The organism is Prevotella sp. LMAG:51, from assembly GCF_008680225.1.
Taxonomy (GTDB): domain Bacteria; phylum Bacteroidota; class Bacteroidia; order Bacteroidales; family Bacteroidaceae; genus Prevotella; species Prevotella pectinovora.
Window position 1 is genome coordinate 1 of sequence record NZ_NALQ01000011.1, and the last position, 57,671, is coordinate 57,671.

Consider the following 57,671-nt stretch of genomic DNA (forward strand, 5'->3'; position numbering starts at 1 on the left):
ACATTGAGGCAGGAAAGCCTTGCCTGCTACAGCCTGAGAGAGTGAACAAAGACCAAACATATAAGTTTGCTGGCATCACCGCATCCTCTTGGTATGAGGACGAAGGTAATCCGAAGGATACTGTAGGACAGACAAGGGTGACAGGATTCTTCTCTCCGACCATCGTCAAGTCGGGGTCTTACGTTTTCAGTGCTGACGAAATTTATCATCTCAGGTCAGATATGGAAGCCAAAGGATTCCGTATGTATTTCGAAGATGTAGCCAGTTCGCAGTCAGCTCGCGAACTTACATGGAGCGTTGATGAGAATCCATCAGAGACCAACGACATCTCTTCTGTTCCCAATTCCTCAAGCGCCACCATCGGCGATGTGTATAGCATCAATGGTCAGCGTGTTCGCCATCGTTCCAATTCAACGAAACTGACACCGGGAGTATATATAGTGAACGGCATAAAACTCATCGTGAAATAAAAACCAAGACCTTATGAAAACATACATAAAGCAACATATAGTCGCATTAGCGGCACTGCTCGTTCTCATGGTGACGCAGGCGTTCGCAGCGGAGACAAACCTTCTGAGCAATTACACGCCTAACGGCTCGTCGTTCTCGAAGCAAACAACAATTGACTTCCAGAAACAGACATTCAAGGCGGTGCTCGACCTCAGCACCTGCCAGAGCACCACAACATACGAGAACGTGCTCTCTATCGGTGACAACTTGCAGGGTACAAATGAATGGGGAAATGCTAACGTCATCCACCTCTTCTATACTAAGAGCAGCAATACCTTGCAGGTGAACTGCTTCAATGGTGGCGCAAGCAACACTTACCGTGAAGACCACACCAACATCTCCGGTGAAACTACTATAGAGTTGAACTCGAACGGTCTGTATCTTAACGATACGAAGATTTGCGATGCATCAAATATCAGCAATATCCTAAGCCTTACGTCTATTAAGTATGGTAGCACTCAGGGCAGTACACGCTCATGGGCTACATACAAGTCAGTTAGCCTCATCACAAAGGAGACTACTGGTGGCACAACTACTCCAACGACAACTTTCTCTGTTCCGGCATACGGTTCCACATATTATATATGTCCTGCCGGTTATCCTACAAGATGCTTCACTGTTTCTACATCTAACAATGATGAGGAGATTACAGTAACCGCCAAGTCAGACGGCAATACCGGACAGCAGTGGATAACAAAGCAGGGCAAGTATTCTACAAGATATCCTTGGCATATTGTCAATGTGATGTCTTCCAAGGCTCTTGACATGGCAGGCAACAACACTAATGTAATGCCACTCCAGTGGACATCCGAAAACGATTACAATGGTGGTAAGGCTAACGTAAACCAAGAATGGAAATTTGATGAGGTAGATGCGACACAGCACACATATAAGATTTACGCTTATACACAGAATAAAACTTATTACCTCACATACGATGGAACCGACGGCGGCAAGCTTGGTCGTACAACAGATTCAAATAGAGCAACAGCCTTCGGCTTCATCAAAGTAGAGGGATCAACTGGTGGCGGTAGCACCGGTGGTACAACCTCTTCTGACCACGGTTCTTTCAGCGTTAGCTGGATAAGCAATCAGAACAAGGTGGGCGACTATAAGGAGGACGCTCACGCTACATTCATCCCTTACGTTTCTGTAGAGCAGATGAAGGCAGACGCTAAGCACTACGCAGAGCCTTGGCAGCAGCCCGACGAGACAAAGGCTGAATATATCAACCTCAACGGAACATGGAAGTTCAAGTATGTTGCAGGAACATCATCATGGTATAGTTCAACCCCCGGTGCAAGTGAGTTCCAGGCAAAGGACTATAACGACAGCGGTTGGGACGACATCCGTGTGCCGCTCTCTTGGGAAATGGCCAACTATGGCAAACCAGTATACACCAACGTTGGTTATCCGTTCAGCAACAACCCACCTAATGCGAACTCTGGAATGTCAGAGTATGGCGTAACAGACCACAACGCAACGGGCTTCTATCGCCGTACCATCAACATTCCTGCGACATGGAAGGACAAGCGTGTGTTTATCCATTTCGACGGTGTATACAGCGCTGCTGTAGTATGGGTTAATGGCAAATACGTAGGCTACTCGCAGAGCTCTAACACCGACGCTGAGTTCGACATCACCGGCTTCGTAACTACCGGCGACAACCAACTCTCGGTACGTGTATATCGTTGGTGCGACGGTTCGTATCTCGAAGGTCAGGATATGTGGCACCTCTCTGGTATTCACCGCGACGTATATCTCGTGGCTACTCCGAAGGTGTTCGTGTCGGACCACTATATAACATCTTCGCTCAACAACGACGCTACAAGCGGCAGTATGTCGGTGAAGCTGACTGTAGACAACCGCAACACCGTCTCTACAACCAAGACTCTGCAGGTGTCGTTGCTCGATGCTGACGACAATCAGATTGCTACCGGAACACAGACATACAGCGGAACATCAACAGCAGAAAAGACTGTTACACTCAGCGGTCTCAGCAACCTGCGTCCATGGAGCGCAGAAGATCCGTATCTCTACACCGTCGTTGTAAGTCAGAAGGACGAGAACGGAGCTGAGGAGATGGCATTCTCTACAAAGTACGGCTTCCGCAATATCACAAAGAGTGGCAACCTCATCTACATCAACAACAAGCGTGTCTACTTCAAGGGCGTGAACACTCAGGACACTCACCCAGAGTATGGTCGTGCCATCGACATGGAGACCATGATGAAGGACCTCACAATGATGAAGAAGGCTAACGTGAACACCGTGCGCACATCGCACTATCCGCGTCAGCCGAAGATGTACGCTATGATGGACGCTCTCGGCTTCTACGTGATGGACGAGGCTGACGTGGAGTGCCACTACAACCAGAACTTGTCAAGCAACAGCAGTTGGATAACAGCTATGGACGATCGCACAAAGCGCATGGTGCTGCGCGACCGCAACCACCCGAGTGTAATCTTCTGGTCGTTGGGCAACGAGTGCGGCGGCGGTAGCAACTTCTCTACTACATACAATACGTGTAAGAACCTCGACTCACGCTTCGTTCACTATGAGGGAGCAGGAAGCGGAACAAATTACTCCGACCTCGGTTCTAACATGTATCCAACCGTTTCGTCAGTACAAGGAAACAGAAGCGGACTGAACGGCAAGCCTTACTTTATCTGCGAGTATGCTCACGCAATGGGTCAGGCTGTCGGTAACTTGAAGGAATACTGGGATGTGATTGAGAACAGCACCGGCATCATCGGCGCTTGTATCTGGGACTGGGTAGACCAATCGGTTTACGACCCTGCAAGGCTTGTTAACCGTCAGAAGAAGAGCGAAAACGGCTTCAACTACTGGGTGTCTGGCTATGACTACAACTCAACAAGCGGTATAAACTATGGCTTCCAAGGCAACTTCCTCAACAACGGTATCATCACACCAGACCGCACATGGACTGGCAAGCTCTCTGAGGTGAAGAAGGTGTACCAGAATGTGAAGTTCAGCGACTTCAGCGCTTCTGCTAAGTCTGTAAACATCGCGAACAAGTATGCGTTTATGCCTATCTCATCAGACAACTTCGACATCGCTTATCGCGTGATGAAAGACGGTCGCCTGATGGAGGAAGGAACTCTTGCTTCATTCCAGACTATCGCTGCAGGTTCTTCAGCAACTGTAACCTTGCCAATAAATGCAGCAGTGGACAACAGCGCAGAGTATCTTGTAAACATAGAACTGCGCATAAAGAAGCCGACAAATGGCGCTGCCGACTGGACTACATGGGCAGAGGAAGGCTACAGCATCGCTGACGCACAGTTCTCGCTCTCTGAGCAGAATACCTCTAACGGCACAGCCAAGGGTACAGACGGCACAATGGGATTCCCGGTGCTGCCAAGCTACACTTCAGCAGGTGGCCCGTTGAGCGTAAGCGGCAATACCGTAACAGGTACAGACAACAACGGCAAGGCATATTCTATTGTGTTCAATTCATCAGGCAAGATGACCTCATGGACATACGATGGCAAGAACCTTATCGCAGCAGGTCCAGACTTCAATAGCTACCGTAAGGTGGACAATGACCGTAACTTCAGTCCTTCGTTCAGCAATTCATCAAGCCTCAGCATCACAAGAGCACTCGCAAAGAGCGGTAACAATGCCAAGATGTCTGTCAATGGTTCGGCAACAGGCTGCAGCTACACCATCGATTACACATTCTACCCTGACGGCACTGTAGACATGAAGGTGACATTCTCGCCAAGCGAAACACTCGCTCGCATCGGCTTGGGCATGCAGTTCGCTTCCGGCTTCGAGAACGTGGAGTTCTATGCCCGCGGTCCTCGTTCTAACTACAGCGACCGCAAGACAGGTTCTTATCTCGGACGCTTCACCACTACGGTAGACGACATGGTGGACGAGATGATACACCCCCAGACATTCGGTGACCATGAGGATATGCGTGAGCTTATTCTCACCAACAAGGCTTCTAACGTGCAGATCGGAATCAAGGCAGGCGGAAGAGCATCATTCTCTCTTTCACACTACGACGAGACAGAATGGTGCACATCAGGCGACTCGATGTGGAACACTAATCTCCACTGGTACGACCTGACACGCGACCCGCAGGTTTACGCTCACTTCGACTATATGCAGCGCGGCCTCGGCAACAACTCATGTGGTGGCGACAGCTGTCTGTCTGATTATGTGTGTCCATCATCTGGAAATTATAGCTACACATTGCGATTCACACCACAATCAGGTGGAAATGTGCAGATAACAGAATAATATTTGCAGAAAGGTTCTCTGATTTGAGAATAAACGTCAATCCCAACCGGTCTTTATATTCAGACCGGTTGGGACTAAAATAAAGAAACTCTCCCGATAGGCTACAGGCAAAGACTTGATGCTTATCGGGAGAGTTATTTTTTTGTGGATTAATCCAAGCTTATCAGTTGTTTTCAGGACGGAGCTGACGCACGGTCACTCCGGTGCGCCACATTTCGCTTTCACGCATAGCTTTCAGTTCGGCGTTAAGCTTCTCGCGGTAGTCAGGCTTTGAGTTGCTGTCGATAGAAATCTGAGCCTCCTTGCCAGTCTTTACAGAGAGGTAGAGCCACTCCATGACAGGCTTGATGGCCTCGCGGAAACGCGGAGCCCAGTCGAGAGCGCCACGCTGGGCTGTAGTAGAACAGTTGGCATACATCCAGTCCATTCCCTTCTCGCCGAAGAGAGGCATGAGGCTCTGTGTAAGTTCCTCTATGGTCTCGTTGAAAGCCTCTGATGGAGAGTGTCCATGCTCACGGAGCACCTCATACTGAGCCTCGAACAATCCCTCGATGGCACCCATCAGCGAACCGCGCTCACCGGTGAGGTCGCTTGTAGCCTCACGCTGGAAAGTGGTCTTGAAGAGATAGCCCGAACCGATGCCGATGCCCAATGCCAAAGTCTTCTCCTCAGCCTTGCCCGATGCATCCTGATATACGGCATAAGAGCAGTTCACGCCACGTCCCTCGCGGAACATGGTGCGCAGAGAGGTGCCCGATCCCTTTGGTGCCACCATGATGACATCCACATCCTCTGGAGGCACCACACCGGTGCGGTCGTTCCAGTTGATGGCAAAGCCGTGAGAATAATACAGAGTCTTGCCCTTGGTGAGATATTTCTTTATCTTAGGCCATACCTGTATCTGACCGGCGTCTGAGAGCAGCATGCAGATCACGGTACCCTTCTCTGCAGCCTCCTCGATAGAGAAGAGACTCTCGCCCGGCACCCATCCGTCAGCCACTGCCTTGTCGTAGGTCTTGCCCTGGCGCTGACCAACAATCACGTTGAAACCGTTGTCGCGCAGGTTGCAAGCCTGGCCAGGTCCCTGGATGCCATAGCCAAGCACAGCTATTGTCTCGTTCTTCAATACTTCATGTGCCTTCTCCAAGGAAAATTCCTTGTTGGTGACTACCGTTTCGATAACGCCACCGAAATTCATTTCTGCCATATTTGTTTTGTTTTAGTTATGTGCCCTCAGGCACTTATGTTCTTTTTACCTTATAACCATTAACGATCCAATGACCGTTAATGGTGTATTTTATATATACTGCTATCAGCCTTTATTATATCTTCTCGAACTTCAACATACATCTGACCACTTCAGCATCCACGGTCTCGGCGTTTGTCTTCGTTACCCTTACGCAGACCGTATCGTCGTCGCGCTCTTCGGTATAGAAATTCAGTTTGTCGCCGCAGTAGCTTTCTGCCACATACGCTATGTCAAAGCGTCTGATGCGGAATTTGCGGTAGTGGTCGATATCGAAGAGGTCGAGGATATGCTCGATGTATTTGATGCTGTTGATATGACCGTTCACGTCAACGTCGCAGTAATACGTGTCGATTGTCCTTGCGAGCTTCGCCTCCTTGCCCATCTTCACTCTCGACAGGCCTTCGATAGGGCATTCCTTGTCTTTCTCTATATACCGTTCTATCTCACCGTCTCTGATGGCGAGGATATTCTGCGGCTGTCTCGTTTCCGTGTCTATCATCGCCCACACGCTCTTGCCGTAGCCGTATGTGCGGCTGTCATCAGTGCTGCAGATGCGGAAGTTTCTGTTGGTGAAGAATCTCAAGGCGCTTTCCACCCATGTCTCCACACTGAACTTCTCGTATGCCGCCGGCATGTCGTCCATCTCTATCGCCAGTCGCGACAGCACCCAGGTCTTGTGGATAGGGTTGAGATAGTTCATACCGAAGTCGCGGTCGTTGGAATGGAAATCCGCCGCATTGAGCAAGTGGTTGCCCAGATGTCCCATGAAGAGCTTCTTTGAGAAGTCGCAATGGAACGGTTCCGACAGGAAGTCATATCTTCCGATTTTTCCTAATGTTGCCATTTTCTTCTATCTTTATTGGTTTTTCATGTTGTTCTCGCGCATTGATATCAAGTCGTTCACTTCTTCCACAGGATTCCTCGTTATGGCTATTCTTCCGCTTCGAGTATACTGCAGCACGCAGTTTCTTTCCTGCAGATTGGTGTAAAGGGCGATGATGTCTTTTGTCACGCCGCTCAGCATGGCTGTGCAGAACGTAGGGTTCACCTCGATGATCTGTGCGTCGGCACGGCGTATTATCTTTGAAATCTCCGGATTCTCCATCACGACAGGCGTTGACAGCTTGAACAAAGCATCTTCGCGGATGAATATCTGGTCGTCGGTATAGTAGTCGGCCTTTATCACGTCCACCTTTTTCTCTATCTGCTTCGTTATCGTCTTCACCTGTTCCTCGTCGCTCCATGTGGTGATGGTGTATTTGTGTACACCCTCTATGCTTGAAGCCGAAGCGTTGATGCTCTCGATGTTCACCTGTCTGCGGGTGAATACGGCGGTCACCTGGCTCAGCATGCCCACCATGTTTTCTGTATAAATGAGCAGAGTATATAATTTCTTGTCGTTGTCCATTTCTGTAGTCCTTTATTCTTTGAAATCCTCTTTTCCGAGAATCATCTCGTTGATAGGTTTGCCGGGAGGCACCATCGGCATCACGTTGTCCTCCTCCAAGACAGCACATTCAAGGACATACGGTCCGTCGGTGCTGAGCATCTTCTCTATTTCCCCCTTCAGTTCCTCGTGGGTCACGGCGAGTCCATACGGTATGTTGTAACCCTTGCAGATAAGCTCGTATTGCGGGTTCATCATCCTTGTGAACGACCTTCTGCCTCCGAAGAACATGTCTTGCCATTGGCGCACATTGCCGAGATAGTTGTTGTTGAGCAGGATAACCTTCACCGGTGTCTGCTGTTCCATAATGGTGCCGAGCTCCTGTATGTTCATCTGGAATCCACCGTCGCCGGTAAACATGCACACCGTGCGGCCAGGTGCTCCGAATGTGGCACCGATGGCAGCAGGCAGTCCGAAGCCCATAGTGCCGAGTCCGCCGCTTGTCACTAACGAGAGCGGTTTGGCGAATTTGAAATATCTGCAAGAGAACATCTGGTTCTGTCCCACATCATTCACCATCACCGTATTGTCGTCGGTAGCTTCAGCCACGGCGTTCACCACTTCTGCCATGAGCAGGAATTTGCCTTTCGGATGGATGGCAGGCTCTATCACACGTTCACGTTCCGTTTCGTACAGAGGCTTGAAACTGTCTATCCATTCTTTATGGCTGTTCTTGTGGACGAGAGCCGTAATCTTGGGCAGCGACTCCTTGCAGTCAGCAACGATGGCAATGTCGGTCTTCACATTCTTGTCAATCTCCGAAGCGTCGATGTCGAGATGGATTATCTTTGCCTGTTTGGCATAAGTAGCCACATTGCTCGTCACCCTGTCGCTGAATCTCATTCCTATGGCAATCAGCAAGTCGCATTCCTGTTCCTTTATGTTCGGTGCATAGTTGCCGTGCATGCCGAGCATTCCCATATTCAGCGGATGGTCGGATGGCAGGGCAGATAATCCCATGAGAGTCCTTGCTGCCGGTATGTCGGCCTTCTCCAGAAACTCCTTCAGTTCCTCCTGGGCATTTCCAATCTCCACACCATGACCGACGAGGGCAATCGGCTTCTTCGATTTGTTGATGAGCTCCGCCGCAAGCCTCGTCTTCTCTTCGTCCGGCTGCGGATAGGCATTATAGCTTCTGATGAAGTCGATGTGTTGAGGCTCATATTCAGTAAGAGCCTGCTGTATGTTCTTCGGGAAGTCGATGACCACAGGTCCCGGTCTTCCTGATTTAGCTATATAGAATGCCCGGCTGATAGCCCAGGCTATATCCTCCGGTCTTCTTATCTGGTAGCTCCATTTGCATATCGGCTGTGCGAGACAGGCGAGGTCTACCTCCTGAAAGGCGTCTGTGCCCAGAGCGCTGATGCCCACCTGTCCGGCAATGACCACAATAGGAGTGGAGTCTGTGAGCGCATCGGCAACACCCGTCACGGTGTTGGTGGCTCCAGGACCGCTTGTCACGATACATACTCCAACCTTTCCGCTCACCCTTGAATATCCTTCTGCAGCATGTGCCGCCGCCTGTTCATGGCGCACAAGGATATGGTTGAACACCTTGTTGTCGCCGCGGGTATAGTGGTATAACGCATCGAACACCGGCATTATCGCTCCTCCAGGATAACCGAAGATGGTATCCACCCCTTCGTTTGCCAATGATCGCATCAGCGCCTCCGCACCGGTTATCTTCTCTCTTGCCATTCTTCTCTTACAATTTGTTGATTTGTGTTTCGTGCTTCAATTCCAATCCGCTTTACGGGTTGGGGCTCACTGTGGCGTCAGCCTATTCTATTATTCTGACGCCACCCTTGTCGGCAGAGCTTACACTCTGTGCGTATGCTCTGAGAGCCTTGCTCACCGTGCGCTGGCGGGTCATCGGGCGTTGTTCCCTTGCCGCCAGTTCTTCGTCGGTCAGCTTCACGTTTATCGTTCTGTCAGGTATGTCAATCTCTATGATGTCGCCATCTGTTATCTTTCCGATGTTTCCACCGGCTGCCGCTTCCGGCGATATATGTCCGATGCTGAGTCCCGATGTGCCTCCGCTGAATCGTCCGTCTGTTATCAGCGCACATTCCTTACCCATGTGCATGCTCTTGATATACGAAGTGGGGTAGAGCATCTCCTGCATTCCCGGACCGCCCTTCGGTCCTTCGTGGGTTATCACCACGCAGTCGCCTTTCTTCACCTTTCCGCCAAGGATTCCCTCGCAGGCATCCTCCTGGGAATCGAATACCTTTGCCGGTCCTTCGAAGTGCCACAATGCAGGGTCCACTCCGGCAGTTTTCACCACGCATCCGTCCTGTGCGATGTTTCCGAACAGCACGGCAAGTCCACCGTCTTTCGTATAAGCGTGGCCGAGGTCGCGTATGCAGCCCTCGCTGCGGTCGGTGTCGAGCGTCTCCCATTTTTCGTCTTGTGATCCCATCTTGGTAGAGAACTTTCTTCCGGGAGCGCTGCGGTATATCCTGTCAGCCTCTTCGTCGACTGCAGATTTCGTGATATCGTATTTTTCGAGCTGTTCGCCGAGAGTCTTTCCGTCAGCACGTTTCACGCCTTTGTGTATCAAACCGCCCTTTGCCAGTTCGTTCAGAATTCCAAAGATTCCACCGGCACGGTTGCATTCCTGAATGCTGTATTTCTGTGTGTTCGGCGAGAGCTTGCACAGACAAGGCACCTTACGGCTCAACCTGTCGATATCGCTCATCGTGAACTCCACGCCGCCCTCCTGTGCCACGGCGAGCAGATGTAGCACGGTGTTTGTGCTTCCTCCCATCGCTATATCGAGAGTCATGGCGTTGAGAAAAGCTTCCCTTGTGGCAATGTTTCTCGGGAGCACGCTGTCGTCGCCATCCTCATAATATTTCATGGCGTTTTCCACTATCAGGTGTGCGGCGTCTTTGAAAAGCTTTATTCTGTTTTTGTGGGTGGCGAGAATCGTTCCGTTACCCGGCAGACTCATGCCGATTGCCTCTGTAAGCGAGTTCATGGAGTTTGCCGTGAACATACCTGAACAGCTACCGCAGCCAGGACAGGCACAACTTTCAATCTCCTTCAGTTCTTCGTCGCTTACGCTCTTGTCGGCACCGTTCACCATGGCGGTGATGAGGTCAGCGTTTGCGCCTTTCCAGCGTCCCGCTTCCATCGGTCCGCCACTGCAGAAAACGGTAGGTATGTTAAGTCTCATTGCCGCCATAAGCATTCCCGGCGTCACTTTGTCGCAGTTTGATATGCATATCATGGCGTCAGCCTTGTGGGCGTTAACCATGTATTCCACGGAGTCGGCAATGATATCTCGTGAAGGCAGGGAATACAACATTCCGTCGTGTCCCATCGCTATTCCGTCGTCGATGGCGATAGTGTTGAACTCGGCGGCATAGCATCCCATTTTCTCTATTTCTTCTTTTACGATTTGTCCGATGTCGTGCAGATGAGTATGTCCGGGCACGAATTGAGTGAAAGAGTTGACGATGGCAATGATTGGCTTGCCGAACTGTTCGTGTTTCATTCCTGCCGCCACCCAGAGGGCTCTGGCTCCTGCCATTCTCCTTCCTTCGGTGCATACCGCACTTCTCAACTTATTCTTCATCTTATTCCTTTTTTAGTATTAAGCTAATACCTCGTATTGCAAATTTGTGTTTGAGCGTTTATGATTGTACGCCAAAAATAATGCTATTGTTGTATATCGGACAAATGCCCTTGCATTTGCCTACAAAGGTACTTGTTTTTCCGAACAATAGAACAAAATGACACACGTATTTTCTTTTTTAAGATACATTTAGAACAAAAAAACTTAAAAAAATAAAGAAATGTCAGAATAATGACACATTATGATATGAAGTGTGCAATGCGGATGTCAGCGTGTTATCTTGCCCTCAATATTATACACCTCCTCTTCGTCCGCCATATGTCGCAGCACACGTTCTATCGACGGCATGTCGAAATCGAGGGTGTAAAGTTCCTTTATGTGATGAGGCTTCTTGTCTTCGAGCAGTTTCAGAATGGCGAGTCTTATATCCTTGTCTCTCTGTTTGTCCTCTCTTGTTCTCTTTTTCTGTTCTATGCACACGTCACATTGTCCGCATCTCTCAGACCGTGTCTCTCCGAAGTAGTTGAGCAACTGCTGGCTGCGGCAAACCTTTTCGCTCTCGGCGTATGTCACCACAGCCTCAAGGCGCTTCTCAGCCAGTTTCTTTCGCCAGTCATACACTTTCATCGGGATGACAATCTCCTCGAAGTCAACGCGGCTTTGCGTATATTTGATGTGTGGTATGCTCTTGCGGGGTATGAAATGTATGATATGCTTTCTGCTCAGGGTCTTCAGTATTTCATGAGTCTGCTGGTCGTCCACACCGCTCTGCTGTGCGATAAGCGCCTCTTCGATATAGGCATAATCGGAGAACATGCCGCTGTAGTTTCTGAGTGCTGCCACAACGACGGCGTTCTCTTCATCGGTCATGTCTTTCAGGCGATAAAGGTCGTTGCGTCCGATGAGGAAACGCATCCTTGCCTTGTTGTCGCTTGCCTCGCTGTATTCTATGTATCCGGATTTTTCAAGAATCTTGAGTGCCGATTCCACTCTTGCCGGATAGTGTTTGAAGTTTCTGCAGAATTTGTCGAGGTTGAATTCGAAAGTCCTTTCGAAGCCGCAGCCCACGGCGAGTTGGAAGAAATACGCAAGATGTTCATACACGGTCTTGATATATTCCTTGTCAGGATACTGGTCGGCGATGCGGCGCTGCAGTATCGACTTGTCTCTGCCGTTGAAAAGCAATACGGCATAAGCCTTGTTTCCGTCTCTGCCTGCGCGCCCGGCTTCCTGGAAATAAGCCTCTATGGAGTCAGGACTGTCGATATGTATCACGACCCTCACGTCCGGCTTGTCTATACCCATGCCGAAGGCATTGGTGGCTACCATCACCTTCACCTTGTCCTCCTGCCACATTGACTGCCGCAAGTCTCTCACAGCATGGTCGAGGCCGGCATGATAGAAGGTGGCGCTGATATTGTTGTCGTTGAGATATTCAGCCACTTCTTTGGTCTTCTTCCTGCTGTAGACATACACGATTGCCGAACCGCTGAGCGATCGTATGATATGTGCAGCCTGTTCGAGCTTGTCGTCGGCTGTCCTGACGATATACGCTATGTTTTTCCTCATGAAGCTCATGCGGAATACGTTCTTTTCCTTGAAGTTGAGTTGTTTCTGTATGTCGTCAATGGCGGGTAGGGTGGCGGTGGCTGTAAGTGCGAGGACAGGTGCGTCCGGCTTTATCTTTCTGATTTCGGATATTGCCAGATATGATGGTCTGAAGTCATATCCCCATTGGCAGATACAGTGGGCTTCGTCAACGGTTATGAAGCTCACGGTCATGTGGCTCAGTTTGCTGAGAAACAATTCTGACGACAGTCTTTCGGGGGATATATATAATAAGGTGACGCCACCGAGCACGGCATTGTCGAGAATCTTCAGTATCTCAGTATGTTTCATGCTGCCATAGATGGCGTATGCCTTCACCCCCTTCTTTCTCAGAGCGTCCACCTGGTCTTTCATCAGCGCTATGAGTGGGGTGATGACGAGGCATACCCCCTCCATGACGATGGCAGGCACCTGGAAGGTGATAGACTTTCCACCGCCGGTAGGCATCAGTCCGAGAGTGTCTTTCCCGGCACAGATGCTTTCAATGATGTCTCTTTGTATTCCTCTGAAGTCAGGGTAGCCCCAATACTCCTTAAGAATCCTGAGGTATTTGTCGTCTGCCATCTGCCAGTGTTATAATGTTCAAGCCTGTCCCTCTGTCGGCTGTATGTCTTCTATCTGCAGCTGCACGTCGTTGTGTTTGAAGATATTGTCCTCTATGGTATATGCGATGTTGAAGCTGCGTTTCGACTTGATGTATCGTGCTGCGGCACTTTGTCCGAAGGCGATGCCGCTCATCACGTTGTTCGACTTTGAGTCTACGAGTTCCAGTTTGATGTGTTCCTGCTCTCTGCCCACCACCTTGCTCGTGCCGAAGTCGTATACGTTCATTGTGGCAAACATCGGTTTTGTGTTGCCCGGTCCGAAGGGGCCGAACTTCTTGAGTTCGCTGTGCATCTTCTTCGTGATGTCCTTCAGGTCTATCACGGCGTCGATGTTGAGTGCCGCTTCGGTGTGTTCCGGCAGTATATGTTCCTCCACGTATGCCTGGAACCTGTCTCTGAATTCCTTCACGTCGTCCCATCTCAGCGTCAGTCCGGCTGCATAGGTATGGCCGCCGAAGTTCAGCAGCAGGTCACGGCAGCTCTTTATGGCGGCATATATGTCGAATCCCGCCACGCTTCGTGCCGAACCGGTGGCGAGCTCGCCGTCGCGTGTCAGCACTACGGTAGGCCGCACGTAGATTTCCGTCAGTCTGGAAGCCACGATTCCTATCACGCCCTTTTTCCAGTTCTCGTCGTAGAGCACTATGCTCGAGTGTTTCTGCTGGCTCTCCAGTCTGCCCACAATCAAGTTCGCTTCCTCGGTCATCTGCTTGTCTATGTCCTTGCGCTGCTCGTTGTATTCGTTGATGTGTTTCGCCTTGTCGAAAGCCACGGCGAAATCCTTTTCCACGAGCAGGTTCACGCTCTCCCTTCCGTTCTCCATACGTCCGGAAGCGTTGATCCTCGGTCCGATTTTGAACACGATGTCGCTCATCGACAGCGTGCGTCCGTTCAGTCCGCAGATGTCGATGATGGCTTTCAGTCCGATGTTAGGGTTCTGGTTCAGCTGTTTCAGTCCGTGGTAGGCAAGAATCCTGTTCTCTCCCGTCACCGGTACGATGTCGGCAGCGATGCTCACGGCGCAGAAGTCGAGCAGCGGTATCAGTCTTGAGAAAGAAATGCCGTTGCTCTTTGCAAACGCCTGCATGAATTTGAATCCCACACCGCATCCGCACAGATGTTTGAAAGGATAGGTGTCGTCTTCTCTTTTGGGGTTCAGAATAGCGGCAGCTTGTGGCATTTCCTCATCCGGCACGTGATGGTCGCAGATGATGAAGTCTATGCCCAGCTCTTTGGCGTATTCAATTTCTTTTATCGCCTTTATTCCACAGTCGAGTATTATTATCAGTCCCACACCCGTTTCGTGGGCGAAGTCGATACCCTTACGGCTCACTCCATATCCCTCGTCGTAGCGGTCGGGAATGTAGTAGTCGATGTTGGAGTAATACTGCTGTAAGAACTTGTAAACCAATGCGACGGCAGTACATCCGTCCACATCGTAGTCACCATACACCATGATGCGTTCCTTGCGCCCCATGGCTTCGTTGAGTCTTTCCACCGCGGCGTCCATGTCCTTCATAAGGAAAGGGTCGATGAGATCGTTGAGCTGCGGATGGAAGAATTTCTTTGCGTCCTCTTCCTTTATTCCGCGCTTCGCCATTATCGTCGCTATCACGGGGCTGACTTTCAGGTTGTCAATCAGTTTTTCTGCATCTTTCTTTTGTTCTGGTGTAGGTGGATCGTATTTCCATTTAAAATGCATTTATATATTCTTTTTATTTCCTTCGCGAATGTCTTTGTAGGGCATTTCAAGGCACGTAGCCTAAGCCTTCAGGCCAAAGAGCGTGTAAAGTTACGAAAATTTGCTCAAATACTTATGTTACCCGCAGGTTTTTTATATAATTTTTAGGCAAGTAGACAAGTATGCAAGTAGACGAGTAGGCAAGGGTATATGTCTCGACTTGTACGTTTCAGCAATAATCCTGTCTGTCAACAAATGGAAGCAATATCCTTGTTTGTTCGTCTGTCCGTAATTTTTTTTGAAAATATCCCTGCCAAATGTCCGAAATCCTTTTCTTTGGCGTTATATATATAAACGAGAGATGAAACCAGAAGAGTTCAACCATACATATTATCCTGCCTCTTAGACAAGAGTTGCTGTCGCGGGCCTTTGGCATGACCGGAAACGGAGAAGATGCCGAGGACCTCGTGCAGGAAGCGATGCTGAGGCTATGGAAAAGGCGCGACTCGCTGGATGCTTCAGACAATATAAAAGCACTTCTCTATACGATATTGCGCAATGCCTTCTATGACGACAGGCGCCGGCAGCAACGGCATCCTTCAGCCGAATTGTCAGAGGGTGACGCCGGTTTTGAGGAGCGAGGCGTGGAGACTCTCGACGAGATGGCACTGATACGGAATATAGTGGAACACCTTCCGCCGTTGCAGCGCCAGCTGTTCAGAATGAAAGAGATAGAGGGCTATGATGCCGGAGAGATAATGCAGATAACGGGCTGTACAGCCGACAATCTGAGAAAGAACCTCTCAAGGGCGCGTCTGAAGATAAGAGATACTTATATGAAACTGATGAAAGGAGCAAGAGATGAAAAATGATATTAATGACAACAGAACGGCTCATATTGCGGAACTGCTGGAGAAATATATCGGCGGTGAGACCACTATGGCGGAGGAAGATTTTCTGAGAACTTATTTCAGAGAACATTCGGGTGATATTCCGGCGGAATGGAAACCATACAGGGTCATGTTCTGCTTCGTGGATGCAGAGAGGAAAACGGTTCGTGACGAAACTGATGACATTGCTGCTGAAGCGAAGCCTGAAACCGCCGGCAAGACCGTCGGTCTGCACCGCAAGGTAGCCCTCTGGCTGTCGGCTGCTGCAGCTGTGGCGTTATTGTTGGTCTTTTTCCTTCCGTCGCACCAGAGTGATGCGGTGTGCTATATGGTTGAATGACTATTCCTAAAATTAGTTGACAGAATTGGATGCGATTAACTAATTAGGTTTACTACTTTTATTCAGTTCTCTGTTTTACTTTACAAGTTCTGTTAGTTGAACTGATTTGTTTTACAAGATTTCATCAGTAAACTGATTTGCTTTACTACCTTCTCGCATTCCAATTGCAAAGTTAATGATTATTCCTTTGATTAGTGCAAGAAATAAAAATATTTCGTAATTTTGCTGTCAGAAGCCGAAGAGGAAGCGAGCTCTGCTGAGGAGCAACTCGCCAGCAATAGGTTTCTGCATCACACTGAAATAGTGGTATGGGCGTTGTCTTTCGGGGCAGCGCCCATTATTTTAGGAGATGCTGTATGGCTAAGAAAAACCTATCAGCTGCCTGTGGCAGCAGGTCTGTTCCATGGATTGCACCAACACCTTTTTTGTTCTCCAACTTCTGTATGTACCGTTTCGGGAGTCTTGTATCCAATGCTCATATGCGGACGTTCTGTATTATAGAAACGTATGATACGAGTCAGTTCTTCCTTACAATTCTCTATTGACGGTATGCTCATCTTGTAGAGCCATTCTGTTTTGATGATGCCATTGGCGCGTTCTGCAATGGCATTTTCGAGAGGATCACCGCTTTGGGTCATGCTTATCATTATATTATGTGCCTTTAGCTCCTTAACGTATGCAGCACTACAGTACTGGCTTCCTCTATCAGAATGATGGATGAGACGGGATGCTGTTTCATCGTCAATTGTTGCCAGTGCCATACGCAGTGCCTCCAATGGGTATATGGTTTCCAAGGTCGGTCCTACTGCCCATCCCACAATCTTATGAGAATAGGCATCCGTGATAAGCGACAAGTAACACACACCCTCAGTTGTTTCTATGTACGTTATGTCACTGACCCATATTTCGTTAGGTCGCATGGGAACCACATCCTTTATCAAGTTGTCATACTTGTGGTAATGATGACTGGAGTCAGTTGTCTTGTAGTGACGACGTCTTTTCAACTGCACCATCAATCCATTGGCACGGAGCAATTCTATGAACGCATCTCGTCCAGGCATACGATCAGTGGATTCAAACAAGCGTTTGACGATGAGGTATAGTTTGGCACAACCAAGTCCAGGGTTATCCTTACGGTATTCTCTGGCCTTCTCCACTATCATGGTTTCTAAGGCATTATCGACAAATTCATTGTCTGGATCTTCACGGTTGTAGAACGACTGTCTGCTATAACCAAACAGCCTGCAAAGGGTATTCATCGATGCTGGTGAAGACTCTTCGCGGAGCAGACTTACTGTTTGGTGCCAGATTTTTTTCTTATTGGAATATTGAATCGTTCTTCTGCAAGGTTAATCATTGTGTCGTAGGCATGGGCACGTAGTTTCTCTAGTTCTGCCTCTTTTCTTGCTTTCTTGAGCTCTGCTTTCAATTCTCTGATCTGCTCGTCTTTACTTTTGTTTGCCATAGTGTCATCGTTGTTCTCCTGCAAAGATACTAAACGATTTTCAGAAAGATAACGACCTACCCAAGAAAACAGCACCTGAATGTTGGAAATATGATGTTTCTCAACTAATTCCTCAGGCGTATTCTCGCCTTTAAGGAAATCAAGTGCAGCAAGTACTCGATCTTCTTCATCATGAATGTAGCGAGTGGATTCTACCCATACCCATTCATACTGACCTGTCGCTTCATTTAGGACACGATCTCTTTCACGTTTTACTTTTGTTCTCATACACTTTTGTTTTAGGCATCCAAAAGTGTCAAGTTTTTTTAGGGTAAGTCAGAAGACGGAAAAGTGTACACCGACAAGCGCTTGGTGCATGCAGAAGCTGCTGAGGCATTGCGCAACGTCGGTGAAATGGCAGACGATGATCCGTTTGAGGCTATGCGGATGATGAGGTGACTTGTTGTTGGAGAATGGTGATGTATGTAGAATTTTAATGTCAATGACTATGAAACGATATTTGTTTAGACGCATGATGTTCATGGCTGTGCTTCTGATGCTTGCCGTTGCAGCGATGGGACAAAAGGGACTCAACGTTGACAATGTGTTCCAGCGATATGGCAGAGCCAAGGGATGCAAGATGGTGGTGATGGAAAACACCACGCTGCATGGCTATAAACTCAGAGTGTATAAGAGTCTGGTATACAAGAAGCTACACCATGCGGTGAAGCCATATCTCGATGCCGACAGGAAGAATGCCAAGAAGGTGCGCGAGGTAATCGACGGTGGTGAACTTGTGAGTGGATATTACATGATGAAACCTTTGCCGGGCGGTTACAACAGATACATCCTCTTCAGCTATGTGGACAGCCGTAAGGGTACGGTGATATATATAGAGGGGAAACTGTCGCCCGACGACATACTGAAACTCTGTTATTCCAAGTATTGAGGGCTGCCCTCCGGAAATCCACTGAAAAAACAACCCGTCCTGACCTTTATGAAAGGCAAAAACATTTTCACAGGATGTCAATTTGATAATAAAAAAACTTGAAATATGAAGAAATTACTATTGTTGGCTGCGTTCTTGCCGCTTTTGGGAGAGGCAGCAGAGAAAGAAGACACGATGTTTGTGGTGAAAGACAAAAAAATCGTAGTAGACGTGGATGGCAGCAAGACCAACGTCAAGGTGTTCGGCAACGACGGAGTGGAGCAGACGAAGGTCAGCGAAATGAACTTCGTGGATGGCCAGGAAGTGGAACAGGTATATGTGGGTTCGCCATTCCTGCCAACAAGCAATCTGCAGCACATCGATTTCGCCCCACGTTATCCTACGGTATGGTTCGGTATGGCAAACATCACCGGCAAGGTGTTCGGCACGAGCCAGCTCCACCACGCAAGGTTTTCAAAGTCGTTTGAATTTGGTGTCACCCCTTATTACATGTCGGTGCCGTTCAACAAGCAGAGAAGTATGGGATTCAGTATCGCAGCCCAGCTTGTGTGGAGCCACCTCTGCTTTCAGAAAGACTATGTCGTGACGGAAACCGGCGGCAAATGGGATTTCGTGAAGATGGACCAGCGAGCCGACGGCAACAATATCAACTATATGTCGTTCCGTCTGCCCATGATGTTCACCGTGGATGGCAGCTATGACTTCTATTTGGGGCTGGGACTGTCGCCCGAGATCCGTACCAATGCCTGGTATAAGATGAAAGGAAACATATCGGCAGACGAGACCTACAAGCTCAACCGTCTGGGACTTAACATGTCGGTAGTCTGGGGAATCGGTCCGCTTGTCTTCAGCGGTTCGCTGGGTCTAACGCCACTTTTCAAGACAGTCAACGGCAAGAAGGCATATCAGAACTCCTGTTCTGTAGGAGTGGATGTCCTGTCGCTCGTGAAACTCATCAACTCAAGCAAAAAGAAGAACAAGAATAAAATCGATTTCTAGAATTGATTTTTATTTTTGTAACATGTTTTTACTCTTTGTACGATATTTGCATGGCAAGACAGATGATAAAAACGACAATAGAGACAATAGACAAGTTACTAAACAATGTTATCCTACATGGCAAAGTCTGCGGATGTCATCGTCAAACGTGTCGCGGTTAATGGCACGCGTACGCATAGCCGACTTGTAGTTGTAGATGGTCTGCGTGGAATAAAAGAGCAGCGTGGCTATCTCCTGACTGTCCGTCACACCCAGTCGCATAAGGGCATAAATGCGTGCTTCCGTGGTGAGTGAGTTAGGAGAAGGCAGTTCTATTTTGGCTTCAGGCAGGAGCAAGGCGTTCAACTCGTCCACGAAGCCGGGATAGAGTTCGATGAACGCCCGATCGAATCGGGTATGGAAGGTGGTGGCTTCCTCCTCCGCCAGCTTATAGCAGTTGATGGTCTTGAGAAGATCCGCCGCCTGATTGGTCTTAATCTTACGGCTCACGAGCTTGCGGTATTCGATGAGTTTGCGGATATACACGGCGCTGATGTCCATGAACAGCCGCATGTAAGTCTCGTGTCGGTGGTTGGTGGCAATGAGTTTTTCGTTCAGTTCGGTGAGCTGTCTGTTCTGGCTTCTCACCTCACGTCGGCTTTTAGCCAGCCACTTGTTCTGCTTATATCTGAAGAAAGCCATTGCGAAGAGCACGAGCGCCATAAAGCTGACCACCGCCAGCACGCCCCTCACGATGCGCTCCTTATGCGCTAGCGCCTCTTGGTTGGCAGTGGCGATGATGGGTAGGATGCTCGAAATCTCGAGCATTCGCAGTCGGTTGTTATAGAACTTTGCGTCTTCCATCGAGCAATAAATGTATCGTGCGGCGTGTTCTGCATACTTCGGGTCCTTCTTATATAAATATGTGGAGAACTCCTGCAATGCCAGATTCTCCTTCAACGGACACACCATATCCGATATGGCAGCCTCTATGATGAATTTCTCGTAGAGCTGCGTTTTTCCCATTTCGCGATAATAGCGTGCAATACCGTATGCTGCCGACGCATGCACACGGCTGTTTACCGGGCTATGCTTAAGGGCTGTGGTGTACTGGCTGAGCACGTTCTTGCCCAAGGGATTTTCCATGAAGGCAAGTTCGGCGTTGAGATAAGCATGCAGGGCGAGGTCGTCCTTGCTGGTGGCATTGACCGTCAGTCTCAGAAAGTGATGCTTCTTATTGTGCAGGTCGTCCTTAAATTCCGACTTGTCGCAGAACGATTCCCAGTAATTGTATAGCCATGTGAAGGTGTAATAATAGTATTGTTTGAGACGTGGCGGAACGCCTTCCTTGCCAATTTCGTTTAGAAGAGATTCCGACTGGCTGTAGAGTCCGCCCGTCGACAGCACGGCAGCACGATTGATGAGGTTGAGCGTGGTGTAGTAAGCGTCATTGTCGCTCCGTGAGAGAGCCAGTCCATGGTCAGCGTAGACCAAAGCCGAGTCGTAACGATACGTATAGTATTCGCGATAGATGCTGTTGAGTATGGCTAATCGTGCCGCATTGTCATCGGCAGTCCTAAGGCGCAGCTTCAGCTGTTTCAGCTTTTCTTCCTTCTGTTTTGCATAAACGTCACGCTTCTCAATGTAGCTGTCGAGAAGTTCCAGAAGGTGTCGTTCGTCCGTGATGTCCGTAGTGGCCAATGTCTGTTTTGCCATAGCAGACACGGGCATAAGGATAAGAAGAATGAAAAGAAACAGTTGCATAACTATGTTTTTTAGGTTTTACGCAGCAAATTTAGCATTTATATCCGAAATAAAACTATCTACTTTGATAAAAAATGTAAACCAACGAACATCTTGTATATTAGCAAGTTATGCTTTTACATCTTCTCATTTTTATCTACTTTGCGTTTACGCAAGCATACATTCTGCCGATATAGCAAGTAATTTTGCAACCGAAAACAAAAACGCATCAAACATATGAACCTTAAACTCAAAACATTCTCTTTTGCCCTTATGGCTTCAGCCTCGGCGGGCATGTATGCACAAACGCATACAGAAAACAATTCTGCAAACGATTCGGAGCAGCCAAAGAAGGAAGAGCGCAACGTCATGCTCAATGCAGCCGACGCCAACAAGCCGCGCGAAATCCAGATAGGTCTGCCGAGTGAGGACGTCACCGTGTATGAGAACGGCTTGCCAGCCGTCTATTCTTCGTCCGTGCACAAGCTGTCCGCCCACTGGCGCAGCGACGCTTCACTTAAAGGCACCGACCTTATGACGCCCTCTGAGAGCGCCATCAAGACCGGCAACATCGCCTATGCCGTTTCGGCTTTCAGCGAGTTGGGCGATAAGAAGTTCAGCGGAAAGCTCAACTATAAGGCCAATCACTTCGGCATGCAGAACTTCGACCTCAACCTCTCCGGTGGCATCGGCAACCGCTGGCTCTACACCGCCGGCATGTATCAGAACTTCGATCCGGGCAGCTTCAAGCTCCGCTTCACCGATTACGCCGACCGCACGCAGATTTATCACTTTGGTCTGACCCGCATCCTCGGCGACGGCAAGGGCAGAATCTCCTTATTATATAAGTATTCTAACAGCAAGAATCCCGGCAACTTCGCCAATGCCGCTCCCTTCATCTATGCCGGTGACGGCAGCATCAAGAAACTTGCCGGTTTCGATCCGGGCCTCGACTCGTACGTTCAGCGCCAGGGATTGTTCAGATATCTCAACACCAAGACGGGCAAGATGGAGACATGGAACATGACCGACGTCAGCGACAACCACGCCAACGAGGTGGCATTGATAAGCCAGTATCAGTTTGACAACGGCTGGCTGTGGAAACTCAACGCCAAATACATGGACGCTCCACGTGCCAACTACGTGGACTATGGAGGCAGCACAATCTCAGAGGTGAGCGAGGCAGACGGCTATCAGCTCTCCGACGGTACGGCATACAGCGGCCTCATAGAGGGTCGTCGCACGTGGCTCCACTTCGGAAAGGTGAGCAACGCCCTGCTGACCACGGAGATGAGCAAGCAGATTGGCAACCATAAGGTGATGATAGGCTTAAACGAATGGTATTACCATCTCAATTATTATTCGTCATCATTCCAGTGGGCTGGCACCGTGGAGGCTTATCCGTGCACCCTCAGCCAGATGTACGTCAATCCGCTCGACCCCACGCAGACCGCCCGTCGCTCTGAGACTTTCGGCTATAACGAGCTAAGCCCTGAATATACGAAGGGTTCGGAGAACAAGCTGGCGCTCTATTTCACCGACGAATGGAGAGTTTCGCCGAAGTTCAAGGTGTTCTATGGCGGACGTCTGGAGTATTACCGCATGGCTGCCGACCAGATAGCCACATCACGCTTCAGCGGTTTCCATCTTGGCAACTACAACACTTACTCCACCGCTGCCGACGGTTCTGTCGTGGCTGCCGAGCACAGCATCGCACCAGCCAACGTCACGAAGGACAAGCTCAACTATGCTGCGACATTGCAGATGACATATAACGTCACCAATCAGTTCGGTCTTACAGCCGACGCCACCATGGCCACCCGCTTCCCGCGCATCAGCGAATATGCCGGAACCGGCCCTACAGAAGAGCAGTATAAGCGTGTGACCATCCCGTTGGTACGTGGCGGAATATTCTACAGAAACAACTGGATTGACCTCTCATCGATGGTGACATACATATCGAAGAGCAACAACATCGACCAGCAGAACCTCACGAAGCCCGGCACATCAGAGGGCAAGACCGTGCTGCTCATCTACAACATCCAGACTTTGGGGTGGACCACGTCAGCCGAGATCACTCCGTTCAAGAACTTCCACATGCACGCCCTCTTCACTTACCAGAAGCCGGTGTATAAGAACTATAACGCCAGCGTGACGTTCAGCGACGGTCAGACCATGAACGTCAATGCCAACAACAAGATAGTGAAGGAGATACCGCAGGTGCTCATCGAGCTGGATCCCAAGTATGACATCACCAAGAACCTCAACGCATGGCTCAGCTTCCGCTACTTCGGCAAGACCTACGCCAACCTTCAGGAGGCGCTCTACTTCAACGGTCACTGGGAGACGTTCGGCGGCATCAACTGGAATGTCAACAAGAATCTCAGCCTCGGCGTGAGCGTCGTCAACTTCTTGAATGAGAAGGGAGCCAAGGGAACCATCAGCGGCTCGGAGCTTATCACGAAGGAAGAGGCTGGCAAGTATGCCGGCAAGTATATGAGCGGCAACTATCTGCGTCCGTTCACAGTGGAGTTCAGTGCAGGCATCAAGTTCTGATGATGTAAGAAAGAGCAAGAACAAGAATTATCTACCAATAATAAACCCATACAACAATGAGAAAATCATTAATGCTGATTGCGGCAATGTGTATGACCTCGGTCATGACATTCGCCCAAAAGACCATCCGTGTGTCAACGGACAAGACCGACCTCGTGATGAAAGTTTCGCCGAAGGGCCGCCTCTATCAGGTTTATCTCGGCGACAAGATGCTTAATCCGTCTGACTATGACAACCTCAAGTGGGACGTGTATGCGGCTTCGGACGTAGCCGTCAGCCAGCGCGGACACGAGGTGTATGCCACATCAGGCGCCGAGGACTACTTCGAGCCAGCCGTAGCCGTAACCCACGCCGACGGCAATATGACCACCTATCTGTATTATCAGTCGTCTGAGCAGAGAGCCGTCAAGGGTGGCACGGAGACCATAATCACTCTTCAGGACAAGGTTTATCCTCTGACCGTGAAGCTCCATTACGTGGCATACGCCAAGGAGAACGTCATCAAGGCTTGGAGCGAGATATCACACAAGGAGAAGTCGCCCATCACATTGTGGCGCTATAGCTCGACGATGCTCTACTTTAACGCCAACAAGTACTTCCTCACCAACTATCATAGCGACTGGGCAAAGGAGGGACAGCCCGAGACCACGCAGCTGAGCACCGGCAAGAAAATCATCGACACCAAGCTCGGCACACGTGCAGCCATGCACGCCGAGCCCTTCTTCGAGTTGGGCTTCGACGAGCCAGCAAAGGAGAACGAGGGCAAGGTGATGCTCGGCACGATAGGATGGCCCGGCAATTTCCGCTTCACCTTCGAGGTGGACAACGTGGGTGCGCTCCGTGTTATCCCCGCCATCAATCCTTATGCCTCAGACTATAAGCTGAAAGCGGGCGAGGTGTTCACGACGCCTGAATTTATCTTCGCCATGAGCGACAACGGCATGGGAGAGGCATCACGCAACCTGCACAACTGGGCACGCCAGTATCAGGTGAACATGGGCATGGACGACCGCCTCACACTCCTCAACAACTGGGAGAACACGGGCTTCGACTTTAATCAGCAGAGCCTCGCCGAGCTGATGAAGGACGCCAAGGATCTGGGCGTGGACATGTTCTTGCTGGACGACGGATGGTTCGCCAACAAGTATCCGCGCAAGGACGACCATGCCGGACTGGGCGACTGGGACGCCACGAAGAGCAAGCTGCCCGAAGGCATACCTGGAATGGTGAGAGACGCAAAGAAGGCTGGAGTGAAGTTCGGAATATGGATAGAGCCGGAGATGGTCAATCCCAAGAGCGAACTCTTCGAGAAACATCCCGACTGGGTGATAACGCAGCCACAGCGCGACACATATTATTATCGCAACCAGCTGGTGCTCGACATCAGCAATCCCAAGGTGCAGGATTATGTGTTCGGCATTGTGGACCGCATCATGACCGAGAATCCCGACGTGGCTTACTTTAAGTGGGACTGCAACAGCGTCATCACTAACATCTATTCGCCCTACCACAAGCAGAATCAGGGCAACTTCTACATCGACCACGTGCGTGGTATCTACAATGTGCTCACACGCATTCACAAGAAGTATCCGAAGCTGCCTATGATGCTCTGCTCAGGCGGTGGCGGCAGAATGGACTACGAGATGCTGAAGTACTTCACCGAGTTCTGGTGCTCAGACGACACCGACCCGTACGAGCGCCTCTACATCCAGTGGAGCCTGTCGAAGTTCTTCCCTGCAAAGACAATGGGATCGCATGTGACAAACTGGAACAAGAACACGTCCGTGAAGTTCCGCACCGACGTATGCAGCTCATGCAAGCTTGGCTTCGACATCGACCTCAAGTCGCTCTCTGCTGACGACTATAAGTTTGTGCAGCAGGCAGTAAAGAACTACAACAGTATGAAGCCGATGATTCTGGAGGGCGACCAGTATCGCCTTGTGTCGCCCTACGAGGGCAGCCATTGCGCCATCAATTATGTCAGCAAGGACAAGCAGCGTGCCGTGCTCTTCGCCTACGACCTGCATCCTCGCTATAAGGAGCCGCAGCAGAACGTGAAGCTGCAGGGCTTGGACGCCAGCAAGACATACACCGTAAAGGAGACTAACCTGATGCCGGGCAAGCAGTCGGAGCTGGAGTGTGACGGCAAGCAGTATAGCGGCGACTATCTGATGAAGGTAGGTCTGAGCGTGTTCACGGCGCAGGACGGCATCAGCCATGTGCTGACGCTGGAGTAAGCAGACGCAGACAATACAGAAAAGCATCAACTGTTTCTTAGACAAGAAGACATGAAGAACATGTTTTTCTTGATAACCTTGTGTTTTGTTTGTTTTTTCTGATTATGGGCGCGTGCTGTGCACAAATAAAAGGGTTTACGTTAGGTTGTCGAGAACTGGTTCTCGTAAGACCTAATGTAAACCCTTTTATTTAAATCCGATAGGATTTGTGCCCATAAGCGGACTGTGGATTAAGGTCTTTGTCAAAGCACTGCCTTACCTATATAATTCATAGGAACAAAAAAAAGAAGCGTTTATTTTTGTCATCTCGACAAATCAGAAGATACTTCAAGCTTGAGTACAAAGCAGGAACGTGGAAGCATGCACAGCGTGTTATAGCAAAGATTGAAGTGTCAGCCGAAGGGACCAATATCCGTTTTGTCGTCACCAGCAATAGGAACAATTCAGTTGAGACCATCTACAAACGTTACTGCAGACGTGGTGAAATGGAACTGTGGATAAAAGACCTGAAGTACTTCAAGGCTGACCGCATGTCGTGCAACACCTACCGAACGAACTATTTCCGACAGTTCCTCTATGCGGCCGCATTTGTCAAGGCCCACAGTATGAAGCACACCATCTTCAAGAACACTCAGGTGGAGAGGTTTAAACCTTATTCTAATTCGTCGAACTCACGTTACTTACTTGGTGTTCATACTTGTTAATCTTGCCTAAAATATGCGTTTGCATCATACAACATACCCCTTTTCCTTGTACCTTTGTATAGTATGAGAGCTCGAAAACGTGATAATTGGGGTGCTGCGCATGCTCGAAAACGTGATAATTGGGGTGCTGCGCATGCTCGAAAACGTGATGATTAGGATGTTTTGCATGCTCGAAAACGTGATAATTGGGGTGCTGCGCATGCTCGAAAACGTGATAATTAGGATGTTTTGCATGCTCGAAAACGTGATAAGAACTATTGTTGTTCATTATTAATGTAAGGAATAATTATGAAGAGGAAGATCTATAACGAGATGCTTCTGTGGAAGCAGAATGCTCAAGGAAAGTCTGCTTTAATGATAGATGGAGCTCGTCGAATAGGTAAAAGCTATATTGTTGAAGAATTTGCCAAGAATGAATATAAGTCATATATTTTGGTAGATTTCAATAATGCAGATGATAACTTGATAGAAATCTTTGATAAGTATCTGAGGAATTTAGATGTATTCTTCAGCTATCTTGCTTTGTATTATAATGTCACGTTATATCCTCGTGATACGGTTATTGTATTTGATGAAGTTCAGCTTTGTCCTAAGGCGCGTGCAGCTATTAAATATTTGGTAAAAGATGGGCGTTATGATTATATCGAGACAGGTTCTCTGGTAAGCATCAATAGGAATGTGAAAGATATAGTTATTCCGTCGGAAGAACATCGTATTAATATGTTTCCTATGGATTTTGAAGAATTTCTTTGGGCTGTAGGAGATGAGCAGCTAATGCCATTTATTCGTATGTGCTTTGAAAAGAAACAAAAGCTTGGTCCTCTACATCGTAAGGCTATGAGCCATTTTAGGCATTATATGATAGTTGGAGGAATGCCACAAGCTGTAGCGGAATATGTAGAAACCAATGATTTTATGAAGGTCGATATGGTGAAGCGTAATATCCTTTCACTCTATAAGGCTGATATAGAGAAATATGCTGTTGGCAACGAAATTAAGGTAAAGGCTATTTTTGATGAGATACCATCTGCTTTGAGTAGGCATGAAAAGAAATTCCGCTTGGCATCAATTAGCAATAAGGCGCGTTATCGTGAATATGAATCTTCATTCTTTTGGTTAGCTGAGTCAAGGGTGGTGAATATCTGTTACAACTCTACAGCTCCAGATATTGGTTTGAGAATGAATGAGGAACGAACAACGTTGAAGTGCTATATGGCTGATACAGGTCTTTTGATAAGTCATGCTTTTAATCTTAAGACTATTATGGGGAATGAGCTTTATCTGAAATTGGCTTTAGGTAAACTTGAGGTTAACGAAGGTATGTTGGTAGAGAATGTTGTGGCGCAGATGTTGAAAGCATCAGGGCATGAATTGTTTTTCTATTCTAATAATTCTAAAAATAGTGCAGAAGATAGAATGGAGATAGACTTCTTGGTTTCTAAACCTGTTATAACAAATCGCCATAACATATCCCCTATAGAAGTTAAATCTTCTAATAGCTATACGATAACATCATTAAACAAGTTGAGAACTAAGTTTGCTCCGATGCTAGCCGAATCGTATGTACTTCATCCTGCAGATGTTGAAGTTAAAGATGGAGTTGTGTATCTTCCTCTGTTCATGGCGAGTCTATTATAGATGTTGGTACCCAAAACTCTGCAATGATCGTTCTTGCAATTTATTGGGCAGACGTCTGACTGCAATTGTGCCCATCCGGGGCAAGCAGCGTGCCCATGATGGGCAAGCAGCGTGCCCCGGTTGGGCAAGCAGCTTACCCCACTTGGGCAACATCAATGCCCCGAATGTGCCCGTTGATGCCCAAAACAGAAATCAAAGTGTTCTTTGGATGAAACAGGATATGGAACTACTCGGTTTGGCAGGTCTTGGCGCGAAAGAAACTGTTGTCGTTGTGTGTGGATAGTCTGGAAGTGATGATACTTCGGCTTTCAAAATGATACTTCTATGATACTTTTCTGTAAAGAAACAAGAAAAGTATCATTCTTCCAAGTCTTTATAAACCAGAGACTTGACGGTAAAATAACGGCAGAAAATGATACTATGACACTTTTTTTCGGGAAAACACTTTTATCTCCAATAGGTCATAATGGCTTGCATGGACATATAGTGAGTTGGAGAGTGCTGACGATTTGACCATGCGGACGATAACGACCGACTTGCATTGACATGTGGTAAGTAGGAGAGAGGCGTGTGGATATTGAAGAGTGGTGGGCGTTTATATGGGAAAACAAAAGAAAATCCCCGGTACAAGAGCGTTTGTTGCAGCTTGTGCCGGGGATTGTGTATTCCGTTTATCCGTTTGTCATCGTTTGAACTTCCGGTAAATCTTCCATGCGAACAAGGCACCGTCGATGATGCCGACGCTCGAGCTGAGGACGCTCGACAGAGTGAAACCTTTCTGTCTGGTCTTCTTCTCCGGCTTGAACATCGCGTTCCATAGCAGACCAATTTCTTTCTGGTCTTTGTTCATTCCTTTGAGCAACTCTTCACGGCGAGCCGCGATGTCGTCCAATGAATGGAAATGCTGTTGGTGGTTCTGAGTCTTGTCCATAAGCTATCTGTCCATTAAAACATCGGTGAGGAATTTCACCAACGGACGCTCCACGAGCGGTTTTCTGAATAGGAGGAACAGTAGGAAGGCAACCAGATAGAATGCCCCCACCACGCAGAAGGCTCCAGCATACCCGATGCAGTCGGACAGCCATACCGTGGCGGCGAGCGAGAAGAATATCAGTGTCATGATGATTATGAGAGCCAATACCGCCACTATCACGAGTGCCGTTATCAGTCTGACAGACTTCTCTATCGCTCCGAGCTTTATGTATTCGCACTGAAGGCCGAAGTAATGACGGGCTAACTCCACGAGTCTGCCTATTATGCCGATGTTCCTATCACTTGAAAACATCAATGTCCTTGGATTTAGTTATAGTTCGTTTACCTTGTTCTTTGTCCATCCGCCAAGCGTGGCAGATGGCTGGAGGCAGGTGTTATACCTCCTCAGATTCAGCTGCCGCATCCTGGATGTCGTCAGCCAAGTCACCCATTTCCTTGCGTGTCAGCTTGATGCTATGGCGCTTGCAGAAGTCGTCGATGGCGTCAGTGATTTTCTCTCTTGTATCGGTACCCTTTTCTGGGGCGAGTAATAGACCGAGTGCTGTTCCTGCCAGAGCTCCGCCGAGGAATGCTCCGATGTAACCTAATGCTTTCATAATCTTCAGATGTTAAAAATTAGACTAAATGTTATTGTGAAAGCAAATATAGTGCTTTTTTTTGTATCGGCAATGCCTTTTTACTATTTTTTTGCCCGCTGAAGAGATAAAGAAGGTATTTAACAAACTTTGTGTGCCGCAATCTCTTTATTTACACCTAATTTATTTAACTTTGCAGAGATTTTGAAAAATAAGAATGTATAACCAAACAATATAACTGAAATGAAGAAATATACTATAATCTGCGCAAGCCTTTTCCTGGCTGTTGCATTCACAAGCTGTGGTTCGTCTGAGAAAGCATACAGAAAGATGTATGAAAAGGCACAGGCTGCCGAAAACAAGACCGCTACAGAACAGCCTACAGAAGAAGTTGCAGTAGTGACTCCAGTTGTGGAGAAGCCAGCCAACGAGACAGTTGTCGTTGACAATACCGACAATGTGCCGGTGCGTCAGGGCAAATACTCTGTGATAAGCGGTGCCGGACTGAAGTCGTTCAGCGTTGTGGTAGGCTCTTTCTCTGTGCAGGCAAATGCAGAGGGAATGCAGGGACAGCTCAACAACAAGGGCTATGCCGCACAGGTGGCTTACGACTCGGCTACAAGGATGTATCGTGTGGTGGCAACTACATTCGATACCAAGAACGAGGCTGTGCAGAGCCGCAACCAGTTGAGAAGCCAGTATCCGGACGCATGGCTGCTCTATAACCAGCAGTAATCAGAACCGTGGCACGCATACTGTCGATAGACTACGGAAAGAAACGCACCGGACTTGCCGTGACCGACCCCCTGCAGATCATTGCAGGAGGGCTTGCCACAGTGCCTACGGCGCAGCTCTACGACTATCTCGTGAAATACATCAGCGAGGAGAGCGTGGAGCTGATTGTCATCGGCGAACCGCGGCAGCCGAATGGCGAGCCGAGCGAGAACCTGGCGAGGGTGAGACAGTTTGTGGCGCGCTGGAAAAACCATCAGCAGGTGCCTATCATATACTATGACGAGCGTTTCACATCGGTGCTTGCACACAAGGCGATGATAGACGGCGGACTGAAAAAGAAGGCGCGTCAGAACAAAGCGCTCGTAGATGAAATAAGCGCAACAATAATATTACAAAGCTTTTTGGAGTCAAAGAGATGATTTTACCTATATATATATACGGACAGCCGGTATTGAGAAAAGAATCGGCTGATATTGGGAAAGACTATCCCAATCTGAAGGAACTGTTGGCAAACATGTTCGAGACGATGGAGGAGGCTAACGGCGTGGGACTTGCCGCACCGCAGATAGGACTGAACATCAGGGTTGTGGTAATCGACCTCGATGTGCTGTCGGAAGATTTTCCCGAATACAAGGGATTCAAGAAGGGATTCATCAATCCACATATCATAGAATACGACGAAACGAATACGGAGAGCCTGGAGGAAGGATGTCTCTCGCTGCCTGGCATCCAGGAGAAAGTGACACGTCCTACACGCATCCATGTGCAGTATCTCGACGAAGACCTCAACGAGCACGATGAGTGGGTGGAGGGATATCTGGCCCGTGTCATGCAGCACGAGTTCGACCATCTCGACGCCAAGATGTTCATCGACCGCATCTCTCCGCTGAGAAAGCAGCTCATCAAGAGCAAACTGAAGGCTCTCTTGCAGGGACGCTACCGCTGCAGCTACCGCACAAAGGCGGCAAGACGCTGATGCGGGGCTCGATGAGCCGTCGTTTTGACGAAGATATTCTTTTAGAACAACAGACACGTAATCCTCATGCTACTATGCGCAAGATACTCTTATTGGTATTATGTTTCGCCTCGTTGGCCTTTGCCAGGGCGCAATACAACATCGACAGATTGATAAGGGTAGGGCAGAGCGCATTGTATTATGAGGATTATGTCTTGTCTATACAGTATTTCAGCCGTGCCATAGCCTCAAAGCCATATCTCTACGAGCCGTGGCTGGGAAGAGGCGAGGCGAAGTTCAGGCTCGACGACTATGTGGGGGCCGAGGCCGACTGCACCGAGGCGATAAGACTGAACCCCTATGTGCCGGTGATTTACGAGCTGAGGGGACTCTGCCGCATCAAGCAGAACAATTTCTCTGGAGCCATAGCCGACTACGACAAGACGATAGAATACGAGCCGGACAACAAGAACCTGTGGTATAACAGGGTGTTGTGTAAGCTGGAGGACAAGGATTATGACAAGGCATCGGCAGATCTCGACGTGATGATGAGGCGCTGGCCTAAATATTCACAGGCGTTCAGACTCAAGGCAGAACTGTGTCTGCAACAGAAAGACACTCTGCAAGGAAGCCAGTATCTGGACAAGAGCCTGGAACTCAACCCATACGACGGTGAGGCATGGGCGACACGCTCGATGATAAGTCTGGCTAAGTCAGAATGGAAAGACGCTGAGCAGCAGCTCTCCAAGGCAATACATCTGAAACCAAGCATGGCGGGATATTATGTGAACCGTGCGTTGGCAAGATACAATATCAACAACCTGCGTGGAGCGCTGGCGGATTACGACAAGGCAATTGAACTGGAGCCGAACAATTTCCTGGCACACTACAACCGAGGACAGCTGCGTGTGCAGGTGGGCGACGACAACAGGGCGGTGGAGGACTTCGACTTCATAATCCGTCTTGAACCAGGCAACGTGATGGCTATCTACAACCGTGCGCTGCTGCGTGAGCGCATTGGAAACCTGAGAGGTGCGATTGCCGACTATTCCACATTGATATCACAATTCCCCAATTTCTGGGTAGGACTCAGCAACCGTGCCCGCTGCTACCGCCGTCTCGGCATGACGGCGAAGGCAGAGCTCGATGAGTTCCGCATCTTCAAGGCGCAGAACGACAAGTCGAATGGCTATCAGCCACGTTGGAGCAAGAAGAAGATACGTGATGTGAGAAAGAGAAGCGAGATAAACTTCGACAAATACAACCAGCTCGTGGTTGACGACAAGGCAGAGGTGGACCATGAGTATGAAAACTCCTACAGAGGAAAGGTGCAGAACCGCCACCTCGATGTGGAGTATATGCCGATGTACCAGCTCTCGTTCATCCAGTACAACAACGGCGTGAAGTCGTATGTCGCTTCAGATGAAATCGTTGACCGTTTCAACAAGGAAATGGCAGAGAAGTCAGACGCCACGATACACAATGCCAGCTTGCCACTACAGATAACCTGTAATCCGAAGAGCCTCGACGAGGAAACATCGAAGCGCTATCTCGTGATGATAGACTCGCTGAGCGATATGATACAGAAATCGAAGGACCTGCGTGGCGACAAGGGGTATCTGCTCAAAAGGGCTGTGGCGTATTGCGTGACCCAGAATTATTACGATGCAGAAAACGACCTTTCGGCATATCTGCAGATAGACAGCACCTCGGTACTCGCATATTGGCAGAGGGCGGTATGTCTGACGATGTTGAGGACATTCGATGCGTCGATGGGAGGCAAACCGATGTTCAGTGAGCAGAAGGCTATCGACGACCTTGCCAAAGCGATAAGTCTCGACGGCAACAACGCATATCTTTATTACGACAGGGCAAACCTGTATGCCGCATCCAAAAACTATGGCAAGGCGCTGGCAGACTACGACAAGGCCATCTCCATTGACGGCAGACTGGCAGAGGCTTACTATAACAGAGGAATGGTGAGGGTGTTTGCCGGAAATGTGGAACAGGGAGTGGCAGACCTCAGCAAAGCTGGCGAACTGGGACTCGTGGATGCCTATGTGGCAATAAAGAAATATGGAAACAAGAAGGGAAAATGATAGATGAAGACATATTTAACGTATGTTCTTTCTTCGTTTCACAGGAAAATAGTAATTTTGCACTTGTTAAAACAATCGCGGGTATTCGTATCACTCGCTAAAAACAAATAAATACAATTATGATTAAAATCACATTTCCAGACGGAACTGTTCGTGAGTATGAACAGGGCGTGACTGGTCTGCAGATTGCAGAGAGCATTTCGCCGGCTTTGGCCCGCAACGTATTGGCTTGCGGCGTGAATGGCGAAACGGTAGAGTTGAACCGTCCTATCAACGAGGATGCAAAGGTAACATTGTACAAGTGGGAAGACGAAGAAGGCAAACACGCCTTCTGGCACACATCAGCCCACCTGTTGGCTGAAGCGCTCCAGGAGTTGTACCCTGGAATCCAGTTCGGTTTCGGACCTGCTGTAGATAATGGATTCTTCTATGATGTTATGCCGAAAGACGGTGTAGTGATCAAGGAGGGAGACTTCGACAAGATTGAGAAGAAGATGAAGGAGCTCGCGGCTAAAGACGAGCTGCTCGTGCGTAAGGAGGTTTCAAAGGCAGACGCCCTGAAGGAATTCAAGGCAGACGGTCAGGAATACAAATACGAGCACATCGACCAAGACCTTGAGGACGGTACCATCACCACATACACACAGGGCCATTTCACAGACCTCTGTAAGGGTCCCCACCTTGTGAGCACTGGTGCCATCAAGGCAATCAAGATAACAAGCGTTGCCGGAGCCTTCTGGCGTGGCGATGCCAAGCGTGAGCAGATGACACGAATCTACGGTATCACTTTCCCAAAGAAGAAGATGCTCGACGAATATCTCGTGATGCTCGAAGAGGCAAAGAAGCGCGACCACAGAAAGATAGGCAAGGAGATGGAACTCTTCATGTTCTCAGAGCGTGTGGGCAAGGGACTTCCTATTTGGCTGCCGAAGGGAACACAGCTGCGTCTGCGTCTTCAGGAGCTGCTTCGCACTCTCCTGAAACCATATAACTATCAGGAGGTAATTACTCCGGGAATCGGCGGAAAGAGCCTTTATGTTACTTCTGGCCACTATGCACACTATGGCAAGGACGCCTTCCAGCCAATCCACACTCCAGAGGAGGATGAGGAGTATATGCTGAAGCCGATGAACTGTCCGCACCATTGTGAGGTATATGCCCGCAAACCACGTTCATACAAGGATCTGCCATTGCGTATCGCAGAGTTCGGTACGGTGTTCCGCTATGAGAAGAGCGGTGAGCTGCATGGATTGACACGTGTGCGTACGTTTACACAGGACGATGCCCACATATTCGTGCGTCCGGACCAGGTGAAGAAAGAGTTCGAAAACGTGATCGACGTAATCCTCAAGGTGTTTAACATCTTTGGATTCAAGGACTACGAGGCTCAGATTTCACTTCGTGACCCAAAGGACACAGAGAAATATATCGGCGACGATCAGAATTGGGAAGACAGCCAGAATGCCATCCGCGAGGCTTGTCGCGAGAAGGGTCTTCAGTGCCGTGAGGAAGAAGGCGAGGCTGCGTTCTACGGACCAAAGCTCGACTTCATGGTGAAGGATGCCATCGGACGCAGATGGCAGCTCGGAACAATCCAGGTGGACTACAACCTGCCGGAGCGTTTCAAACTGGAATATACAGCAGAGGACAACTCTAAGAAGACTCCGGTAATGATACACCGTGCACCATTCGGCTCGCTGGAGCGTTTCACCGCCGTGCTCATCGAGCATACCGCAGGTCATTTCCCACTCTGGCTCACACCAGACCAGGTGGCTATCCTGCCAATCTCAGAGAAGTATAACGAATACGCAAATAATCTTGCCAAGTATCTTGACGGCAAGGGCGTGCGTGCAAAGGTTGACGACCGCAACGAGAAGATTGGACGCAAGATTCGCGACAACGAGATGAAGCGCATCCCATACATGCTCGTAGTGGGAGAGAAGGAGCAGGCCGAGGGTACTGTTGCCGTGCGTAAGCAGGGCGGTGGCGACCAGGGCGTGATGAGCAAGGAAGACTTCGCCAAGAAGATAAACGACGAAGTGGCTGAGATGCTTAAAGGCTTGACATTGTAATGAGTTCGTTGCGGCGCTGCCGCACAAGGATATGGAGAATGGGCGTTTGCGATTATTCGTGAGCGCCCATTTGAATTGAATGATGTGTAGATTGTCTTCAGATTTCTGTTACTTATACCAGTCTTGCCAAATCTGTAGTTTTGGCTTCTTGAATCGGGCTTCTAAGTAAGCTGTGCGGTAATTATGTTCAGAATGCCGCCATTCGAGTCGGACTTATGTCTGCAATCCTGCAATTTGGTATAAAGTGATGAAAATTAAACACTTCTGAAAGAGGTATTTACCACAAAATGCAAAAAAACCGAAATATATTTCCGTATGCCGCCAAAAACTCGTATATTTGCAAGCCCAAAAGTAAGGACAAAGATATATAAAACAATAACGTATAAAATAAAATGACAAAAGCAGACATTATAGAAGAAATTGTTGCTTCTACAGGTGTGGCAAGAAAAGATGCAGCCACTACTGTCGAGGCATTTATGGAAGCTATCAAAAACAGTTTGTTGGAGAGAAAGGAAAATGTTTACTTGAGAGGTTTCGGTAGCTTTATCGTGAAGCACCGTGCAGAGAAGACAGCAAGAAACATCTCTAAGAACACAACAATTGTGATTGCAGCCCACGACTTCCCAAGTTTCAAGCCTGCCAAAAGCTTCGTCAGCAAAATGAAGGGCGAAGAGTAAGAAAGATATTATTAACAACATTATATTAAACAATTAAAAAACAATAAGATTATGCCAAACGGTAAGAAGAAAAAGGGCCACAAGATGGCTACTCACAAGCGTAAGAAAAGATTAAGAAAGAACAGACATAAGAGCAAGTAAGACTAACTGCAGAGTTAGTGCTCAATGGAAGGTCTATTCGGACTGGGCATGTCAATCAATGCAGCAATCATCAAGAACGCGTATTTATTGACATGCCCTTATTTTATCAATCAAGTTTTTGTATTTAGGACATGACAAGCGAATTAGTAATCGACGTTCAACAGAAAGAAATCTCCATCGCCCTTCTTGAAGACAAGAATCTCGTGGAGTATCAGAACGAGCCGAGGTCGGCGTCGTTTTCTGTTGGAAACATCTACGTGGCAAAAGTCAAGAAGCTGATGCCGGGCTTGAATGCAAGCTTTGTAGATGTGGGCTATGAGCGTGATGCCTTTCTACACTATCTTGACCTCGGGAGTCAGTTCAACTCCTATGAAAAGTATATCAAACAGGTACAGAGCGACAGAAAGAAACTTTATCCCTTTGCCAAGGCGATGAGACTGCCCGACTTGAAGAAGGACGGCTCAGTGCAGAGCGAATTGCAGCAGGGACAGGAGGTACTGGTGCAAATCGTAAAAGAACCCATTTCAACGAAGGGACCGCGACTGACATGCGAATTGAGTTTCGCCGGACGTTACCTGGTCCTTATTCCATTTGATGATAAAGTTTCTGTTTCATCCAAAATTAAAAGCGGCGAGGAAAGGGCAAGACTCAAACAGCTCATCCACAGCATCAAGCCAAAGAACGTGGGCGTTATTGTGCGCACCGTGGCTGAGGGAAAGCGTGTGGCTGAACTGGACACAGAGCTGAAGGTACTGATGAAGCGGTGGGAGGACGCTATCAAGAAAGTACAGGAAACCCAAAAACGCCCGCAGTTGGTTTACGAAGAGACAAGCCGCGTCGTAGCAATGCTCCGCGACCTCTTCAACCCCTCGTACGAAAACATCTACGTGAATGACGAGGAGGTGTATAAGGAGGTGAAGCATTATGTAACGCTCATCGCTCCTGAGAAAGCAAACATCGTGAAGCTTTACAAGGGAACGGTGCCTATCTTTGACAACTTCAACGTAACAAAGCAGATCAAGTCGAGCTTCGGAAAGATTGTAAACTATAAGCATGGTGCTTATCTTATCATAGAACACACCGAAGCCCTTCATGTCGTTGATGTGAACAGCGGAAACCGCACACGTTCAAACAACGGACAGGAGGCTAATGCACTTGACGTGAACCTCGGAGCTGCTGATGAGCTGGCCCGCCAGTTGCGTCTTCGCGATATGGGCGGCATCATCGTGGTGGACTTCATCGACATGAGTCTTGCCGAGGACCGTCAGATTCTTTATGAACGCATGTGCAAGAACATGCAGAAAGACCGTGCACGCCACAATATCCTGCCGCTGAGCAAGTTCGGACTGATGCAGATAACGCGTCAGCGTGTGCGTCCAGCCATGGATGTCAATGTGGAAGAGACCTGCCCTACATGCTTTGGAAAGGGAAAGATAAAGTCGAGCATACTTTTCACAGACCAGTTGGAGAACAAAATTGACAAGTTGGTCAACAAGATAGGAATAAAGAATTTCTATCTTCACGTACATCCGTATGTGGCTGCTTATATCAATCAGGGTATTTTCAGCCTTAAGCGTAAGTGGCAGATGAAATACGGATTTGGCGTACATGTCGTTTCTTCTCAGAAGATGGCTTTCTTGCAGTATGAATTCTATGACAGCAAGAAAGAGTTCATCGACATGAAGGAAGAGAGCGAGACGATGTAACAAGCGTAAAAGTAGTACAATCATTGTGCGGCATCATACAGCCGTAGCTGATAGGAAAGGCAAAAAACTTACAACAAAAAAATCGGGAAGCGGACCAATTGTCCTGCTTCCCGAATTTTTTGTTATTGTAGTTATCCTGTTGAATCAGATACCGAGTTTCTTTCTAATATCCTTAGGAATGGCGTTCTTGTTAACCATGAAGTCCATAACCTTGTAAGCGCTGAAAGTCTTTGTCATATACCAGATTCCCTTGTAGTCGCCATACTCACCCCAAGAGTTCTTGATCATATAGTATTCCTTGCCGTTCTGGTCTTTTGCCAGACCGAAGAGGTGCATACCGTGGTCGTCTGTTGTCTCCCAATTGTCGAAAGCCTCCTGGCGCATCTCCTGTGTGAGCTTAACCTCAGGAGTGTTTACACCGAGAGAGTCGAGGAGATTTGTCTTCTGAGACTGAGTGAGCTTGAGCCATTTTGCAGCATCGCTTCCAGAAAGGCTCTGAACAGCCTTTGTGTCGATGGCAACAGCGAGACCCTGACGTGTGAAGCCCTGCTCTGAAACGTCGCCACCCCACATTACGCTGTAACCATTGTTGATAGCGTTGTCGATGATGCGGTTGATGTCCTCAACAGGAACGTTGTAGCTCATACCCCAGCGCCAGTTGTCCTGTACCTCTACAGCGAATGGCTTGTAGAATGGGTGGTGAGTGTAGCTTGTGATGCTTACATAGTCGTTCCAATCCAGACCGAAGCTGTCAGCGAATGTTCTTGGAGTGTAGGTCTTTCCCTCATACTTGAAAGACTCTGGGCACTTGCCGAGATAAGTGTCGAGGATAGCCTGCAGACCTTTCTTCCATGCTGGAGACAATTTCTTCATGTTGCTCTTTGCTACAGCCTCTACGTATGGAGTCATTACAGCGAAGAACTCGTTGAAGTTGTTCAGAGAGTCACCATAGAGTGAGCCAGGTGCCGGCATAGCGTCCTCTGGGCAGATACCATAGTTTTTCAGGCAGTACAATGCATCCTCAGCAGAACCACCCTGAGAGAATGAAACGTCACCATGCATGCGAACTGCAGTGATAGCGCGGTCCATGTAAGTCTTGTTTGCAACAAAAGCCTCGCAGAGGTCTACGCTCTTGCCAGTCTTTCTCAAGATTTCGCTCTCGAAGAAAGAGAGAGTAGAGTAGTCCCAGCAGGTACCGCTTCTGCTCTGGTCCTTGATGCTTGTGATCTTACATTCTTTGATTGTGGTGAATACCGGCTTGTTCTTGTTTGCCGATTCCTTCTTCTCCTGAGCATTGGCTCCCATAGCGAGGCAAGCCAAGAGGGCTAACGTTAGAATTTTTTTCATTTTGTATTGTTTATAAATAAATTAATGTTTTATGATTTTCTGCGTTTTATATCATGTAATCATGAACTTAGTTCTTGCTCATGAAATCCTCAACGTCTTTTGGATGATATGGGATACGCTCCTCGCCGAGGAAGCGGCAGCCGTCGCTTGTGATGAGAATGTCGTCCTCGATACGGATTCCACCGAAATCCTTGTATGTCTCCAGCTTTTCATAGTTGATGAAGTCCTTGTGGAGACCCTTAGCGCGCCATTCGTCGATGAGGGCTGGGATGAAGTAGATTCCCGGTTCGTCTGTAACAACGAAGCCTTCTTCAAGTCGGCGGCCCATGCGCAGGCAGTTTGTTCCGAACTGCTCCAGATTAGGTCTTGTTTCATCGTCAAAGCCCACGTAGGTTTGTCCGAGTCCCTCCATGTCGTGTACGTCCATACCCATCATGTGGCCCAGTCCGTGAGGCAGGAACATGGCGTGAGCGCCAGCCCTTACAGCCTCCTCCGTATCGCCCATCATGAGTCCGAGCTCCTTCAGTCTGTCTGTCATAAGGCGGCAAACGTCCATGTGCACGTCGAAATACTTGACGCCAGGCTTTGAAATTTTCAAGGCGAGGTCGTGGCAATCCTCCACGATAGAATAAATCTCAAGCTGTCTTTGAGTGAATTTTCCGTTTACAGGGAATGTTCTGGTATTGTCAGAGCAATAGTGTTCCATTGTCTCGCCGCCACAGTCGCAGAGAGCCAGTCGTCCGCTTTCGAGCACTGCCATTGAAGGATTTCCGTGCATAATCTCACCATGCTGTGAGAAGATTGTAGGGAAGCTTACCATCGCACCATACGAGTTGGCAATACCGTTTACCTGTCCGCCTACGTATTTCTCTGTCACTCCAGGCTTTGTCACACGCATCGCTGTGGTGTGCATCTTGTAACCGATAGCGCAAGCACGCTCGATTTCCTCGATTTCCTGCTGTTCCTTGGTAGAACGCATCTTCACCACTGCCTTTATCAGTTCAACAGATGCAGCCTCGCGCTGTTTGCTTGGATGAATGCCGAGCAGGTCGAAAATCTGTATCATGGTGTCATGACGGTAAGGCGGCAGGAAATGTATCGTGCGTTTCTCTTTCATGGCGTTGTCGCAGATAACCTGAAGCTGCTTCATCGGTGCGCTTTCTTTCACTCCTGCGTGTTCTGCCATATCATGAACGCTGTCAACGCTTCCATACCATACGATGTCGTCGATATCGATGTCGTTGCCGATAAGCAACTCCTTGTCGTTGTCAACGTCGATTACTCCAACGAGTCCGTCTCTCTTCGGTCCGAAATAATAAAGGAAAGTAGAGTCCTGACGGAATGGATAATATCCGTTAGCCGGGAAATTCGCCGGAGACTCATTGTTGCCGAAAAGGATTATGATACCGCTCTTTACGAGCTTCTTGAGCTCGGCGCGTCGGTTGACGTAGGTTTCTTTGCTGAACATATCGTGTGTTTTATCTTTATATTATAAATATGTGAAATCGAGTCGCTTTGTACAATTTCATTGTCGTGACTCCTTGTATCTAAATCAGCGTTGTGACAGATTTGAGAAGTCTTTGCAAATTTGAATTTACATGCTATGAAACATTGATCAAGTTGATTCTTCTGTTTTTCTTTTGTTACATTGAAGGTTCACATCGGAGCCAAATGAGCAAAACGAGACATGCCCAATCTTTGCCATGGCAAGAAAAAGCTGCACGGTTGTGCAAGTTTTCTCTTTGCAAAGATAGATATAATTGCTTGAAAAGCATTATCTTTGCATAGAATTTTATAGATTTTTCGTTATAATTCCTTTAATACGTGTAGCTTTTACAAGCTATATAGGCTCTTTTTAGGGAAAAAACAGATACTTATGAAAGTAAATTGGAACACGGGATTAGTACTTGAGGGAGGCGGTATGCGTGGCGTCTTCACCAGCGGAGTGCTTGACGGATTCATGAAACACGACGTGTATTTCCACTATGTCGTGGCTGTTTCGGCAGGTGCCTGCAACGGCTTGTCATACATGAGTCATCAGATAAGGAGAGCGCGCATCTCAAACATCGATTTTCTCCTCAAGTATAAATACATCGGTCTGCGCTACCTCTTCTCGCAGGGATGCATCATCGACCGCAAGCTTCTTTACGAAGATTTTCCCGAAAAGCTGTTGCCTTATGATTACGATGCATACTTCAACAATCCCGATGAGTTTGAGATGGTCACAACGAATTGTCTTACCGGCAGACCGTGTTATCTCTCGGAGCGAAAGGACAAGCAGCGTCTTATCGATATCGTGATGGCATCGAGCAGTCTGCCATACGTGAGCAAGATTGTGAACGTAGACGGTGTGCCTATGCTCGACGGGGGTATAGTAGACAGCATCCCGCTGATGCGTTCTATAGAGAGGGGACACAAGACCAATGTGCTTGTGCTCACCCGCAACAAGGGCTACCGTTTGACAGAACACGACCATAAGATTCCCCATTTCATATACAAGGGCTATCCTCGTCTGCGTGTGGCGCTGAGCCATCGCTGCGAGGCTTACAACCGTCAGCTCGATATGATTGACGAGATGGAAGAGAAGGGTGAGATAATATGTATACGTCCTGAGAGACCGATGGAGGTGGGGCGCTTGGAGAGAGACCTCGACAAACTCGAACGTCTATACGAGGAAGGCTTCATGCTCGGAGAGAAGTTTTGCAGGGAGTATATGCAGTAGGCATTCCCTCTTCTCCGGACATTGCATATAAAACTATCCGTGAATAATGACAATGACCGGAAGGTTCAATTCGGTTTATGGATTTGAAGGGAAACTTCACAGAATATCATTTTGTTTGATGATAACTCGTATATCATGCAGATTTTGTAACTTTGAATTTTAATAGCAATCATTATAATGGACGAAAGACAGAGAATACTGCAGCTCAGGAAAGAGTTGCATGATCATAACTATAAATACTACGTGCTCAACCAACCGGAAATCACTGACCAGCAGTTTGATTTCATGATGCACGAACTGCAAGACCTTGAGGCGAGACATCCTGAACTTGCCGACCCGAACTCACCAACGCAGCGAGTGGGTAGCGACCTCGGACATGATTTCCAGCAGGTGGCACACAAGTATCCGATGCTCTCACTTGCCAATACATACAATGAACAGGATGTGGCAGAGTGGTACGACAGTGTGAAGCGTGGACTCGGAGGAGAGGATTTCGAGGTGTGCTGCGAGATGAAATACGACGGTCTTTCAATCAGTCTGACATACGTAGACGGTAAACTCATGAGAGGCGTTACCCGAGGCGATGGAGTGCATGGCGACGATGTGACCGACAATGTGAAGACCATCCGTTGCATCCCTCTCGTGCTGCCTGGCACTGGCTATCCTCATGAGTTTGAGATAAGAGGCGAGATTCTGATGCCGTGGAAAGTGTTTGAGCGTCTCAATGAGGAACGGGAGAAGGCAGAAGAACCACTTTTCGCCAATCCGCGCAATGCGGCGAGCGGAACGCTGAAGAGCCAGAGTTCGGCTCTCGTGGCAAGTCGTCAGCTCGATGCCTATCTGTATTATCTACTTGGCGAAGAACTGCCTGCTGACGGTCATTATGAGAACCTTATGGAAGCGAGCCGTTGGGGATTCAAGATCAGTCAGGGCATGAAGAAAGTGAAGACACTCGAAGAAATTTATGAATATATACGTTATTGGGACGCGGAGCGTAAGAACCTTCCCGTTGCCACCGACGGTATTGTGCTCAAGGTGAACTCCCTGCGGCAGCAGCGCATCCTCGGTTATACTGCCAAGAGTCCACGTTGGGCTATAGCCTATAAATACAAGGCGGAGAGAGCCTGCACGAAGCTCAACGAAGTGACATTCCAGGTGGGCAGGACGGGTGCTGTCACTCCTGTGGCTAATATGGACCCTGTGCAGTTGGCTGGAACCACTGTCAAGCGGGCTACACTCAACAACGAGGACTTCATACGTAGTCTTGACCTGCATATCGGTGATTATGTTTATGTGGAGAAAGGCGGAGAGATAATTCCAAAGATTGTAGGCGTTGACATCGACCAGCGTCCGATCATAGCCCAGCCCGTCCGTTTCATCACCCATTGTCCGGAGTGTGGCACACGCCTCGTGCGCTACGAGGGTGAGGCCGCATGGTATTGTCCGAACGATGCCGGTTGTCCTCCTCAGATAAAGGGGCGCATAGAGCATTTCATCTCCCGCAAGGCGATGAATATCGACAGTATCGGGCCGGAGACCGTTGACGACTTCTACCGTCAGGGACTTGTGCATAATGTTGCCGACCTCTACACCATCAACGTGCAGCAGATCAATGGCGACGGCAGCCGTCAGAAGTCAGCCATGAAGATTATCAATGGCATTGAGGCATCCAAGCAAGTGCCTTTTGAACGGGTGGTATTCGCCCTCGGAATCCGTTTCGTGGGAGAGACATCAGGAAAACTCATTGCACGCCATTTCAAGAATATCGATGCACTGAAAGATGCCACTCTGGAGCAGCTTCTCGAGATCGACGGCATTGGCGAAGTGATGGCAAAAAGCATAATGACGTATTTCCACAACGAGCAGAATCTCGAGATTGTCGAAAGGTTGCGAAGCTACGGTCTGCAGATGGCTCTGAGCGAGGAGCAGACAGCACAAGCCTCCGACAGACTCAAGGGAAAGAGCATCGTCATAAGCGGAGTGTTCCAGCATCATAGCCGTGACGAATACAAACTGATGATTGAGCAGCATGGCGGAAAGAATGTGGGGAGCATCAGCGGCAAGACGTCCTTTATCCTTGCAGGCGACAACATGGGACCGTCGAAATTGCAGAAGGCTGAAAAGCTCGGTATACAGATCGTCAGCGAAGATGATTTCCTGAATATGATAGAAGAATGATGGGCAACTTGTCAACTCGTCAACTTGTCAACAAATAAAACACTATGCCAATAATAAGAGTAACATCGCTCTCAGAGCCGGGACTTGAAGTATACGGTTCGCTGACAGAGCGTCAGTTGAAATCCTTCTATGACGATTTGGGAGGATTGTTCATCGCCGAGAGCCCTAAGGTGATAAAGGTAGCATTGGATGCAGGCTACGAGCCAGTGTCTGTCTTGTGTGAGGAAAAGCATATCGAGGGTGATGCCAAGGATATTATCCGCCGCTCCGGAGACATCCCCGTGTATATAGGCGAACGTGACCTTCTCGCTTCGCTCACGGGATATACGCTAACGAGAGGTGTGCTGTGTGCTATGCGTCGAAAACCAACTGTCAGCATAGCTGATGTGTGCCGGGATGCACATCGTGTGGCTGTGATAAACGGGGTGGTTGACAATACCAACATCGGTGCGATATTCCGTTCTGCGGCGGCTTTGGGCATTGATGCCGTTGTGGTGACGAGCAATTCCTGCGACCCGCTCAACCGCCGTTCTGTCAGAGTGTCGATGGGAACGGTGTTCCTTGTGCCATGGACGTGGTCTGACGATTATCAGCAGGAGCTCAACGCTCTGGGTTTCAATACAGTAGCTATGGCACTTACCGACAAGTCTGTTGCCATTGACGACGAACGGTTGAAGGCTGAAAACAAACTTGCAATAATTATGGGCACAGAGGGCGACGGACTGCCCCAGTATGCCATCGACGCAGCCGACTATGTGGCACGTATACCGATGTCGTATAATGTGGATTCGCTGAATGTTGCGGCAGCTTCGGCTGTGGCGTTCTGGGAACTGAGAAACAGATGACGCTGTTTCTCTTCATACAATGAAAATCGGTCGTTAGAGCTTAGTATCAAAACAAATTCGTGATACTTTTATATTGCTCTAATGACCGATTTTTGGGATTATCCCAAATCGGTCATTAGGGCTTGCTTGGATTTTGTTTTTTAGAAGAGTGGATTTTGTTTGGCTTTTAATGAGTAATAGCGAGCTATTGCGAATTAAAAAACGGACAAAAGACGCCTTATAAAAAGCAAAAGACTGCAAGCAGTTATAAAAAATACATGGAACGGTCTAATGATCGTTTTGGGATTATATCTCTACCACCTCTCCGTCGTAAGACAAATGCATACCTTCTGGAAGTTTCTGCTCAGCCTCGTCAAACAGTCCGATGTCGTGGCACATGTGGGTGAGGAACACTTGCTTGGCGCTTGTCTTGCGTGCAAACTTGAGGGCCTCGTCCACGAGCATGTGGGAATGGTGAGGCTTGGTGAAGCGAAGGGCATTTACCACCAGATAGTCAATGTCTTGCAGATAGTCGATTTCCCCCTCAGGTATGGTCTTCATGTCAGTTATGTAGGCGAGCCTGCCTATCTTGTATCCCAGTATAGGCAGCTTGTCGTGCATCACCTGTAGGGGTACGACCGTCAGCTCGTTGATCTTCAGTTCCTGGTGAGGATGAATATCATGCAGACTGATTTTGGGCACACCGGGGTAGGGATGTTCCACGAAGCAGTATGGCATCATGGACCGGAGACTTTTTTCAGAAATGGAATCGCTGTAGACATTGATGTCGCCGAATTGACAGAAAGGCCGCAAATCATCCATTCCTCCTACGTGGTCGTAGTGGGAGTGTGTCACGAGCACGGCGTCTATCTTGCGGAATTCCTGTCTGAGCATCTGTTCCCTGAAGTCCGGTCCGCAGTCTATCACAATCCTTGTCTGTTCCGTTTCCACCATTGCCGAGCATCTGGTGCGCCTGTCGCGAGGGTCATGGCTCTTGCAAACTTTGCAAGAGCAGCCTATCGTGGGCACACCAACCGATGTTCCTGTTCCGAGAAATGTAAGTTTCATATATATCAGATGATATTTACTTCGGGATGGATGTCGATGCCGAACTTCTTTTCCACGTCGCTGCGGATGCGGTCGCATAGCGCCACGATGTCATTGCCGGTGGCACCGCCCTTGTTCACGAGCACGAGGGCCTGTTTGGAGTGTACTCCGGCTCTGCCCAGCGTCTTGCCTTTCCATCCGCATTGGTCTATCATCCATCCAGCCGGAATCTTCTCGTGTGTGTCGTCCACATCGTAGTGAGGCATCTGTGGATATTTCTTGAGCAGTTCGTTGAACTTGTCCTTGCTTACCAAGGGGTTCATGAAGAAGCTGCCGGCGTTGCCTTCCACCTTAGGGTCAGGCAGCTTGGCGTCGCGGATCTTGATTATGGCGTTGCGTAGCTCGGCAGCCGTCGGGTCGCTGATACCCTCCTTGTCGAGTTCCGCACGGATGTTGCCGTAGTCGAGATGCGGGTTGAATACCAGCGACAGCTTGTAGGTCACGTGGGTAATCAGATATTTGTTCTTCCAGTCCTCCTTGAAACGGCTCTTGCGGTAGGCATACTCACACTGTTCGTTGGTGAAGTAGCAAGATTTGCCTGTGGCAATCTCCACAGCCTCCACTTTGTATATTATGTCCTTCACTTCAGCACCATACGCGCCGATGTTCTGTACAGCCGAGGCACCCACCTCACCAGGGATGAGCGACAGGTTTTCCGTGCCATACCATCCGTGTGCCACGCAGTGTGCCACGACATCGTCCCATGTTTCTCCGCTGCCGCATCTCACGAGCACTCCGCCATCGATGAATGTGGAGCTGATGCCCTTGATGGCAGAATGGATCACGGTGCCGTTGAAGTCTTTTGTCAGCAACAGATTACTTCCGCCACCGAGAAGCAACAACGGCATGTCCTCGTCGCTTATGTTCTTCACTGTCTCCTTGGCTTCCGCCACGCTGGAGAACTCTATGAAGCGGCTGCATTTAGCATCGATACCAAATGTGTTGTGCTGTGCCAGACTGTAGTTTCGTAAATCTTTCACTTTCTTTCTTTTTTTAAGTTTAAATTTAATTATCCTGAATTCTTGAATCTTTCAAAATCGCAGTGTAATTTCCTTGATGTTGCCTGACCTATACCTTTTTCATCCTTCAGACCGGTCTTGTCGGCTGATAGGGTTTTGAAAAGTGCGGTCGGAATTGAAAAACTCCCGTCGGCAGTTCTATTTGAACACTGCCGATAGGAGTCTTTCATGTATTATTGATTTTTTTCTTTTTTATTCTGAGAGTCGTGTCAGGAGCCATTTCTTGCCCCTTCTTACGAATGTCAGTTCCATCTCCATACCGTTGGCAATGCCTCGCATCACGAGAATCTTCTGGTTGCTCTGCGTGTATTTCTGTCCATACATTATGTTGTATATGAATCCAGAAGGCAACTCAGGAGCGAAAGCAGGCCATGTTTCTGGCAGGATGTCTCCGCTCATCGTGCTGAAGTCATCATCAGGGTCAGGACCATTGAAATGTATCGGGGAATTCAGATGGTGTGCCTGATAAGTCGAGTCGGTAGCGAATTTCTGATAGAAGTTGAGGAATGAGGCATTGTTGTTCTGATACATCGCCCCCGTGTTCACCTCCACGAGCATCCACTGTCCGTTTATGCGGTTGAAGATGTATTGTTTCACCTTCTTTTTCTTCAGATAGATTTTCTCCACCACTACATTGTTTATCGACGTGTCTTTCACGAGCTTCATCTGCTTGCGGTTGTCGAAGATAAGCGTGTAGTAACCCTGGTTCATAAAGAAATGTTCCATCTTCCATTGCCCCTTTTCGAGCAACTTCTCCGTTTTGCCGTTTACCACCTTCAGCGGAAACTTGATTCTCTTCATCTGCAGCTTTTTGTTTGCGGCGAAATTGAAGATGAAATCGTCAAACAACTCATCGGCTGCCTTTGGCATCGGCTGTTCCGTGATGAGCTGTTCCAGTGTGTCGGCAGCTGTTGTGTCGGTGGAGTCGGTCATCGTGGAGTCGGCTCCGGATGCTTTCTTGTCAGCGCATCCCGTTGTCGTCAGCATCATCGTGACGATTGTGATGACAACAAATAGAAATCCTTTTCTCATTGTCTTATTATACCGAGAAATAATCTTTTAGAATAATGTTTACTCTCAAATTTTCGCAAAAGTACATATTTTATCATATACTGTGCAAACATTTTCTTTAAAATTTTCGTTATAGCCTAAAACTCTTGACATAAGAGCGATATTTCCGCGTCGTCAGAAAATCGTCTTAACCCCAATCCTCCATTATGGCTTGACGGATAAATGGATGCAATAAGGCTCTTTCGTCTCTTTTTATGCGTGGTGCCAGCAGCCTGAAGTCAAATATATCGTGTCATTTGCACGTTTCTCGAAAAAATGCAGTAAATTTGCTCCCGAAATGGGTTCTGCCATCTTTTTGATGATAATGGTGTGAGCTTCTCCATATTTGAAATTACAAGAAAAATAGTATTTGGATATGATACTTGACAAGATTGAAAGCCTCCTTGCAGAGGTAAAAGAAATGAAAGCCTCGAATGCTGAGGAGATAGAGGCGTTGCGCCTGAAATATCTCAGCAAGAAAGGTGAGATCAATGCCGTAATGGCAGATTTTAGGAATGTACCTGCCGACCAGAAAAAAGAGGTGGGAATGAAAATCAACGAGCTCAAGCAGACTGCTCTCGAAAGGCTCAATGCCCTGCGTGATGCCATCGAAACAAGCGAAGACGGCGACCAGGGACTCGACCTGACAAGGACTGCCTATCCGATAAAGCTCGGAACACGCCATCCGCTGACCATCGTCAAGAACGAGATCATCGACATTTTCTCCCGTATGGGATTTGTGCTTGCTGATGGACCAGAGGCAGAAGACGACCTGCATGTGTTCACGAAGATGAATTTCGCCGCCGACCATCCTGCCCGCGACATGCAGGACACCTTCTTCATAGAGCAGAATCCAAACGATGTTACGAAGAACATCCTTCTTCGTAGCCACACAAGTTCGGTGCAGGCACGCGTGATGGAGACATCGCAGCCTCCTATCCGTATCATCTGTCCGGGACGAGTATATCGCAATGAGGCAATCACAGCACGTGCACACTGCTTCTTCCATCAGATAGAGGGACTCTACATCGACAAGAACGTATCGTTCACCGACCTCAAGCAGGTGCTCCTGACCTTTGCCCGCGAGATGTTCGGAGCAGACACAAAGATTCGTCTGCGTCCAAGCTATTTCCCATTCACGGAGCCAAGTGCCGAGATGGATATCTCATGCCACATCTGCGGCGGTAAGGGCTGCGGATTCTGCAAGCATACAGGATGGGTGGAAATCCTGGGCTGCGGAATGGTTGACCCCAACGTGTTGGAGCTTTGCGGCATAGACAGCAAGGTATATACCGGTTATGCCTTCGGCCTCGGTGTGGAGCGTATCACCAACCTGAAGTATCAGGTTTCAGACCTGCGTCTGTTCTCTGAGAACGATGTGCGCTTCCTTGAGGAGTTTGAGGGCGCTAAATAAAAAATCCATCTTCTCTCTTCCTGCAGACAACAGACGGCTTGCAGCCAGTCTTTGATGCGTATTTGTGAAGGTGGAAGAGATAAATATCATTAACGATCCCTGTTGACAATTATTTGATTGACAGGGATCGTTTCGTATCAAGACTTGCGTATGTCTGATAGACAACATCTTTAAAGGAAATGAATATGAAGAAAAAGGCCATCGTTGTGGGAGCCACGTCGGGCATAGGACTTGAGGTGGCACGTCTTCTGGCATCCGGCGGATATGAAGTCGGCATAGCAGGGCGTCGTGAGGAGAGACTCAGAGATATCATGCGTGAAACCGAAGGCATAGTTGCATACAGAAGAATCGACGTGAGAAGCGCTGAGGCACCGCAGCAGCTGCTCGACATGATACGGGAACTTGGCGGAATAGACCTCTATTTCCATAGTTCCGGCATCGGTTGGCAGAACGGTTCGCTTGAAGCAGACAAGGAGATTGCTACAGTGGAGACAAACGGAGTGGGATTTACGCGTATGGTGACGGCTGCATACAATTGGTTTGCCGATAGTGGGAAGGCAGGACGCATAGCCTGCATAACGTCGATTGCCGGCACGAAAGGACTGGGAGCTGCTCCTGCCTATTCTGCCACGAAACGCTTTCAGACGCATTATCTTGAATGCTTGTCGCAACAGGCACGGATGCGTCAGTTGCCTGTCCGCATCACCGATATACGGCCTGGTTTCGTGGCCACCGACCTGATAGCCGGCAGCAATTTCCCATTGCAACTGTCGGCAGACAGTGTGGCTGCCGACATAGTGAAGGCAGTGGAGAAGGGTAGAGAGGTGGTGACGATAGACTGGCGCTATCGTCTGCTCGTGGCTTTCTGGCGTTTGCTGCCGAGAAGTCTATGGGTAAGGCTGAGGTTCGTGAAATAGTGAAAAGAAAATGTATATGAATATAAGAACCATAATACTTGATTTCGACGGAACGATGGGCGATTCGCGCAGTCTTATCGTCAGGACTCTTCAACAGACAATATGCGAATGCCGCCTGCCACGGCGCACCGATGAGGAGTGTGCCGCCACTATCGGACTACCTCTGTATCAGGCTTTTGTCTCGCTGTTTGGCATTAGTGATGCTGATGGGCAACGTTGTGCTGATACTTACCGTCGCATCTTTATGGAGAACAAACAGGAGATGACTGTTAAGCCTTTCCCTAATGTCATTGATACCATACGCAAACTGAAAGCCTCAGGCAAGACCTTGGCGATAGCCAGCAGCAGGAGTCGGCAGTCGCTTGTGGAATACGTGAAGCAGTACGACATTATGGATTGCATCTCTTGTATTGTGGCTTCGGATGATATAGAGAATGCGAAGCCGGCACCAGACATGGTTCTGAGAGTTCTTGAATTAACCGGAGGTACCCCTGATACCACCCTTACCGTAGGTGATATGACATACGACATTGATATGGGTCGTACTGCCGGAACACTGACCTGTGGCGTGACTTACGGCAACGGTACTCGCGAAGATCTCTCTGATGCCGATTTTCTGATAGATGACTTCTCTGAATTGATGTCGCTTCTTTGAGACATTCCTGAAGACCTATTTGTGACAACGCTTTTATCGTCTTTAATTTCCCCCACAGCGTGGGGAACAGAACCCCCTAATGTGGGGTTTCATTCCCCACGCTAAGGGGGGAATTTACGGCTTATGGCTACTCTTGCAATTCAAAAGCCGAACAACCGCTTCTCACTATCAATGTTCTCTGTCTCTGCCGTCAGAAATAGTGCCACTACCTCCAAGTCAGAAAACTTGGGAACAGGACCACGATGTGGAACATTCCCCGATTCGTTGACGAGATTTTCAGAGAAAAGTTTGTGTAACTCAAGTATTTTGACGAATTTTGTATGAAGGCTGTACTTACGATGGGCTGTCTTTGATGTATCGGGAGATTATTCTGAAGGCTGCATTGATGGCGGAGTGGACTGCGGAAAAGAAGTCTGATCACCAAAGTAGCGCTTAAGTAGAAAAGATAGTGGCTGTAATGACCGATGATTATATTGGCGTTACTGAGATGATGAAACTATGTGGGATTAAGATAACAAAATGTGAAAGATGCACGAAGAAAGAATATTCCTTATGAAAAGACCTTTGCAATGGTCATACCTTACAAGTGGATTACCAATTCCAAGGGTATTCCAGCAACTTACGTATGACATTTTGGGCAAACGTCTCAATGCCAAGGAAAGCACTGATGTTAGAATAATGTTAGGTGGGGAAATGTTCTATACCAAGATAAATAATATCGGCTTTGATCAAAATAAGTACAATCATACAGAAATTCTACAGTTCAAATACGACAGCAATAAAATGCTTCTTGGAAAATTACAAGAAATATTCGAGAAGGAATATCGGTATTGTTTGGATGAACGTTCTGAAAGACCTAAGGGTAGCAATAAAAGGATTAACATCGCCGACAAGTATGATACTCAAATCATTGTTTATGGCACATCGGAACCAGGCTTGTTCGTTTGGGAGCCTGTATTTGAAGATGTCATTAAACAGTCAAAGGAAGAAATCGCTCAAATGACAGAAGAAGAATACGAGACATTTGTAGAGTGCCAAGACCCTACTGCTAAAGTTGTCCGTAAATCAATAATGCAAAATGTTCGCGAATTAGATCGGTCGATTGGAGAGTCGTTGAAGATGACTTATGGATATAGATGTCAGATGACAGGTGAATATGTTGGTGAACAGCATGGCGTAAGTTGTGTTGAAGCTCATCATATTCTCCCTTTCGTAGAAAGTCTTGATAATAGTACAGATAATTTAATGGTGTTGTCACCTAATTATCATCGCATCATTCACAAGGCAAAACCTCATTTTAATCGAAAAACCTTGTCATTTGAATATCCTAACGGATTAATTGAAAAGGTAAAACTTAACTTGCATTTGTAGCATGAAACAACTGGTACATAACAAAGTAGTCAATAAATTATGGCTCTTCGTCAATTTAGGTGGTAAAAAGATGTTTGTTTATGGTTTTAATAGGGCTTGCTAATATTTATGAATGATAATGGGATATTTCTAATTAAAAGCAAATGGCTGCAAGCTGTTGATGAATAAGACTGAATAACCCCCGAAAATATTTATTGATTTTCGGGGGTTATCTCAATTACCGATTGAAGGTAATCCGGTTATTGTTATTTCAGCAGGTCTGGTCGCAGGCGCTTCGTTCTTTCGTAGCTCTGCTCCATCTCCCAATCCTTTATCTTTGCCTCGTTGCCGCTGAGCAGTATGTCGGGCACTTTCCAGCCTTTGTATTCTGCCGGTCTGGTGTAGATAGGTGCTGAGAGCATGTCGTCTTGGAAACAGTCGGACAGGGCGCTCTGCTCGTCGCTTATCACTCCCGGCACTATACGTACGATGGCGTCTGCCATAACGGCAGCAGCAAGCTCGCCGCCGGTGAGCACATAGTCGCCGATGCTTATCTCGCGAGTGATGAGATGTTCGCGGATGCGGTGGTCGATGCCTTTGTAGTGGCCACACAGGATGATGAGGTTCTGCTTCATCGACAGGTCGTTTGCCACGTGCTGGTTGAACTGTTCTCCGTCGGGCGAGGTGAATATCACTTCGTCGTAGTCGCGCTCAGCTTTCAGGGCCGAGATGCAGCGGTCTATAGGTTCACACTGCATCACCATGCCGGCAAATCCGCCGTATGGATAATCGTCCACTCTTTTCCACTTGTCGGCAGAGTAGTCACGCAGATTGTGCAGATGGATTTCTGCCAGTCCTTTCTTCTGTGCCCTTGCCAGGATAGACTCATTGCAGAAGCCTTCGATCATGGCTGGGAGCACGGTGATAATGTCAATTCTCATATTTTTCGTTAGAGTTCCTTCTTCAGCGCCTCTGCCATTTCGGTATACTCAGCGTCGGTGAGATATACTTTCTTTGGGTTCATCTGGAACACGCCGCCGAAGTCTGGTCCGCCCTTGTATTTCGGTATCAGGTGGAAGTGGAGGTGAGACAGCGTGTCAGAATAGGCGCCATAGTTAATTTTGTCAGGGTTGAATACTTTCTGCATGGCACGTGTCACCTTTGCCACGTCGGCCATGAATGCGTTGCGCTCCTCGTCGCTCAGAAGGTTCAGGTCGTCCACATGGTCTTTGTATGCCACGAGGCAACGGCCATGATAGGTCTGCTCCTTGAAGATGAACACTCGTGAAACGCTGAGTTTCGCTACTTCGATCATCAGATCGTGCAATGTCTCATTGTTCTGGCAATAGAGACAGTCTTTTGGGTCGCTATTCATTTTTTTCTTTGTTTTTAGTTGATAGTTTCTTATTCAGTCAATTTTGTCGCAAAGGTAGCAAAAAAACCGCAAGCATCAGCTATAATCATCTGAAATGTGAATAAGTGACGATAAAATAATACCTTGGTACGATTTGAGTGAGAAATGTAACCTCTCCTTAGAAGGTCTGACAACACAGCGGACTCTTATTTGAACAGCAGCGTTATCATCGGTATTGTGAATATCGACGCCACTGTGGTGATGAACGTGATCTCTGTCATGAGAGCAGGGTTGCGCCCGTATTTCAGACAGAACATAGTGCCGTAGGATGCTGCCGGCATGGCAATAACTACGGTGTTTATGGCATTCACCACTTCGCTCACTCCCAGAGCCTTGAATAGGAAAAACAGCGATAGAGGAATGATGCAGAGTCTCAATAGCGATGCCACGTAGACCTTCGGGGTGCCGATGATGTCGTGTAGCGGCAGACGTGCCATCGACGAACCTATTATCATCAGCGCTGCCGGAACCGTTATGTTGCCCACCATCGTTACCGGCTTGGCTATCAGTTCGGGAGTGCGGATATTGAATGCCACAAGTAGGGCAGCGGCAAAGGCGGCTATCATTGCCGGCGAGAACAATATCTTGGGGTTGAGTTGCTTGATGCTGTATTCTCCCTTGATGAGCATCACGCCGGCTGTGAATATGAAGAAGGTGTTGGGCATGTTCAGCAGGGCGGCATAGAATATGGCGTGAGGTCCGAATATCGATGCCACTATGGGATAGCCGATGAAACCAACGTTAGCAAACATCAGTGTGAATCCGATCATTCCCTGGGCGTCGTGGTCTTTGGCTATGAATCTCGGTACGAAGAATCCGAATGCCAGAAGTATGATGTATGTCAGTATGCTTACTCCCAGCAGCGGTAGAATCAGCGTGCGGTCGGGCAGCGTGTCGCCCATTACCGACGAGAGGATAAGCGACGGACAGGTGATGTCGATAACTATAGTAGACAGTTTCTGGTCGAACTTGTCGCCCATATATCCGAGTTTGCATAGCACGTAGCCCAATATGACGATGATGAACAGAGTCACCATCACTTCCAGATTTTCCATTATCCTGATTTGTTTCGTCTTACTTGTTATATGATGCCCATCATCTGCAGGATGTATGGAGTCAGTATGGCGGTGAATATGCCGTTGAGCGTAAGTCCAAGCGACGCATAGGCCCCATGCTCCATTCCATGTTCCATAGCTGCCGATGTTCCCACGGCATGTGATGCTGTGCCGAGCGAGATTCCCTGGGATGAGGGCATTCCGATGTGGCCGTATTTGAGGATTCTGAATCCTGTTATGGCTCCGAAGATGCCGACGAACACCACTATCGTGGCGGTGAGAGATGGTATGCCGCCGATGCTCTGTGTCACTTCCATTGCAATTGGTGTGGTGACAGATTTTGCTGCCAGCGAGAGCACCACGATGCGGGATGCACCGAAATACTGTGCCAGGGCAACGACCGACACTATGCCGACAAGGCATCCCACGAGCTGCGACATGAATATCGGCACCATTTCATGCTTTATGGAGTGGAGCTGCTTGTATAGCGGAACACCGAGCGACACCACGGCGGGCTTGAGCCAGAAGTCTATCTTCGAACCGCTTAACTTGTAGGTTTCATAATCAATGTCGGCTATCGTGAGAAAGCATATCATGAAGGCTATGCTCACCAGAATGGGATTGAAAACCGGCAGCTGCAGCATTTTTCTTACGAGCTTGGCGAGGAAATATACTCCGAACGTCAGCGTAAGCAGGAAATAATCGTTGTTGAGGTATTCGTGGATATCCATTTGCTTATAGTTTTTTTCCTTTTATGCGTTTTATTATCTTCCTTGTCATGATGTGTGTCCAGCCTGTGACCACAAGCACGAGCATGGTGCTCAAGGTCGTGGCGAGCACTATGGACACTATCTCTTTTCCGATAATGTCGAAATAGAGCATCAGAGCCACACCTGGCGGCACGAAGAAGAAGCCCATGTTTTTCACAAGGAAATTGGATATCGTCTCTACCCATTCCAGTTTTATCACTTTCACCTTCAGCAAAAAGGTGAGCAGAAGCATTCCAATGATGCTTGATGGCACGCTGATGCCGGTGAGCCATGTTATGAACTCACCAACGGCAAGGCAGCCAATAATGATTGCTAATTGTCTAAACATTTTTATTATCCTGAATTGAATATTTTTTCTTTTGCATGGTCGGGAGAAAATTGTTGAGTTCGTTCTGAATGATTCCGAACTCCTAAATCTCGATTTCTTCTATCCCTCCGTATTCCACTGTGTGTTCGAAGCATCCTTCCTCCTTGAACAGGCCTCCGTAGATGCCCGCACAGAGCAACACTCCGCAGTGGGCGAAGATGGCCACCTGGCGGTATGGCTTCTGCTTCAGTTCGTCGAGAAATCCTGCCACCCTTTCATATACCATCGGAAAACTTTCACCGTTTGTAGTTGCAACGTGCATATAGTCATCATACCATTTCTGCAGGTTGTCGTCCTTGATGTCGTCGTAGCGTTTCATTTCCCAGTCGCCCATGTTCATCTCCATGAGTCGGTTGTCTGTGACGGGGGTGGGATAACCGCAATAGTCTGCCAGCAGGCGCGCTCTGGTGAGAGGTGATGAGAACACGGCATCGAACGTTCTGTCGCCGAGTGCTTTCTTTGTCATTTTTGCCTCTTCTGTAAACGTTGCCGCCACGGGAACGTCCGTCTGTCCGTAGCACACGCCCTTCGGCACGTCTACGCTTGTGTGTCTGATTAATATTACTTTCATGTTTTTTTCAGTTAACGAGTTGACAATTTAACGAGTTGACAAGCAAACGAGCAAACAAGCTGATATGAAGGTCACTTTTTCCCGTCCGTCTTTGATAATTTGGGCTTAATGCCACATGAACTCCAGCATCTTTCCTTCCATGGCGGCGCTCTTCATTGCATTTGACCATAGTATGGCGATGGTGAGATATGTAGTGAGTTCAATCAGGAGGAACAGTGCTCCGCAGCAGTCTCCCGTATATCCCTTGAGTCTCTTCCATATCAGTCTATAGAGGAAATACATCACCACGCATGGAACGAATACTATCAGATCCCATTCCAGTGTAAGCCGTGTGAGATAGAAGAACAGTCCCAGAGGCAGAAGTCCCTGCAAGGCGAGACATATGCTTGCCCCGATATTCATGCGTCGGTATACGTTCTTTGCCTTGGATTGTTCCTCAGTCCTGGCATACGGCATCATCTGTATAATCTGGCCGGCGAGCATCTTGGCATAAGGGTCGGCAGCGAATACAGACAATGCTGCAA

49 protein-coding genes and 2 pseudogenes (1 of these 51 running past the window's edge) are annotated in these 57,671 nt (G+C 48.3%); 25 read left to right on the forward strand and 26 right to left on the reverse strand.

Annotation, left to right across the window (positions count from 1 at the left end):
• Together CCC32_RS03815 and CCC32_RS03820 are read left to right on the forward strand one after the other, a co-directional pair.
• On the forward strand, positions 1-470 hold a 470-nt coding region (locus CCC32_RS03815), incomplete at its 5' end, for a hypothetical protein (protein WP_502705601.1).
• Positions 471-483: 13 nt separating this feature from the next.
• Positions 484-4,782 carry a glycoside hydrolase family 2 TIM barrel-domain containing protein gene (locus tag CCC32_RS03820; protein ID WP_287072441.1) on the forward strand — a complete coding sequence of 1,433 codons (4,299 nt, stop codon included), beginning with the start codon at positions 484-486 and terminating at the stop codon, positions 4,780-4,782.
• Positions 4,783-4,945: 163 nt separating this feature from the next.
• Here the strand turns inward: CCC32_RS03820 and ilvC are convergent, their stop codons facing one another.
• The 7 genes from ilvC to recJ all read right to left on the reverse strand — a co-directional run bounded on the left by ilvC (position 4,946) and on the right by recJ (position 14,976).
• Positions 4,946-5,989, reverse strand: a complete 1,044-nt coding sequence (gene ilvC, locus CCC32_RS03825) for a ketol-acid reductoisomerase (RefSeq protein WP_022316384.1) — start codon at positions 5,987-5,989, stop codon at positions 4,946-4,948.
• Between the two features lie 115 nt (positions 5,990-6,104).
• The gene (locus tag CCC32_RS03830; protein ID WP_044074044.1) at positions 6,105-6,875 is read right to left on the reverse strand and encodes an acyl-[acyl-carrier-protein] thioesterase; all 771 of its coding nucleotides are present in this window, start codon (positions 6,873-6,875) and stop codon (positions 6,105-6,107) included.
• Positions 6,876-6,887: 12 nt separating this feature from the next.
• The gene (gene ilvN, locus CCC32_RS03835) at positions 6,888-7,439 is read right to left on the reverse strand and encodes an acetolactate synthase small subunit (RefSeq protein ID WP_022316386.1); all 552 of its coding nucleotides are present in this window, start codon (positions 7,437-7,439) and stop codon (positions 6,888-6,890) included.
• A 12-nt stretch (positions 7,440-7,451) separates the two neighbouring features.
• A complete protein-coding gene (gene ilvB / locus CCC32_RS03840) occupies positions 7,452-9,176 on the reverse strand; it encodes a biosynthetic-type acetolactate synthase large subunit (protein ID WP_022316387.1) in 1,725 nt (574 codons plus the stop codon).
• 82 nt (positions 9,177-9,258) lie between these two features.
• Positions 9,259-11,061 carry a dihydroxy-acid dehydratase gene (gene ilvD, locus CCC32_RS03845; RefSeq protein ID WP_044073618.1) on the reverse strand — a complete coding sequence of 601 codons (1,803 nt, stop codon included), beginning with the start codon at positions 11,059-11,061 and terminating at the stop codon, positions 9,259-9,261.
• A gap of 267 nt (positions 11,062-11,328) precedes the next feature.
• Positions 11,329-13,233, reverse strand: coding sequence for a RecQ family ATP-dependent DNA helicase (locus tag CCC32_RS03850; protein WP_287072450.1), 1,905 nt, complete (start codon positions 13,231-13,233; stop codon positions 11,329-11,331).
• A gap of 18 nt (positions 13,234-13,251) precedes the next feature.
• The gene (gene recJ / locus CCC32_RS03855) at positions 13,252-14,976 is read right to left on the reverse strand and encodes a single-stranded-DNA-specific exonuclease RecJ (RefSeq protein ID WP_022316390.1); all 1,725 of its coding nucleotides are present in this window, start codon (positions 14,974-14,976) and stop codon (positions 13,252-13,254) included.
• Positions 14,977-15,350: 374 nt separating this feature from the next.
• Here recJ and CCC32_RS03860 point away from each other — a divergent pair, with 374 nt between their 5' ends.
• Together CCC32_RS03860 and CCC32_RS03865 are read left to right on the forward strand one after the other, a co-directional pair.
• Positions 15,351-15,827, forward strand: coding sequence for a GFO_1088 family ECF-type sigma factor (locus CCC32_RS03860; protein ID WP_502705603.1), 477 nt, complete (start codon positions 15,351-15,353; stop codon positions 15,825-15,827).
• Positions 15,817-16,185 (forward strand): PG0215 family putative anti-sigma factor, encoded by a 369-nt coding sequence (locus CCC32_RS03865; RefSeq protein WP_287072455.1) that lies wholly within the window; start codon positions 15,817-15,819, stop codon positions 16,183-16,185. The genes CCC32_RS03860 and CCC32_RS03865 overlap by 11 nt, the downstream gene beginning before the upstream one ends.
• A gap of 374 nt (positions 16,186-16,559) precedes the next feature.
• Here CCC32_RS03865 and CCC32_RS03870 read toward each other — a convergent pair whose 3' ends face one another.
• Together CCC32_RS03870 and CCC32_RS03875 are read right to left on the reverse strand one after the other, a co-directional pair.
• A complete protein-coding gene (locus tag CCC32_RS03870) occupies positions 16,560-17,444 on the reverse strand; it encodes an IS3 family transposase (protein WP_287072457.1) in 885 nt (294 codons plus the stop codon).
• 32 nt (positions 17,445-17,476) lie between these two features.
• Entirely contained in the window at positions 17,477-17,917 is a 441-nt protein-coding gene (locus CCC32_RS03875; RefSeq protein ID WP_052484576.1) for a hypothetical protein, read from the reverse strand.
• A 220-nt stretch (positions 17,918-18,137) separates the two neighbouring features.
• Here CCC32_RS03875 and CCC32_RS03880 point away from each other — a divergent pair, with 220 nt between their 5' ends.
• Both CCC32_RS03880 and CCC32_RS03885 read left to right on the forward strand, forming a co-directional pair.
• Positions 18,138-18,578, forward strand: a complete 441-nt coding sequence (locus CCC32_RS03880) for a DUF6108 family protein (protein ID WP_044080279.1) — start codon at positions 18,138-18,140, stop codon at positions 18,576-18,578.
• A 105-nt stretch (positions 18,579-18,683) separates the two neighbouring features.
• Complete coding sequence (locus CCC32_RS03885) at positions 18,684-19,577, forward strand: hypothetical protein (RefSeq protein WP_287072460.1); 894 nt, start codon at positions 18,684-18,686, stop codon at positions 19,575-19,577.
• Positions 19,578-19,685: 108 nt separating this feature from the next.
• Here the strand turns inward: CCC32_RS03885 and CCC32_RS03890 are convergent, their stop codons facing one another.
• Positions 19,686-21,320, reverse strand: a complete 1,635-nt coding sequence (locus CCC32_RS03890; RefSeq protein WP_287072462.1) for a SusR-related protein — start codon at positions 21,318-21,320, stop codon at positions 19,686-19,688.
• Positions 21,321-21,593: 273 nt separating this feature from the next.
• Here CCC32_RS03890 and CCC32_RS03895 point away from each other — a divergent pair, with 273 nt between their 5' ends.
• The 5 genes and pseudogenes from CCC32_RS03895 to CCC32_RS03915 all read left to right on the forward strand — a co-directional run bounded on the left by CCC32_RS03895 (position 21,594) and on the right by CCC32_RS03915 (position 28,434).
• A complete protein-coding gene (locus CCC32_RS03895; RefSeq protein WP_287072516.1) occupies positions 21,594-23,855 on the forward strand; it encodes a TonB-dependent receptor in 2,262 nt (753 codons plus the stop codon).
• A gap of 56 nt (positions 23,856-23,911) precedes the next feature.
• Positions 23,912-26,092, forward strand: a complete 2,181-nt coding sequence (locus tag CCC32_RS03900; protein WP_287072465.1) for an alpha-galactosidase — start codon at positions 23,912-23,914, stop codon at positions 26,090-26,092.
• 239 nt (positions 26,093-26,331) lie between these two features.
• A pseudogene (locus CCC32_RS03905) lies at positions 26,332-26,739 on the forward strand (transposase); the annotation flags it as partial.
• Between the two features lie 136 nt (positions 26,740-26,875).
• Entirely contained in the window at positions 26,876-27,070 is a 195-nt protein-coding gene (locus CCC32_RS03910; protein WP_287072467.1) for a hypothetical protein, read from the forward strand.
• 14 nt (positions 27,071-27,084) lie between these two features.
• Positions 27,085-28,434, forward strand: coding sequence for an ATP-binding protein (locus tag CCC32_RS03915; RefSeq protein WP_287072469.1), 1,350 nt, complete (start codon positions 27,085-27,087; stop codon positions 28,432-28,434).
• Between the two features lie 682 nt (positions 28,435-29,116).
• Here the strand turns inward: CCC32_RS03915 and CCC32_RS03920 are convergent.
• The 3 genes from CCC32_RS03920 to CCC32_RS03930 form a co-directional block, all read right to left on the reverse strand.
• Positions 29,117-29,365, reverse strand: a complete 249-nt coding sequence (locus CCC32_RS03920; protein ID WP_278841877.1) for a hypothetical protein — start codon at positions 29,363-29,365, stop codon at positions 29,117-29,119.
• 3 nt (positions 29,366-29,368) lie between these two features.
• The gene (locus CCC32_RS03925) at positions 29,369-29,719 is read right to left on the reverse strand and encodes a hypothetical protein (RefSeq protein ID WP_022315859.1); all 351 of its coding nucleotides are present in this window, start codon (positions 29,717-29,719) and stop codon (positions 29,369-29,371) included.
• Between the two features lie 82 nt (positions 29,720-29,801).
• Positions 29,802-30,023, reverse strand: a complete 222-nt coding sequence (locus CCC32_RS03930) for a YtxH domain-containing protein (RefSeq protein ID WP_022315860.1) — start codon at positions 30,021-30,023, stop codon at positions 29,802-29,804.
• Between the two features lie 222 nt (positions 30,024-30,245).
• On the opposite strand from CCC32_RS03930, the gene CCC32_RS03935 reads away from it, so the two are divergent.
• From CCC32_RS03935 to CCC32_RS03965, 7 genes are all read left to right on the forward strand, one after another.
• Positions 30,246-30,737: an SPOR domain-containing protein gene (locus tag CCC32_RS03935; RefSeq protein WP_022315861.1), complete on the forward strand. Its 492-nt coding sequence runs from the start codon at positions 30,246-30,248 to the stop codon at positions 30,735-30,737.
• An 8-nt stretch (positions 30,738-30,745) separates the two neighbouring features.
• Positions 30,746-31,156: a Holliday junction resolvase RuvX gene (ruvX, locus tag CCC32_RS03940; RefSeq protein WP_022315862.1), complete on the forward strand. Its 411-nt coding sequence runs from the start codon at positions 30,746-30,748 to the stop codon at positions 31,154-31,156.
• Positions 31,153-31,713 carry a peptide deformylase gene (gene def / locus CCC32_RS03945; RefSeq protein WP_287072473.1) on the forward strand — a complete coding sequence of 187 codons (561 nt, stop codon included), beginning with the start codon at positions 31,153-31,155 and terminating at the stop codon, positions 31,711-31,713. Before ruvX ends, def begins: the two co-directional genes overlap by 4 nt.
• 74 nt (positions 31,714-31,787) lie before the next feature.
• On the forward strand, positions 31,788-33,791 hold the full coding sequence (locus CCC32_RS03950; protein ID WP_042519561.1) for a tetratricopeptide repeat protein: 2,004 nt from the start codon (positions 31,788-31,790) through the stop codon (positions 33,789-33,791).
• Between the two features lie 119 nt (positions 33,792-33,910).
• Positions 33,911-35,863 carry a threonine--tRNA ligase gene (gene thrS, locus CCC32_RS03955; protein ID WP_287072477.1) on the forward strand — a complete coding sequence of 651 codons (1,953 nt, stop codon included), beginning with the start codon at positions 33,911-33,913 and terminating at the stop codon, positions 35,861-35,863.
• Between the two features lie 392 nt (positions 35,864-36,255).
• Positions 36,256-36,540 (forward strand): HU family DNA-binding protein, encoded by a 285-nt coding sequence (locus CCC32_RS03960; RefSeq protein ID WP_022315866.1) that lies wholly within the window; start codon positions 36,256-36,258, stop codon positions 36,538-36,540.
• Positions 36,541-36,812: 272 nt separating this feature from the next.
• Positions 36,813-38,387 carry an Rne/Rng family ribonuclease gene (locus CCC32_RS03965; protein WP_022315867.1) on the forward strand — a complete coding sequence of 525 codons (1,575 nt, stop codon included), beginning with the start codon at positions 36,813-36,815 and terminating at the stop codon, positions 38,385-38,387.
• Positions 38,388-38,531: 144 nt separating this feature from the next.
• On the opposite strand, the gene CCC32_RS03970 is transcribed toward CCC32_RS03965, so the two are convergent.
• Both CCC32_RS03970 and CCC32_RS03975 read right to left on the reverse strand, forming a co-directional pair.
• On the reverse strand, positions 38,532-39,734 hold the full coding sequence (locus tag CCC32_RS03970) for a C1 family peptidase (protein ID WP_287072480.1): 1,203 nt from the start codon (positions 39,732-39,734) through the stop codon (positions 38,532-38,534).
• Positions 39,735-39,801: 67 nt separating this feature from the next.
• Complete coding sequence (locus CCC32_RS03975) at positions 39,802-41,202, reverse strand: aminopeptidase P family protein (protein WP_022315870.1); 1,401 nt, start codon at positions 41,200-41,202, stop codon at positions 39,802-39,804.
• A 408-nt stretch (positions 41,203-41,610) separates the two neighbouring features.
• On the opposite strand from CCC32_RS03975, the gene CCC32_RS03980 reads away from it, so the two are divergent.
• The 3 genes from CCC32_RS03980 to CCC32_RS03990 all read left to right on the forward strand — a co-directional run bounded on the left by CCC32_RS03980 (position 41,611) and on the right by CCC32_RS03990 (position 45,479).
• The gene (locus CCC32_RS03980) at positions 41,611-42,456 is read left to right on the forward strand and encodes a patatin-like phospholipase family protein (RefSeq protein WP_022315871.1); all 846 of its coding nucleotides are present in this window, start codon (positions 41,611-41,613) and stop codon (positions 42,454-42,456) included.
• Positions 42,457-42,633: 177 nt separating this feature from the next.
• Positions 42,634-44,634, forward strand: coding sequence for an NAD-dependent DNA ligase LigA (ligA, locus tag CCC32_RS03985; RefSeq protein ID WP_042519564.1), 2,001 nt, complete (start codon positions 42,634-42,636; stop codon positions 44,632-44,634).
• Between the two features lie 44 nt (positions 44,635-44,678).
• Positions 44,679-45,479, forward strand: coding sequence for a TrmH family RNA methyltransferase (locus tag CCC32_RS03990; RefSeq protein ID WP_287072484.1), 801 nt, complete (start codon positions 44,679-44,681; stop codon positions 45,477-45,479).
• 285 nt (positions 45,480-45,764) lie between these two features.
• Here the strand turns inward: CCC32_RS03990 and CCC32_RS03995 are convergent, their stop codons facing one another.
• The 3 genes from CCC32_RS03995 to CCC32_RS04005 form a co-directional block, all read right to left on the reverse strand.
• Complete coding sequence (locus tag CCC32_RS03995) at positions 45,765-46,526, reverse strand: MBL fold metallo-hydrolase (RefSeq protein ID WP_287072487.1); 762 nt, start codon at positions 46,524-46,526, stop codon at positions 45,765-45,767.
• 5 nt (positions 46,527-46,531) lie between these two features.
• Positions 46,532-47,545, reverse strand: a complete 1,014-nt coding sequence (murB, locus tag CCC32_RS04000; RefSeq protein ID WP_287072490.1) for a UDP-N-acetylmuramate dehydrogenase — start codon at positions 47,543-47,545, stop codon at positions 46,532-46,534.
• Between the two features lie 231 nt (positions 47,546-47,776).
• The gene (locus tag CCC32_RS04005) at positions 47,777-48,616 is read right to left on the reverse strand and encodes a DUF4348 domain-containing protein (protein ID WP_022315877.1); all 840 of its coding nucleotides are present in this window, start codon (positions 48,614-48,616) and stop codon (positions 47,777-47,779) included.
• 394 nt (positions 48,617-49,010) lie between these two features.
• Between CCC32_RS04005 and pheS the strand changes: the two genes are divergently transcribed.
• The 3 genes from pheS to CCC32_RS04020 all read left to right on the forward strand — a co-directional run bounded on the left by pheS (position 49,011) and on the right by CCC32_RS04020 (position 51,620).
• Positions 49,011-50,048 (forward strand): phenylalanine--tRNA ligase subunit alpha, encoded by a 1,038-nt coding sequence (gene pheS / locus CCC32_RS04010; protein WP_022315878.1) that lies wholly within the window; start codon positions 49,011-49,013, stop codon positions 50,046-50,048.
• A gap of 185 nt (positions 50,049-50,233) precedes the next feature.
• Entirely contained in the window at positions 50,234-50,965 is a 732-nt protein-coding gene (locus CCC32_RS04015; protein WP_022315879.1) for an SDR family NAD(P)-dependent oxidoreductase, read from the forward strand.
• Between the two features lie 16 nt (positions 50,966-50,981).
• Positions 50,982-51,620 carry an HAD family hydrolase gene (locus CCC32_RS04020; RefSeq protein WP_287072494.1) on the forward strand — a complete coding sequence of 213 codons (639 nt, stop codon included), beginning with the start codon at positions 50,982-50,984 and terminating at the stop codon, positions 51,618-51,620.
• Between the two features lie 143 nt (positions 51,621-51,763).
• Here CCC32_RS04020 and CCC32_RS04025 read toward each other — a convergent pair.
• Positions 51,764-51,961 (reverse strand): annotated as a pseudogene (locus CCC32_RS04025) (IS982 family transposase); the annotation flags it as partial.
• A 211-nt stretch (positions 51,962-52,172) separates the two neighbouring features.
• On the opposite strand from CCC32_RS04025, the gene CCC32_RS04030 reads away from it, so the two are divergent.
• On the forward strand, positions 52,173-52,991 hold the full coding sequence (locus tag CCC32_RS04030; protein ID WP_156132535.1) for an HNH endonuclease signature motif containing protein: 819 nt from the start codon (positions 52,173-52,175) through the stop codon (positions 52,989-52,991).
• Positions 52,992-53,236: 245 nt separating this feature from the next.
• On the opposite strand, the gene trmD is transcribed toward CCC32_RS04030, so the two are convergent.
• From trmD to CCC32_RS04065, 7 genes are all read right to left on the reverse strand, one after another.
• Positions 53,237-53,911, reverse strand: coding sequence for a tRNA (guanosine(37)-N1)-methyltransferase TrmD (gene trmD / locus CCC32_RS04035; protein ID WP_022315883.1), 675 nt, complete (start codon positions 53,909-53,911; stop codon positions 53,237-53,239).
• 8 nt (positions 53,912-53,919) lie between these two features.
• The gene (locus CCC32_RS04040; RefSeq protein ID WP_330072000.1) at positions 53,920-54,378 is read right to left on the reverse strand and encodes an HIT family protein; all 459 of its coding nucleotides are present in this window, start codon (positions 54,376-54,378) and stop codon (positions 53,920-53,922) included.
• 152 nt (positions 54,379-54,530) lie between these two features.
• The gene (locus tag CCC32_RS04045) at positions 54,531-55,439 is read right to left on the reverse strand and encodes an AEC family transporter (RefSeq protein WP_042519567.1); all 909 of its coding nucleotides are present in this window, start codon (positions 55,437-55,439) and stop codon (positions 54,531-54,533) included.
• A 26-nt stretch (positions 55,440-55,465) separates the two neighbouring features.
• Complete coding sequence (locus CCC32_RS04050; RefSeq protein ID WP_022315886.1) at positions 55,466-56,170, reverse strand: LrgB family protein; 705 nt, start codon at positions 56,168-56,170, stop codon at positions 55,466-55,468.
• A 4-nt stretch (positions 56,171-56,174) separates the two neighbouring features.
• Complete coding sequence (locus tag CCC32_RS04055) at positions 56,175-56,537, reverse strand: CidA/LrgA family protein (RefSeq protein WP_044073624.1); 363 nt, start codon at positions 56,535-56,537, stop codon at positions 56,175-56,177.
• A gap of 82 nt (positions 56,538-56,619) precedes the next feature.
• On the reverse strand, positions 56,620-57,147 hold the full coding sequence (gene cobC, locus CCC32_RS04060; protein WP_287072499.1) for an alpha-ribazole phosphatase: 528 nt from the start codon (positions 57,145-57,147) through the stop codon (positions 56,620-56,622).
• Between the two features lie 105 nt (positions 57,148-57,252).
• Positions 57,253-57,671: the 3' portion of an adenosylcobinamide-GDP ribazoletransferase gene (locus tag CCC32_RS04065; RefSeq protein WP_022315889.1), read on the reverse strand. Its footprint extends 427 nt past the window's final position; 419 of the gene's 846 nt are visible here — the last part of the coding sequence; its start codon lies beyond the right edge, outside the window; its stop codon occupies positions 57,253-57,255.

Bases quoted from the DNA above. Each gene is read 5' to 3' on its own strand.
- cobC (WP_287072499.1), bottom strand. From the start codon at position 57,147: ATGAAAGTAATATTAATCAGACACACAAGCGTAGACGTGCCGAAGGGC.
- CCC32_RS03880 (WP_044080279.1), top strand. From the start codon at position 18,138: ATGAAACGATATTTGTTTAGACGCATGATGTTCATGGCTGTGCTTCTG.
- CCC32_RS03870 (WP_287072457.1), bottom strand. From the start codon at position 17,444: ATGAATACCCTTTGCAGGCTGTTTGGTTATAGCAGACAGTCGTTCTAC.
- CCC32_RS03975 (WP_022315870.1), bottom strand. From the start codon at position 41,202: ATGTTCAGCAAAGAAACCTACGTCAACCGACGCGCCGAGCTCAAGAAG.
- CCC32_RS03930 (WP_022315860.1), bottom strand. From the start codon at position 30,023: ATGAAAGCATTAGGTTACATCGGAGCATTCCTCGGCGGAGCTCTGGCA.
- recJ (WP_022316390.1), bottom strand. From the start codon at position 14,976: ATGCATTTTAAATGGAAATACGATCCACCTACACCAGAACAAAAGAAA.
- CCC32_RS03890 (WP_287072462.1), bottom strand. From the start codon at position 21,320: ATGCAACTGTTTCTTTTCATTCTTCTTATCCTTATGCCCGTGTCTGCT.
- def (WP_287072473.1), top strand. From the start codon at position 31,153: ATGATTTTACCTATATATATATACGGACAGCCGGTATTGAGAAAAGAA.
- CCC32_RS03820 (WP_287072441.1), top strand. From the start codon at position 484: ATGAAAACATACATAAAGCAACATATAGTCGCATTAGCGGCACTGCTC.
- ilvC (WP_022316384.1), bottom strand. From the start codon at position 5,989: ATGGCAGAAATGAATTTCGGTGGCGTTATCGAAACGGTAGTCACCAAC.
- CCC32_RS04015 (WP_022315879.1), top strand. From the start codon at position 50,234: ATGAAGAAAAAGGCCATCGTTGTGGGAGCCACGTCGGGCATAGGACTT.
- CCC32_RS03970 (WP_287072480.1), bottom strand. From the start codon at position 39,734: ATGAAAAAAATTCTAACGTTAGCCCTCTTGGCTTGCCTCGCTATGGGA.
- thrS (WP_287072477.1), top strand. From the start codon at position 33,911: ATGATTAAAATCACATTTCCAGACGGAACTGTTCGTGAGTATGAACAG.
- CCC32_RS03925 (WP_022315859.1), bottom strand. From the start codon at position 29,719: ATGTTTTCAAGTGATAGGAACATCGGCATAATAGGCAGACTCGTGGAG.
- CCC32_RS03995 (WP_287072487.1), bottom strand. From the start codon at position 46,526: ATGAAACTTACATTTCTCGGAACAGGAACATCGGTTGGTGTGCCCACG.
- CCC32_RS04005 (WP_022315877.1), bottom strand. From the start codon at position 48,616: ATGAGAAAAGGATTTCTATTTGTTGTCATCACAATCGTCACGATGATG.
- CCC32_RS03900 (WP_287072465.1), top strand. From the start codon at position 23,912: ATGAGAAAATCATTAATGCTGATTGCGGCAATGTGTATGACCTCGGTC.
- CCC32_RS03875 (WP_052484576.1), bottom strand. From the start codon at position 17,917: ATGAGAACAAAAGTAAAACGTGAAAGAGATCGTGTCCTAAATGAAGCG.
- ilvN (WP_022316386.1), bottom strand. From the start codon at position 7,439: ATGGACAACGACAAGAAATTATATACTCTGCTCATTTATACAGAAAAC.
- ilvD (WP_044073618.1), bottom strand. From the start codon at position 11,061: ATGAAGAATAAGTTGAGAAGTGCGGTATGCACCGAAGGAAGGAGAATG.
- CCC32_RS03950 (WP_042519561.1), top strand. From the start codon at position 31,788: ATGCGCAAGATACTCTTATTGGTATTATGTTTCGCCTCGTTGGCCTTT.
- CCC32_RS03935 (WP_022315861.1), top strand. From the start codon at position 30,246: ATGAAGAAATATACTATAATCTGCGCAAGCCTTTTCCTGGCTGTTGCA.
- CCC32_RS04050 (WP_022315886.1), bottom strand. From the start codon at position 56,170: ATGGATATCCACGAATACCTCAACAACGATTATTTCCTGCTTACGCTG.
- ligA (WP_042519564.1), top strand. From the start codon at position 42,634: ATGGACGAAAGACAGAGAATACTGCAGCTCAGGAAAGAGTTGCATGAT.
- CCC32_RS04020 (WP_287072494.1), top strand. From the start codon at position 50,982: ATGAATATAAGAACCATAATACTTGATTTCGACGGAACGATGGGCGAT.
- CCC32_RS03865 (WP_287072455.1), top strand. From the start codon at position 15,817: ATGAAAAATGATATTAATGACAACAGAACGGCTCATATTGCGGAACTG.
- CCC32_RS04055 (WP_044073624.1), bottom strand. From the start codon at position 56,537: ATGTTTAGACAATTAGCAATCATTATTGGCTGCCTTGCCGTTGGTGAG.
- CCC32_RS03990 (WP_287072484.1), top strand. From the start codon at position 44,679: ATGCCAATAATAAGAGTAACATCGCTCTCAGAGCCGGGACTTGAAGTA.
- CCC32_RS03850 (WP_287072450.1), bottom strand. From the start codon at position 13,233: ATGGCAGACGACAAATACCTCAGGATTCTTAAGGAGTATTGGGGCTAC.
- CCC32_RS03920 (WP_278841877.1), bottom strand. From the start codon at position 29,365: ATGGACAAGACTCAGAACCACCAACAGCATTTCCATTCATTGGACGAC.
- CCC32_RS03915 (WP_287072469.1), top strand. From the start codon at position 27,085: ATGAAGAGGAAGATCTATAACGAGATGCTTCTGTGGAAGCAGAATGCT.
- CCC32_RS03980 (WP_022315871.1), top strand. From the start codon at position 41,611: ATGAAAGTAAATTGGAACACGGGATTAGTACTTGAGGGAGGCGGTATG.
- CCC32_RS03960 (WP_022315866.1), top strand. From the start codon at position 36,256: ATGACAAAAGCAGACATTATAGAAGAAATTGTTGCTTCTACAGGTGTG.
- trmD (WP_022315883.1), bottom strand. From the start codon at position 53,911: ATGAGAATTGACATTATCACCGTGCTCCCAGCCATGATCGAAGGCTTC.
- CCC32_RS03830 (WP_044074044.1), bottom strand. From the start codon at position 6,875: ATGGCAACATTAGGAAAAATCGGAAGATATGACTTCCTGTCGGAACCG.
- CCC32_RS03895 (WP_287072516.1), top strand. From the start codon at position 21,594: ATGTATGCACAAACGCATACAGAAAACAATTCTGCAAACGATTCGGAG.
- CCC32_RS04030 (WP_156132535.1), top strand. From the start codon at position 52,173: ATGAAAAGACCTTTGCAATGGTCATACCTTACAAGTGGATTACCAATT.
- CCC32_RS03885 (WP_287072460.1), top strand. From the start codon at position 18,684: ATGAAGAAATTACTATTGTTGGCTGCGTTCTTGCCGCTTTTGGGAGAG.
- ilvB (WP_022316387.1), bottom strand. From the start codon at position 9,176: ATGGCAAGAGAGAAGATAACCGGTGCGGAGGCGCTGATGCGATCATTG.
- pheS (WP_022315878.1), top strand. From the start codon at position 49,011: ATGATACTTGACAAGATTGAAAGCCTCCTTGCAGAGGTAAAAGAAATG.
- CCC32_RS04045 (WP_042519567.1), bottom strand. From the start codon at position 55,439: ATGGAAAATCTGGAAGTGATGGTGACTCTGTTCATCATCGTCATATTG.
- CCC32_RS03965 (WP_022315867.1), top strand. From the start codon at position 36,813: ATGACAAGCGAATTAGTAATCGACGTTCAACAGAAAGAAATCTCCATC.